The sequence below is a fragment of the Streptomyces sp. ISL-66 genome (assembly GCF_018614135.1).
Lineage (GTDB): Bacteria > Actinomycetota > Actinomycetes > Streptomycetales > Streptomycetaceae > Streptomyces.
Genome location: NZ_JAGGOW010000012.1, coordinates 1 through 46361, shown reverse-complemented (window position 1 = coordinate 46361; position 46361 = coordinate 1). Strand labels below are relative to the sequence as shown.

At 71.1% G+C, this 46361-nt stretch carries 43 protein-coding genes; 27 read left to right on the top strand and 16 right to left on the bottom strand.

The window, feature by feature from the left end:
• Positions 1-1627: 1627 nt before the first annotated feature.
• On the top strand, positions 1628-2266 hold the full coding sequence (locus J7E97_RS03180) for a hypothetical protein (RefSeq protein WP_308346278.1): 639 nt from the start codon (positions 1628-1630) through the stop codon (positions 2264-2266).
• Positions 2263-2736: a MarR family transcriptional regulator gene (locus J7E97_RS03175; RefSeq protein WP_215021976.1), complete on the top strand. Its 474-nt coding sequence runs from the start codon at positions 2263-2265 to the stop codon at positions 2734-2736. Before J7E97_RS03180 ends, J7E97_RS03175 begins: the two co-directional genes overlap by 4 nt.
• Before the next feature lie 174 nt (positions 2737-2910).
• Here J7E97_RS03175 and J7E97_RS03170 read toward each other — a convergent pair whose 3' ends face one another.
• The 6 genes from J7E97_RS03170 to J7E97_RS03145 form a co-directional block, all read right to left on the bottom strand.
• Positions 2911-3801, bottom strand: coding sequence for a sigma-70 family RNA polymerase sigma factor (locus J7E97_RS03170; protein WP_215021974.1), 891 nt, complete (start codon positions 3799-3801; stop codon positions 2911-2913).
• Between the two features lie 40 nt (positions 3802-3841).
• Positions 3842-4588, bottom strand: a complete 747-nt coding sequence (locus tag J7E97_RS03165) for a VOC family protein (protein ID WP_215021972.1) — start codon at positions 4586-4588, stop codon at positions 3842-3844.
• Positions 4589-4627: 39 nt separating this feature from the next.
• Entirely contained in the window at positions 4628-5182 is a 555-nt protein-coding gene (locus J7E97_RS03160; RefSeq protein ID WP_215021971.1) for an XRE family transcriptional regulator, read from the bottom strand.
• 9 nt (positions 5183-5191) lie between these two features.
• Positions 5192-7531, bottom strand: a complete 2340-nt coding sequence (locus tag J7E97_RS03155; protein WP_215021968.1) for a helix-turn-helix transcriptional regulator — start codon at positions 7529-7531, stop codon at positions 5192-5194.
• A gap of 121 nt (positions 7532-7652) precedes the next feature.
• Positions 7653-8558 carry a ParB/RepB/Spo0J family partition protein gene (locus J7E97_RS03150; protein WP_215021967.1) on the bottom strand — a complete coding sequence of 302 codons (906 nt, stop codon included), beginning with the start codon at positions 8556-8558 and terminating at the stop codon, positions 7653-7655.
• Complete coding sequence (locus J7E97_RS03145; RefSeq protein ID WP_215021965.1) at positions 8555-9817, bottom strand: ParA family protein; 1263 nt, start codon at positions 9815-9817, stop codon at positions 8555-8557. Before J7E97_RS03145 ends, J7E97_RS03150 begins: the two co-directional genes overlap by 4 nt.
• Before the next feature lie 704 nt (positions 9818-10521).
• Here J7E97_RS03145 and J7E97_RS03140 point away from each other — a divergent pair.
• The 3 genes from J7E97_RS03140 to J7E97_RS03130 are packed head-to-tail and all read left to right on the top strand — an operon-like array spanning position 10522 to position 12855.
• Entirely contained in the window at positions 10522-11301 is a 780-nt protein-coding gene (locus J7E97_RS03140; protein WP_285427795.1) for a ScbR family autoregulator-binding transcription factor, read from the top strand.
• Between the two features lie 20 nt (positions 11302-11321).
• The gene (locus tag J7E97_RS03135; RefSeq protein ID WP_215021961.1) at positions 11322-12500 is read left to right on the top strand and encodes an epoxide hydrolase family protein; all 1179 of its coding nucleotides are present in this window, start codon (positions 11322-11324) and stop codon (positions 12498-12500) included.
• 22 nt (positions 12501-12522) lie between these two features.
• Positions 12523-12855, top strand: a complete 333-nt coding sequence (locus J7E97_RS03130; protein WP_215021959.1) for a DUF664 domain-containing protein — start codon at positions 12523-12525, stop codon at positions 12853-12855.
• Positions 12856-12897: 42 nt separating this feature from the next.
• Here J7E97_RS03130 and J7E97_RS03125 read toward each other — a convergent pair whose 3' ends face one another.
• Positions 12898-13449, bottom strand: coding sequence for a flavoprotein (locus J7E97_RS03125; protein ID WP_215021957.1), 552 nt, complete (start codon positions 13447-13449; stop codon positions 12898-12900).
• Between the two features lie 241 nt (positions 13450-13690).
• Between J7E97_RS03125 and J7E97_RS03120 the strand changes: the two genes are divergently transcribed.
• Positions 13691-14560: an NAD(P)H-binding protein gene (locus J7E97_RS03120; RefSeq protein ID WP_215021955.1), complete on the top strand. Its 870-nt coding sequence runs from the start codon at positions 13691-13693 to the stop codon at positions 14558-14560.
• Positions 14561-14654: 94 nt separating this feature from the next.
• Positions 14655-15569 carry an AraC family transcriptional regulator gene (locus J7E97_RS03115; protein WP_215021953.1) on the top strand — a complete coding sequence of 305 codons (915 nt, stop codon included), beginning with the start codon at positions 14655-14657 and terminating at the stop codon, positions 15567-15569.
• A 14-nt stretch (positions 15570-15583) separates the two neighbouring features.
• Here J7E97_RS03115 and J7E97_RS03110 read toward each other — a convergent pair whose 3' ends face one another.
• Both J7E97_RS03110 and J7E97_RS03105 read right to left on the bottom strand, forming a co-directional pair.
• On the bottom strand, positions 15584-16078 hold the full coding sequence (locus tag J7E97_RS03110; RefSeq protein ID WP_215021951.1) for a GNAT family N-acetyltransferase: 495 nt from the start codon (positions 16076-16078) through the stop codon (positions 15584-15586).
• Between the two features lie 130 nt (positions 16079-16208).
• Entirely contained in the window at positions 16209-16736 is a 528-nt protein-coding gene (locus tag J7E97_RS03105; RefSeq protein ID WP_251053702.1) for a DUF1772 domain-containing protein, read from the bottom strand.
• Positions 16737-17065: 329 nt separating this feature from the next.
• Between J7E97_RS03105 and gdhA the strand changes: the two genes are divergently transcribed.
• A complete protein-coding gene (gene gdhA, locus J7E97_RS03100) occupies positions 17066-18430 on the top strand; it encodes an NADP-specific glutamate dehydrogenase (RefSeq protein WP_215021947.1) in 1365 nt (454 codons plus the stop codon).
• A gap of 293 nt (positions 18431-18723) precedes the next feature.
• The gene (locus tag J7E97_RS03095; protein ID WP_215021945.1) at positions 18724-20064 is read left to right on the top strand and encodes an AMP-binding protein; all 1341 of its coding nucleotides are present in this window, start codon (positions 18724-18726) and stop codon (positions 20062-20064) included.
• A gap of 12 nt (positions 20065-20076) precedes the next feature.
• On the opposite strand, the gene J7E97_RS03090 is transcribed toward J7E97_RS03095, so the two are convergent.
• The gene (locus J7E97_RS03090; RefSeq protein ID WP_251053701.1) at positions 20077-20781 is read right to left on the bottom strand and encodes a TetR/AcrR family transcriptional regulator; all 705 of its coding nucleotides are present in this window, start codon (positions 20779-20781) and stop codon (positions 20077-20079) included.
• A 188-nt stretch (positions 20782-20969) separates the two neighbouring features.
• Here J7E97_RS03090 and J7E97_RS03085 point away from each other — a divergent pair, with 188 nt between their 5' ends.
• Together J7E97_RS03085 and J7E97_RS03080 are read left to right on the top strand one after the other, a co-directional pair.
• Positions 20970-21773 carry an MBL fold metallo-hydrolase gene (locus J7E97_RS03085; RefSeq protein WP_215021943.1) on the top strand — a complete coding sequence of 268 codons (804 nt, stop codon included), beginning with the start codon at positions 20970-20972 and terminating at the stop codon, positions 21771-21773.
• Positions 21774-21816: 43 nt separating this feature from the next.
• Complete coding sequence (locus J7E97_RS03080; protein ID WP_215021941.1) at positions 21817-22710, top strand: DMT family transporter; 894 nt, start codon at positions 21817-21819, stop codon at positions 22708-22710.
• Positions 22711-22728: 18 nt separating this feature from the next.
• Here J7E97_RS03080 and J7E97_RS03075 read toward each other — a convergent pair whose 3' ends face one another.
• The 6 genes from J7E97_RS03075 to J7E97_RS03050 form a co-directional block, all read right to left on the bottom strand.
• A complete protein-coding gene (locus tag J7E97_RS03075) occupies positions 22729-23142 on the bottom strand; it encodes a GNAT family N-acetyltransferase (RefSeq protein ID WP_308346270.1) in 414 nt (137 codons plus the stop codon).
• 113 nt (positions 23143-23255) lie between these two features.
• Complete coding sequence (locus tag J7E97_RS03070) at positions 23256-24317, bottom strand: endonuclease/exonuclease/phosphatase family protein (protein WP_215021938.1); 1062 nt, start codon at positions 24315-24317, stop codon at positions 23256-23258.
• 85 nt (positions 24318-24402) lie between these two features.
• Positions 24403-25368 (bottom strand): NAD(P)-dependent oxidoreductase, encoded by a 966-nt coding sequence (locus J7E97_RS03065; protein ID WP_215021936.1) that lies wholly within the window; start codon positions 25366-25368, stop codon positions 24403-24405.
• A gap of 296 nt (positions 25369-25664) precedes the next feature.
• The gene (locus J7E97_RS03060) at positions 25665-26447 is read right to left on the bottom strand and encodes an SDR family NAD(P)-dependent oxidoreductase (protein WP_251053700.1); all 783 of its coding nucleotides are present in this window, start codon (positions 26445-26447) and stop codon (positions 25665-25667) included.
• A 39-nt stretch (positions 26448-26486) separates the two neighbouring features.
• The gene (locus J7E97_RS03055; protein ID WP_308346269.1) at positions 26487-27740 is read right to left on the bottom strand and encodes a cytochrome P450; all 1254 of its coding nucleotides are present in this window, start codon (positions 27738-27740) and stop codon (positions 26487-26489) included.
• Between the two features lie 154 nt (positions 27741-27894).
• On the bottom strand, positions 27895-28857 hold the full coding sequence (locus J7E97_RS03050) for a ScbA/BarX family gamma-butyrolactone biosynthesis protein (protein ID WP_285427791.1): 963 nt from the start codon (positions 28855-28857) through the stop codon (positions 27895-27897).
• A gap of 167 nt (positions 28858-29024) precedes the next feature.
• Here J7E97_RS03050 and J7E97_RS03045 point away from each other — a divergent pair, with 167 nt between their 5' ends.
• The 16 genes from J7E97_RS03045 (at position 29025) to aroB (ending at position 46277) form a co-directional block, all read left to right on the top strand.
• A complete protein-coding gene (locus J7E97_RS03045) occupies positions 29025-29738 on the top strand; it encodes a ScbR family autoregulator-binding transcription factor (RefSeq protein ID WP_215021930.1) in 714 nt (237 codons plus the stop codon).
• 307 nt (positions 29739-30045) lie between these two features.
• Positions 30046-31662, top strand: a complete 1617-nt coding sequence (locus tag J7E97_RS03040; RefSeq protein WP_215021927.1) for a class I adenylate-forming enzyme family protein — start codon at positions 30046-30048, stop codon at positions 31660-31662.
• The gene (locus J7E97_RS03035) at positions 31659-32042 is read left to right on the top strand and encodes a hypothetical protein (protein ID WP_215021925.1); all 384 of its coding nucleotides are present in this window, start codon (positions 31659-31661) and stop codon (positions 32040-32042) included. Before J7E97_RS03040 ends, J7E97_RS03035 begins: the two co-directional genes overlap by 4 nt.
• A 197-nt stretch (positions 32043-32239) precedes the next feature.
• Positions 32240-32530, top strand: a complete 291-nt coding sequence (locus J7E97_RS36530; RefSeq protein ID WP_215021923.1) for a LysR family transcriptional regulator — start codon at positions 32240-32242, stop codon at positions 32528-32530.
• Positions 32531-32871: 341 nt separating this feature from the next.
• Positions 32872-34407: a 4-hydroxyphenylacetate 3-hydroxylase family protein gene (locus tag J7E97_RS03025; protein WP_215021921.1), complete on the top strand. Its 1536-nt coding sequence runs from the start codon at positions 32872-32874 to the stop codon at positions 34405-34407.
• Positions 34408-34437: 30 nt separating this feature from the next.
• Entirely contained in the window at positions 34438-34935 is a 498-nt protein-coding gene (locus tag J7E97_RS03020) for a flavin reductase family protein (RefSeq protein ID WP_215021919.1), read from the top strand.
• 1 nt (position 34936) lies between these two features.
• Positions 34937-35980, top strand: a complete 1044-nt coding sequence (locus J7E97_RS03015; protein WP_215021917.1) for a hypothetical protein — start codon at positions 34937-34939, stop codon at positions 35978-35980.
• Positions 35981-36148: 168 nt separating this feature from the next.
• Positions 36149-37693 (top strand): FAD/NAD(P)-binding protein, encoded by a 1545-nt coding sequence (locus J7E97_RS03010; RefSeq protein ID WP_215021909.1) that lies wholly within the window; start codon positions 36149-36151, stop codon positions 37691-37693.
• Positions 37694-37859: 166 nt separating this feature from the next.
• Complete coding sequence (locus J7E97_RS03005; protein WP_215021907.1) at positions 37860-38672, top strand: class II aldolase/adducin family protein; 813 nt, start codon at positions 37860-37862, stop codon at positions 38670-38672.
• Between the two features lie 78 nt (positions 38673-38750).
• Complete coding sequence (locus J7E97_RS03000) at positions 38751-39398, top strand: NAD(P)-dependent oxidoreductase (RefSeq protein WP_215021905.1); 648 nt, start codon at positions 38751-38753, stop codon at positions 39396-39398.
• Positions 39399-39439: 41 nt separating this feature from the next.
• On the top strand, positions 39440-40702 hold the full coding sequence (locus J7E97_RS02995) for a multidrug effflux MFS transporter (protein ID WP_215021903.1): 1263 nt from the start codon (positions 39440-39442) through the stop codon (positions 40700-40702).
• 154 nt (positions 40703-40856) lie between these two features.
• A complete protein-coding gene (locus J7E97_RS02990; RefSeq protein ID WP_215021902.1) occupies positions 40857-42254 on the top strand; it encodes a class II 3-deoxy-7-phosphoheptulonate synthase in 1398 nt (465 codons plus the stop codon).
• A gap of 61 nt (positions 42255-42315) precedes the next feature.
• Positions 42316-42693, top strand: coding sequence for a chorismate mutase (aroH, locus tag J7E97_RS02985; protein WP_215021900.1), 378 nt, complete (start codon positions 42316-42318; stop codon positions 42691-42693).
• Positions 42693-43817, top strand: coding sequence for a prephenate dehydrogenase (locus J7E97_RS02980; protein ID WP_215021980.1), 1125 nt, complete (start codon positions 42693-42695; stop codon positions 43815-43817). The genes aroH and J7E97_RS02980 overlap by 1 nt, the downstream gene beginning before the upstream one ends.
• Before the next feature lie 163 nt (positions 43818-43980).
• The gene (gene aroC / locus J7E97_RS02975) at positions 43981-45165 is read left to right on the top strand and encodes a chorismate synthase (RefSeq protein WP_215021898.1); all 1185 of its coding nucleotides are present in this window, start codon (positions 43981-43983) and stop codon (positions 45163-45165) included.
• A gap of 50 nt (positions 45166-45215) precedes the next feature.
• Positions 45216-46277, top strand: coding sequence for a 3-dehydroquinate synthase (gene aroB, locus J7E97_RS02970; protein WP_215021978.1), 1062 nt, complete (start codon positions 45216-45218; stop codon positions 46275-46277).
• Positions 46278-46361 lie beyond the last annotated feature (84 nt).

Sequence of the window (46361 nt, the reverse complement as noted above, 5' to 3'; positions counted from 1 at the left end):
CCGCCTCGCTGCGCTCGGCGGAGGCCCGCTTCGCGGGCCAAGACCTCGCCTTCGGCGGGGGGTTCCTCCGCTTCGCTCCGGAACTGAGGATCCGCCTCGCTGCGCTCGGCGGAGGCCCGCTTCGCGGGCCAAGGCCCCCCTTCGGCTGGGGGTTCCTCCGCTTCGCTCCGGAACTGAGGATCCGCCTCGCTGCGCTCGGCGGAGGCCCGCTTCGCGGGCCAAGGCCCCGCCTTCGGCGGGGGATTCCTCCGCTTCGCTCCGGAACTGAAAGACCCGCCTCGCTGCGCTCGGCGGAGGTCGGCTTCGCCGACCAAGGTCTCGCCTTCGGCGAGAGCTTCCTCCGCTTCGCTGCGGAAGTGAAGATGCCTCTCGCTGTGCTCAAGGCGCCCGCTTCGCGGGCCAAGGCCTCGCCCTGGCGAGGAGTTCTTGTGCTTCGCTCCAGAACTGAAGGGGCCGCTTCGCTGGACTTGGGGGAAGGCCGGCTTTGCCTGCCGAGGTCCCTTCTTGGGTAGGTGTTCCTCCGCTTCGCTCCGAAACCGAAGATTGACCTCGCTGTGCTCGGCGGAAGCCGGCTCCTCAAGTCGAGGTCCAGCTTTCAGTGGAAAGGTTCCTCCCCTTTGGTTGCTCCGTGGGCCGGAGCTAGGGATGGGGCTGTGCTCCTTCATGTTTCTCGGAAGCGCTTTACCCCGGACTGCTGAGGCCAGTACTGACTTTGAGCGCAGGGTCTGACCCCTGGCCGCGATGGTTGGTGGGAAGGGACGGGGAACAGTCTGGGGTTGTGGAGAAGGGGTCCTGGGATTGGGTCTGAACCAGCCAGTTAGGTGTGGGGTGAGGTTTAAGCAAGTCGTTGAGGGTTGGACCTTTGCTTGGGTGGTGGTGGGTTTGATCAGAGGCGGGTTTTCGTGGTGTAGCGCTGTGACCTGGGGTTTTGCAGGAAGCATTAACGGCGTTAAGTGCCTTGGTCCGGTGGGGTGTTAACGGCGTTAAGGGCATGGATGGCTGGTTGATTCAAAATGAGATGTGGATAGAGATGGGAATCAGTCAGATTCTGCGGGGTTGTGGCTGGGGAGTGCGGGGTCGGGAAGGGGGTGAGTGGGGCTTGGGAGGGCTTGGTAGGGGGTTGGGGAAGAGGTCGAGCGGGGCCTTGAAGACGGCGTTCAGTGCCTTGAGGGAAGCGACCACCGGCCTATAGAAGGTACGGAGATGCGTTGCCGCAGGTCAGAGGGGGTGCGCAAGAAAAGATATGTCCCCTCAGGAGGGACATATCTCGGGTGTTGTGTCGCTGCTAGGGGGACACAACGGCTGCGAAACGTCAGTGACACTGACGGAAAATGGCCTAAAAAGTCGGTGGGGCTGACGTTTCAGGGGAGATATGTTGGCGAACTGGCGGTGGGGTGGGTGGGGTTGGTCGGGGGGAGTCGGGAGGGGGGCGTCCGAAAGGTATGGCTGAGATATGTCACCTGTGAGGGGACACAAGACACGCCGAACGTCAACGAGCGTGACACTTGTGTCACCCTTGTTGACATACTGATCTCCGCAGATCAACGGAGTGGAGAGCAGCCTCGTGTCATCAGAGCCACAGCGCCGCCGGGGCAATCCGGCTGGGACCCCGCGTCCTGATCTGCCGGTGGATGACGCGATCTCCGCGTGGAGTCAGCCGCTGGCTCCGGTCAAGGATCTGGACAGTCTGGCCAAGCGGTACCCCACGCGGAAGCTGACGCTGGACGGCGAGCGCAAGCCGCTGGAGTTCTACGGGACCGAGAATCAGCCGAATGCGTTCTCGATGGACAGCCTCGAGTTCTTCCTCGTGATCGCCCAGTACTTCCGGGAAGCGCTGCCTCTGCGACTGATCCTGCTGCTCATCGCGTGTCAGCGGGCGGGGGGGCGGATTCCACTTACCCAGGAGGAGATGGCTACCATCCTGGATGTCAGCCGGACGAAGACCTCGGAAGCGCTGCACACGGTGATGTCTCATGGGATCGTCTTCAAGGTGCGGCGGGGTCTGTATCAGTTCAACCCGCCCTACAGTTATCGGGTGGCGGAGTTCATCCCGGGTACTGAGATGACGGGTGAGTTCGTGAAGGTGGAGCAGCACGGCACGATTTCGCAGATTCGTAGCGATACGAGTCTGCCGGACCTGGTGCGCTTCCCGTCGTTGGACCACATGAGGCAGGCCATCGCGGAACTGCGGGCCGAACGGGCAAGAGAGCGCGCTGCGCGTCGGGTGAGCCGGACGAAGCGCACGGGAGAAGGGACGGCTCAGTGAGCACCTTGCGATTCGCTGCGGTCAACGCCGACGGGCTCCTCTCTGACCTCGACCTGCCGCCGGCGGCCTACCGGGTGCTGCTGAAGCTGCGTTCGCTCAGTGAGCCGGGCGGGCGGATCCTCATCGACCAGGCGACGGTCGGGGGGATGCTGGACCTGAGCCGGCCGAGCGTGAACGCGGCGCTGCGGAGCCTGGAGCTGGCCAAGCTGGTCAGGAAGATCCGTAACGGCGTCTACCAGATCAACCCGATGCTGGCCGGGTACAACTCCTTCGAGGACGCGGTGGCGGCCGTGAACGAGATGGACTCGGACGAGCGGCTCGACGCGCGGGGCTATGTGGCCAGCTACCACCGGGCGGTGGCGGCGTATCAGGACCAGCTGGCCGAGCAGCGGAAGAAGAGGGCCGCTCAGGCCGTCGCGAAGAAGGCGGCGGAGTCGAAGCGGCGTAGGGCGTTGCACGCGGTGGGTTGATCGCGTGCCGTTGAAGGGCTTCTGAGGGGTGCTCAGGGGCTGGTGAGGGCCTCGGGTGTATTCCGGGGCCCTTTGTGGTTTTCGGGGGCTCAGAGGGGCGTGGAGGGGTTGTGCTGTCCGAGGGGGCGCCGTGGGCGGTCTGTCTGCCCGGCGAGGCCCCCTCGGAGCCGGTTTTCAGGGGGTGGGTTCCGGGGGGACGAGGATGTCGAGGCCGGAGACGGACGACGGGGTCGTGAAGACCGTGACCTCGGTGATGCGGGTGTCCGCGATGGTGAACGTCATGACGCGGAAGGCGCCGTCGAAGAGGGAGACCACGCCCAGGTTGCCATTCACGAACGCGATCTGCGGGCTCTGCGCGAACTGTGCGAACGTGGCGGCCTGACGGGCCACCAGGGGGGCTCCGCGGACCGCCGAGAGGGCGCCGGACACGCCGGTGTCGGCGCGGGCCACCACATCGGGGTCGAGGACTTCGAGCAGGGCTTCGAAGTCCCCTCCGCGGGCGGCTCGCAGGAAGGCGCTGACGATGAGGCGCTGACGGCCGAGGTCGGGCTGGGGCGCGGACTCGGCTCCCCGGACCCGGCGGCGGGCGCGGCTGGCGAGCTGGCGGGCCGAGGCGGGGGTGCGGTCGGTGATGAGGGCGATCTCTTCGAAGGGAACGGCGAACAGGTCGTGCAGGACGAACGCGAGCCGTTCGGCGGGGGCCAGTCGGTCCAGGACCACGAGCATGGCGGCGCCCACGGAGTCGGCGAGGAGGGCTTCGTCCTCGGGGTCGGCGGGCCGGGCGTCGCCGACGGTGACGCCGGTGACCGGTTCCACCGGCCCGACGTCCAGGGGGTCTTCCCGGCGGGAGGTCCGGGAGCGGAGCATGTCCAGGCAGATCCGGCCGACCACGGTGGTCAGCCAGCCGGCGAGGTTGCCGATCTCGGCGGAGTCGGAGCGGACGAGGCGGAGCCAGGCCTCCTGGACGGCGTCCTCGGCTTCGCCGAGCGAGCCGAGCATCCGGTAGGCCACGGCTCGTAGGTGGCCGCGTTCTTCTTCGAAACGTTTCGCCAGCTCGTCGTGCACGTACTCGTCCTGCCTTCCAGGGTGTCGTCGTGGCTCCGCGTCAGGACAGGGCGAGGACGCAGAACTCGTGGCCTTCAGGGTCGGCGAGGACCGTCCAGGGGACGGCGCCTTGGCCGAGGTCGAGGTCGGTGGCGCCGAGGGTCCGCAGCCGGGTCACCTCCGCTGCTTCGTCGTCACCGGGGTACGGCAGGAGGTCAAGATGGAGGCGGTCCGGCGCGGTCTTCGCGTCGGGGGTGCGGAGGAACTCGAGGTACGGGCCGACACCCTTGGCGGAGCGCAGCGCCGCATGATCGTCGGTCACCTCGTGGAGGGTCCAGTCGATCGCCCCGCCCCAGAACCGGGCCATGGCCCGCGGGTCCGTGCAGTCGACCACCACCGCGGCGATCGGGCCGGTGTCCCGATAGATCTCCCGGGGCTCCAGCACGCAGAACTCGTTGCCTTCAGGGTCGGCCAGGACCGTCCAGGGGACGGCGCCTTGGCCGACGTCGGCGGGGGTCGCGCCGAGGGCCCGGAGGCGTGCGACCAGCTCCGTCCGGTGGGCCGCGGAGGTGGTGGCGAGGTCGAGGTGCACACGGTTCTTTGTTGTTGTCTTGGGTTCCTGGACGGCTACGACGTCGATGCAGACGGCGGCCGGGTCCGGCCAGACGAAGTCGCCGACGGGTGCGATGTAGGTGGTCACGCCGGAGGCCCCGTTGACAATGCTCCAGTCGAGCGCCTCCGCCCAGAACCGGGCGACCGCCGCGTGATCGAGCGCCTTTATGTTCACCTGAACAGGTCGCAGTGCCATGCCGGCGATCCTATGCGCGGGCTAAGCACAACCGCCGTGTCAGAAGTTGAGCTCGACGTAGTCGATGTCGGTGAACTCGACCAGGAGGCCCTGGGCGCGGGCGCCGTGGTCCTTGAAGTAGATCTCCTGGAGTCCTTCGGCGGCGATGTTGCGGAGCTGGGCCTCGTTCGCGCCGGCTTCCTGGGCGCTGAAGAGGCGGGAGGCGTACTCGGGAGGGAGGTGCTGGGTGATGCGGCGCATCCGGCCGTCGTCGGTGGTGCCGGGGGCGGCGCTGAAGCCGAAGCGGGCACGGGTCTCGATGACCAGGCCGGTCTGCTTGGCGGCCTTGGCGCGGGCCCGCTTGCGGACCAGGGGCTGCCAGCGGCGGCGTACCTCGCGTTCCAGGCGGGTGGAGAGCGCCGGCTTGGGCTGCTTGATCTGGTCCCTCACGTACCGCTCGACGGTGCGCCGGGAGATGCCGAGCAGGCCGGCCACGGCCTTGGTGGACTTGAGCTGCTTCACCAGGTACCGGATTTGGGCGCCCGCCGACTTGGGGATGGGGCGGGTGAAGTTCTGTTCGTCGGCGCGGTCGAGGCTGTCGCTGATCTCGGGCATGGGTGGCTCTTACTCTCCGTCGGCCGCGGCGTCGTGGCCCTTGATGTGGCGGGCGGGGTTGTGGCGTTCGTCGAGCATCCGGACGGCCCAGAGCAGGGGCTGGGTGCCCTCGTGCTTGACCATGCCGGGGCTGACGCCGAGGCGGAAGCCGCCGGGCAGCGGCTTGCCCTCGGGGGTGCGGGGGAGGAAGTCGAGGGGGCTGGGGCCGTCGGAGAGGTAGACGGCGCAGTCGGAGAGGACGGCGATGGGGTATTCGCCGGCGGCCGTCGCGAGCTTGCGCATCTTGCGGTGCATGTTGACGCGGGCCGTCGAGATGACGGCGGCGCGGATGTCGGGGCGCCAGGTGGGACGCTCCAGGGCGGGCCAGCCCTCGCCGGGGCGGTAGCCGGCGCCCTGCGGGCGTTCGCGGAGCTTGCCGATGCCGCCCTTGACGGTGGATTTGATCGCGGAGAGGACCGCGGCCTGGTGGGGGTCCCGGCTCTTGTAATCGGTCATGGCGGTGAGGAACTCGGCGTCGGTGAGGGCCGAGTGGACGCCCAGTTCCGCCATCGTCGCCATGTAGGCGTCGCGCAGGCGGGTGTACCAGGCGTCGAGGTACGGGCCGTGCTCCGGGCGGAGCCAGGCCTCGGTGGGCTGGACGGTGATTCCGAGCTCCTGGGCGTAGGCGAGGGTCGGAGTGGCGTACCAGGCGGGTCCGGTCGGGGGGCGGCCGTGCGGGGTGAAGGGGCTGGGGAGGCGGGGGTCGGTCTCCGCGGAGGAGAGGTCCACGAGCCAGCAGCCGGGGAGCTTCGGGTCGAAGCGGGGGCGGGGGGTGTGGACGGCGGGGCCGGTGCCGACGAGGAGGCGGTTGGCGGCGGCGGCGAAGGCCATGTTCACGTCGATGCCGACGGCGTGGGTGCGGGTGCACTCGGCGTCGGTGAGGAGCTGGGGGTCTCGGATCCAGTCGTACGCCTCTTCGTCGAGGACCTGGTCCGGGGTGCGCTGGTGGGAGCGCGGGTAGAGGGCCGCGACGACCGGGTGCTCGTCGGGGGCCTCCGGGGGAGCGGGGTCGACGGGGCGGGTGAGGGAGCCGGCGACGGGGGCGGAGACCCACGTGTTGGTGGCTTCGTCGCGTGCGGCGCGGGTGGGCGGGCGCAGCGCCGTCATCAGTTCCAGGCCGGAGACCGCCGTGGAGCCGCGGGGGGTGAGCACGCGCGCGGCGTAGGAGGTGAGCAGCTCGGCTAGTTCGGGGGCCGGGAGCTCGGCGGTGTGCTCGCCCCAGGCGCGGGGGTCGAGGGCGCCCCACGGGAGGATCGCGAGCTGGACGCACTGGCGGCCGGTGGTGGGGGTGGCGGGTCGGTAGACGCGGGCCCAGGGGCCGAAGCCGCGGCGGGTCAGCTGCCACTTGGCCTTGGTGAGCTGCTTGATGACGGGGTGGCCGTCGGGGAGGCGCAGGCCGCGGCGGTCTTCGAGGACGAGGGGGAGGCCGAGGGATTCCGTGGCGGCGGGGGTCAGGACGAGGAGGGGGTCGCCGTCCTTGCCGTTGCGGTGGAGGCGGGGGGAGCGGAGGTCGGCGTCGGGGCCGAGGGCCCAGGAGATGAGGGCGGGGAGGGTGGTGGGGGGCGTGAGGATGACGCCGCCGGCGGCGTGGGCCTTGCCGGTGCCGTCCAGGACGGCGAGGGGGCCGTTGCCTTCCAGGGGGGTGGGGGTGGGGTGGGGGGGCTGGGCCTTGGCGGGGGTGACCGGGCGGGTTCGGACCGGGGTGGGGGTGGGGGTGGGCGCGGGGGGCGGGGGCGGGGCGGCGGCTTGGGCCTGGGGGGTGGCGTTAACGGCGTTAACGGCGTTAACGGGGGCCGGGGCCGGGGCCGGGGGCTGGGGCTCCGTGGCGGATCCCGGTTCGGGGGGTGTGGCCCCGGCCTTCGTGGGGTCGGTGGAGGGGGCGGCGGCGTTAACGGCGTTAATGGGGGCCGGGGTCTCGGGGGTGGCGTTAACGGCGTTAATGGGGGCCGGGGTCTGGGGGGTGGCGTTAACGCCGTTAATGGGGGTCGGGGTCTCCGACCTTGTGGGGTCGGTGAGGGGCGTGGCGTTAACGGCGTTAATGGGGTGGAGGTCCGCCAGGCCGTTGAGGAGGCGGGCGTAGGCGGCGCGTTTGGGGGGGCGGGGGGCCGTGCGGCCCGTTTCCCAGGAGGTGACCGTTTCGCGGCGGACGGAGAGGGCCTGGGCGATCTGGTCCTGGCTCAGGCCGGCCGCTTCGCGCAGGCGCTTGCGCTCGTCCGGGTGCGGGAGGGCGTCCTGTGCCGCGGCCTCTTCGAGTAGGGCGTCCACGGCGGCGAAGAGCGTGGTCTGTTCGTTGTCGTGCGCATTGAGCATGGGGAACCTCCAGCCGCAGCTTATGTGAACCGCACCATGGAACGCACGTGAAACACACGTAGGGCACGTGGGGGCGTTAACGGCGTTAATGGTGCTCGGTCCCGTCAGCGCCCCCGTCGTGTCAGATACGGGTCAGCAGGAGCTCCGTGACCGCCTTCAGTTCGTCCGGGGTGAGGTGTGCCGTGAGGGCGTCCGCGACGGTTTCGGGAGACTCCGCCACGATCGTGATCCGGCGGGGGGCCGGGGTCGTGGACGTGGGGGTGGCCGGTGCGGCGGGGCGGGCGGATTCCGTGGCCGGGCGGGTGCGCTGGCGCGGGGGATTAACGGCGTTAACGGTCTCCGCCGCCGCTGCCGCTTGTTCCTCCTGGGGGAGGCGGCCGATGCGGCGGGCCGGTTCCACCTTCAGCTCGCCGGTCTCCACCTTGTCCTGGAGCTCGGGGGTGAGGTTGAGGAGGGTCAGCCGCTGGGAGACCCAGGCCGGCGTCTTGGCGAGGCGCTTGGCGACCTGGGCCTGGGAGCCGTGGACCTCGACGAGCTGCTCGAGGGCGCGGGCCTGGTCCATGGGGGCCACGTCGACGCGGTGGACGTTGGCGATCAGCGCCGACTCCAGGATGTCCGCCGCCGAGGTGGCGAGGGAGTCGTTGACGTGGATGTGCATGGTCCGCAGGCCGGCTCGCTGGGCCGCCGCGAGGCGGCGGTTGCCGTCGATGACCACGTACGGGGCGCGGCCCAGGCCGTCGGTGTGGCCGGGGTGGGCTTCCATGAACGCCATGCGGGTGGCGACCGCGAGGGGCTGGAGCTGCCCCCGGACGCTCAGGGAGTGGGCCAGTTCGTGGATCTCGGTGAGGTCCTCGCGGAGGTTGAACGGGTTGTGCGCGAGGGCTTCGATGGGGACCTCGGACGGCGGGACCACCCCGGAGGTGGGGGCGCCGGTGGCCTCCGCGATGGCCGCGCGGCGGGAGCTGACGCCGACCGGCTGGGCTCGGGCGAAGGACGTCGACACTCCGAGTTTGTCGGCCTTGCTCATGAGATCTCCCTGGCGAGGGCGCGCAGTGCGACTGCCTGGTCGCCCTTGGGTGAGTAGACGAACAACGGCTGCTTCACGCGGACGGCTTCGCGCTGTTCCTTGAGGTCCGGGACGATGGCCACCACCCGTGGATCCTTTATGTCCATCCAGGCCTGGAGGGAGGAGGTGGCGATGTAGCCGCGCCGGCCGTCGTAGAGGTTGACGACCAGCCCGAGGTAGTCGATGTCGAGGCTGAGATCGTCGCGCAGATCGTTGATCTGCGAGGTGAGCAGGTCGTAGGCGTCCGCGGAGGAGTCCTCGGCCTGTACGACGATCAGCGCGCCCGAGGCGCCCGGCTGTTCGGTGTCGCGGCGGCGCCCGTAGTAGATGGCCGCGTCCATGCTCAGGCCGAGGCTCGGCGGGCAGTCGATGAGGATGACGTCGTAGTCCGCCTCGACGGGAGCCAGCGCGCGCTCGAGGGCGGCCTCGCGGGCGCGGACCGTGGAGAGGCGGACGTCGAGCAGGAAGGCGTCGGTGCACGCGGGGAGGATGTGCAGCCGGTCGCCGAAGCGCTCGTCCGGGATGGGGACGATCAGGTCCGAGAGGGGACCCTTGGCCTCGCCGGCCATGTGGCAGGTGAGGCTGTCGCCGCCGATGGGCAGCGGCTGCCGGCCGAGCTGCTTGGTCAGGTGGCCCTGGGGATCGAAGTCGATGAGCAGGACGCGCATGCCGAGGCCGGGCAGGTCCTCCAGGTCGACGGGTGCGGTGGACTCGGAGCCGGGCTCGAAGCCCTCCTCGGAGGCCGAGAGCCGGGCCAGTTGGCGGGCCACGCGGACCGGGTGGAGGCTGTCGGGGTCCTCGGCGAGGGCTTCCGCGGTGCCGGCGGTGATGGCTGTCTTGCCGACGCCGCCCTTCTGGTTGCACACCACGATCCGGCGGACGACGGAGGGCCGCTTGACGGTGGGGGCCGGGTTCATCTCCAGCCAGAGGCGGACGGCTTGGGCCAGTCCCTGGATGAGGGAGACGCCACGGTCCTTGGAGCCGGTGCGGAAGAGCTCCCACTGGCCGGCGGGCAGCCAGGTGGAGAAGGACTCGGCGCCGGAAGTGTCGACGGGGGAGGGGGAGGACGCGAGCGCGCTCCAGTGGGCGATGCCCTGGTGGACGGCGTCCTGGATGTCCACCCGCAACTGGGCGGTCCGGATCTTCAGTTCCTGGCGCAGCCACGGAGGGAGTTTGGAGACGACCTTCTCTCGGTCGCTCTGTGACGAGGGTGAAGTCATGAGGGGGACTTTACTAACGTTCGGGGGTGCGTGTGGGCGCCACGCTTGAGTTTTGCTAACGAAGTGGTGCGGACGGGTTCCGGATGTGTGCTCGATCTGGGGCTGTTTGACCCGATGTGGGGCTCCCGGCTGGACGCGCCGTCAGTCGAGTGTGGGCTGGGGGGAGTCGGAGGTGGCGAGAAGTGTGCCGACGGGCGCATCTCAAACCAGTCGACCAGTACTTTTCGTGGCCGGAGCGTTAACGGCGTTAACGGCGTTAACGGTCGGGGGGAGGGGGCGCGTCCGTGGGGCCACCTGTGTCCCTGAGTGGGGAGAGGAGGTGCGGGGGCATTAACGCCGTTAACGCCTGAGGGTGGGGCGAGGGCCCGCGGGCGGGGGCTGGCGGGGGCTGGCCGGGGTCCGGGGCGGTCGACTCGGTGGTGCTGCGCTGCTCCTCGACGGGCGGGCGGGGCGCAATGGAACCAGACGGGCCGTTCGGTTTTGGGCGGGGGATTGTCCGGTTCTGGCGGCGGTGGGTCATGCCGGTGTGAGATGCGGGGATCCGAGCGGAAACGGGGGCGAGGCAGCTTCGGAGTCGTGATTTCGGCTGGTGGACTCGGTCGACAACCACTCGAACCCTGTTGATAGCTTACGGACCTTCAGGTTTGGTTTGCCTGGGCCGGTGGATCACGCGTACGCATGATCCACCGGCAGGCCCCTGGGAGATGGAGACGCTCGTGGTGCGGCAAGAGCGTGCGGTCCGCACGCGTCGGGCAATCTTGGAAGCCGCGGCGATGGTCTTCGACGGACGCGGCTACGAAGCCGCGACCATCGCGGAGATACTCGCCCACGCCGGCGTGACCAAGGGGGCTCTCTACTTCCACTTCTCCTCGAAGCAGGAGCTGGCCCAGGGGGTGCTCGACGCGCAGTTCGGCAAGTGCCTGGTGCCGCCCCGAGAGAGCAAGCTGCAGGAACTCGTGGACGTCGCGATGGTGTCGGCGTACCGGATGAAGCACGAGCCGATGCTCAGCGCCGGCGCCCGGCTCTCGCTGGGACCGGAGCCGTTGGAGAACCGCGGTGGAGCGGTGCCCGGCTGGATCGAGCTCATGCGAAGACTGCTGAGCGCGGCGAAGGACCAGGGCGAGCTGCTGCCGCACGTGGATCCCGCCGAGACGGCCTGGATCCTGTCCGCCTGCTGGTCGGGCGTGCAACTCTACTCACAGACCCTCAGCGACCGGGGCGACATCGAGGACCGGATGGCCACGCTGTACCAGCACGCCCTGCCGGGGATCGCGACCCCGGCGATGCTCAGCAGGCTCGACATGGCCGAGGACCGCGGGCGGCGGGTGATGGCCGAGGTGGCCGCGGGTCGCGCGGCGGCGGCCGGGCTGGTGCCGGGGCCCAGGGCGAGACCGGAGCAGAGGGACAGGGCGCCGGTGGAGCAGAGGGACAGGGCGCCGGTGGAACAGAGGTCGGGTGTGAGCGGAGTAGAGGGTCGGGCGTGAGCGGCGCGGCAGGGCAAGGCATGGGGAGCACGGGCGAATCCGGGGAGTGGGCGCGGCCGTTCCGGCTCGACGTGGCGCAGCGGGAGCTGGACGATCTGGCCTGGCGGCTGGAACGGGCGCGGTGGCCCGACGAGTTGCCCGGGGCGGGGCGGGCCTACGGGATGCCGCTCGCGGAGCTGCGCGAGCTGGCGGAGTACTGGCGTGAGGGGTACGACTGGCGGGCCGCCGAGGCGCGGTTGAACGAGTGGCCGCAGTACACCGCCGTCATCGACGGGGCGCGGGTGCACTTCGCGCACCTGCGGTCGCCCGAGCCGGACGCGACCCCGCTGCTCATGACCCACGGCTGGCCCGGGTCGTTCGTGGAGTTCCAGAAGGTCGCCGGACCGCTGACCGATCCGCGGGCCCACGGCGGGGATCCGGCCGATGCCTTCCACCTGGTGCTGCCCCACATCCCGGGCTTCGCGCTGTCCGGGCCGACCACCGAGCGTGGGTGGGAGTTCAAGCGGGTCGCGCGGGCTTTCGGGGTCCTGATGGAGCGGCTCGGGTACGAGGCGTACGGGGTCCAGGGCGGTGACTGGGGCGCGGCCGTCTCGCGGGAGCTGGGCCGGATCCGGCCCGGGAACGTGGTCGGGGTCCACTTGAACCTGCTCCCGGGCGGTGGGGCCACCGCGGAGCCGAGCACCGAGGAACTGGCCGCGCTGAGCCCGGCCGAGCAGGAGCGCACGCTCGCCTCCTGGGCGCGGTACCGGGTCTGGGCGCGCGAGCGGCAGGGCTACGCCGACATCCAGGCGACCCGGCCGCAGACGCTCGCGTACGGGCTGAACGATTCGCCGGTCGGTCTGCTCGCGTGGATCGGCGAGAAGTTCGCGGAGTGGGCGGACCCCCGTAGCCCAGTGGACCGAGATCAGATGCTGACCAACGTGATGTTGTACTGGCTGACGGGGACGGCCGGTTCCGCTGCCCGTATCTACTACGAGCGCGCGCACGCCGACTACCAGGGGCTGCCGCCCGAGGTGTCGAGCACCCCGACCGCGCTCGCCGACTTCCCGCGGGACAACTTCGTACCGCTGCGGCACGTCGCCGCGCGGACGGAGCGCATCGTGCGCTGGACTTCGTACGAGAAGGGCGGGCACTTTCCCGCGATGGAGGTGCCGGACCTGTTGGTGGGGGACGTGCGGGCGTTCTTCCGGTCCGTGTGAGGTGTGCGGTGATGATCATCCGATGTTCGACGGACAGCGGACCCGGCGGGTACTGGTGGGCGACGAGCGAGCCACTTTGACCAGCGTCCTCCAGTGGCAGCGGGACACCCTGATGATGACCGAGTTCCACGTCGACGATGTGGACGTGGCCGGGTCGTTCAAGATCTGGGAGGACACCTGCGTGCGCTCGCGGGCGGTCGTGGACGCGGCCGGATCGCTGGACGTGACCGGGTCCTACGACGGTCAGACCTACTCCCTGCACTACGTGCTGACCCACATGATCGAGGAGTACGCCCGGCACAACGGGCATGCGGACCTGTTGCGCGAGGCGATCGACGGGACGACGGGGGAGTGACGAAGTAGGGGAGTAGGGAGCGGGCGGCTCTCGGGGGTCGGACTATGCGGCGGAGGACGTGACGCGGTCCACGGCGTCCAGGGCCACCGGCCACGGGAAGTGCGCGGGGGAGTCCGGGCCGGCGGGGCCCGGGGTGAACCCGTCCTCGCCGAGGAGGACGGAGACGCCGGCGCCGCGCAGGACGGCGAGGGACTGGTCGAACTGCGGGTGGGCGGCGAGGGCGGCGTTGGCACAGGGCATGGTGACGACGGGGGTGCCCTTGCCGATGGCTTCGGCGGCGACGCCGACGGCGAACCGGTCGGTGAGGCCCAGCGCCCAGGCGTTGACGGTGTTGAAGGTGGCGGGCGCGACGAGCAGGGCGTCGGCCGCCGGCCATACGTCGGGCTCTCCGGGCAGCTTGTACTGCCAGCGGACGGGGTGGCCGGTGAGTGCGGCGAGGCCGTCGAGGTTGCCGGAGAGCCAGTGCGCGGCGGTGGGGGTGAGGCCGAGACAGACGTCCCAGCCCCGGGACTGGGCGTCCTCGATGACATGGGCCACGTCGAAGACGGGCGGGGCGGCGGAGCAGAGCAGATAGAGGGTCTTCGTCGTGGTCATACCGCAATGTGATCATATTGCTCGGCCTTGGGTGCACACGGTGGTTCGGGAGAGGGGTCGGCTCGTGTGGACGGGGGGTGGTCCCGGGGGAGTTGCGTTCTTGTGCACACGCTCGCCAAGCGGTAAGCCGGGGTGGGGTCGTGGTTGCGGTGGTCGTCGTGGGCGTTGCCTTGGACGTAGGCGTATGTGATTGAGCTTCTCGGCCATGTCGCGTCTCAGGCGTGGCGCGTTGACTGTTCTCATGACGAAGACGCAGAGCACGCAGAGCACGCAGAGCACTCAGGACGCACAGGATGCGTTCGCCGCTTCCCGCACGCTGGTCATCGGTGGGACGGGGAAGACGGGCCGGCGCGTGGCCGACAAGCTCACCGCCCTGGGCCGGGCGGTCCGGATCGGGTCGCGGTCCGCCGAGCCGGCCTTCGACTGGAACGAGCCCGCGAGTTGGGGCCCGGCGCTCGAGGGCGTGGACCGGGTGTACGTCACGTACTACCCCGACCTCTCCTTCCCGGGCGCCGTCGAGCAGATCGGCGCCTTCGCCACGGCCGCGGTGGCCGCGGGCGCGCGCCGGCTGGTGCTGCTCTCGGGTCGCGGCGAGGAGGCGGCCGAGCGGAGCGAGGACGCGCTGAAGGCGTCGGGGGCGGACTGGACGATCGTGCGCTCGGCCTGGTTCAACCAGAACTTCGACGAGAGCTTCTTCCTGGAGCCCGTGCTGGCGGGGGAGATCGCCCTGCCGACGGCCGACGCCGTCGAGCCGTTCGTGGACGCCGACGACATCGCCGACGTGGTGGTGGCCGCGCTGAGCGACGACCGGCACATCGGCCGCACGTACGAGCTCTCCGGTCCGCGGCTGCTGAGCTTCACCGACGTCGCCGCCGAGCTGTCGAAGGCGACGGGGCGCGAGATCTCGTACGTTCCGGTTTCGAACGAGGCCTACCGGGCGGTGCTGCGCGAGAACGGGCTGCCGGAGGAGTTCACGGACCTGTTCACGCTGCTCCTGGACGGGCGCAACGCGCACCTGGTGGACGGGGTGGAGGAGGTGCTGGGCCGAAAGCCCAGGGACTTCGCGGACTTCGCCCGGGAGGCGGCGGCCCGCGGTGTCTGGGACGCGTAGGACGCGGGTGCGGGTGCGGGATCGGGATCGGGTGCGGGATTGCGGGCGGGATCGGGTGCAGGTCGGGTGGGGGTCGGCTGGGGACAATGGGTGGATGGACACGCTGACGGCTCTGCTCGAAGGCCCCAAGGCCAGGTCGGCCTTCCTCATCAAGTCCGTCTTCAACCCGCCCTGGTCGGTCCGGATCGAGGACCGGGCGCCGCTGTCGGTGATGACGATGGTGAACGGCTCGGCGTGGTTGCTCCCGGACGGGGGCGAACCGGTGCTCGTCGCACCGGGCGAGGTGGCGCTGGTGCGGGGACCGGATCCGTACACCCTCTCCGACGCCCGGGACACGCCGGTGCGGATCCGGGTGGGATCGGACCAGCGGTGCAGCAGGGTGGACGGCGGGGAGGACGTGTCCGACTCGATGGCGCTCGGGGCGCGGACGTGGGGCGAGGCGGCCGGTTCGGTGGTGCTGCTGAGCGGCACCTACCAGGACCCCGGCGAGATCGGCAGCCGCCTGCTCACCGCGCTCCCGCCGGTGCTGGTCGGGCCGGTGGACCCGGCGCTGGTGGCGCTGCTGGGCGGGGAGATCTCCCGCACGGAGCCGGCCCAGGACGTGGTCCTGAACCGGCTGTTGGACCTGCTGCTGATCGGCGTCGTGCGGGGCTGGCTCGCGGAGCGCGGCGGCGCCGAGAACGACCCGGTGACCGGCCCGGCGCTGCGGCTGCTGCACGAGAATCCCGCGTACGGCTGGACGGTGGAATCGCTGGCCCGCAAGGTCGGCGTCTCGCGGGCGGCGCTGGCCCGCCGCTTCACCGAGCTGGTCGGCGAGCCCCCGATGTCCTATCTGACGGGCTGGCGGCTGGCCTTGGCGGCGGACCTCCTGAGGGACCCGTCCACGACGCTCGCCTCGGCGGCCCATCAGGTCGGCTACAGCTCGGCCTTCTCCTTGTCCACGGCCTTCAAGCGGGTACGCGGGGTCAGCCCCCGGGAGTTCCGGGCGGGGTCCGGCCCCGCGGCGTAGGCGGCAACCGGCACTCAGGCCGTCGGGAGTTTCAGGACGGCGACCTTTTGGCCCGCGCTTTCCTCGCCCGTCGGGCGGAAGCCCAGGGCGAGGTAGAAGGGTTCGGGGGAGCCGGGGCCCGGTTCCCACGTGACGTAGGCGTGGGTGGCGCCGAGGCGGCGGAGTTCGGCGGTGACCGCCGCGACCGCGAAGCGGCCGTAGCCCTTGGATTGGTGGGCGGCCGAGATGTTCAGGCGCCACAGGCCGGAGCGGATGTCGCGGGGGTCCGCGGCCGCGTTCCAGGCGATGTCGAGGAAGGCCATCACGAAGCCGACGACCTCGTCGCCGTCGACGATCGCCCGGGGCCAGGCCGTCTCTGCGTGAACGTACGCCTCGGCCAGCGACTTCACGACCGGGGCCACGAGGTGTGCCTGGTCGGAGCGGACCGACACCGCGCAGACGGCGTCGAAGTTTTCCGTGGTGACCGGTTCGAGGCGGAGGGACGACGGAGTTGGGGTGGGGTTGGTCATCCCCGCAGCCTACGGGCGCACTACACGCAGCTCGGCGGGGGCGGTGCTCGCCTTCCGCGGTCACTTCGCCGCGCTGGTCGCCGCCTTCGCGGTCGCGTTGAGGGCTTGTGCGGGTACCTGCTGCGGGGGACTACGTGGATGCTGCCAGCAGGGCCCAGGCCTGACAGGTGAGGGCGGCCGTGCACAGGGCGGTGCGCCAGCGGTTGGCGGGCACCCACTTCGTCTCGAAGGCCTGGCGCACGGCGGACGGTTCGGCGATCCGCTCGGCGTCGCCGGCTGCCTCCAGGGCGTTGTTGAGCGGGATGTTCACCCGGCCGGTCACCGCGAGGGCCAGTACGTACGCGACCAAGGCGCCGGTCAGTGGGGGCAGTACGGCGTGCTCGCCGGCGGGCAGGTGCAGGGCCAGCGCGAGGGTGGTGAAGAGGAGCGCGCCGAGGAAGGCGAGCATGAACCAGCCGTTGATGATGGACGTGTTGACGCGCTGCATGACCGAGATGAGGGTCCGGTCGTCGGAGCGCTTGAGGGCCGGCATCACCGAGACGTCGAAGGCGAAGAACAGGCCGGCCATCAGGCCCGTGGTGAGCGTCGCGCAGACGAGGGCGGTGAGCCGTGCGGTGTCCATGTCCATGTCCATGCCCCTGTCTATGCCGATCTTCATGGTCATGTCCACGGGTCGCCGACGGCCTCGGTCCGGGGGTGGGGGCCGACGGGTGAGGGCGGGGCCATGTCAGGGGCGAGGTCGGGTCCAGGCTGGGTCCAGGGTGGGTCCAGGTGGGCGGGGAATCCTTTGGGCCACGATTGCGGATCCGGTGGCCGAAGGCTCCCGTTGAGGGGGCTGGAAAGGCTCGTGGTCCCGGTTCGCGGGCACGGTACTCTCCGGCTGGGGCTGTGTCCCGGCCGCCGGTTTCCGTCATGCGGAAGACGGCGCCGGAGCGGCGAGCCGCATCTCGCGCCGGTCCCGGTACCGCAACCCAGGAGGAACAGACCGTGACGGACCCCAAGGACCCCCAGAGCCGACTGGACGCGCTGCGCGGTGACATCGAGCGGCGCAACCCCGCCCAGCCCGAGTTCCACCAGGCCGTGCGCGAGGTCCTGGACACCCTGGCCCCGGTGTTCGCGGCGCGCCCCGAGTACGCCGAGCCGGGCGTGGCCCTGTTGGAGCGGCTCACCGAGCCGGAGCGGCAGATCATCTTCAGGGTTCCGTGGCAGGACGACCGCGGTCACGTCCACGTCAACCGCGGTTACCGCGTCGAATTCAACAGCGCGCTCGGCCCGTACAAGGGCGGCCTGCGCTTCCACCCCTCCGTGGACATCGGTGTGGTGAAGTTCCTCGGCTTCGAGCAGATCTTCAAGAACGCGCTGACGGGGCTCGGCATCGGCGGCGGCAAGGGCGGTAGCGACTTCGACCCGCGCGGCAAGTCCGACGCCGAGGTCATGCGCTTCTGCCAGTCGTTCATGACCGAGCTCCACCGCCACATCGGGGAGCACACCGACGTCCCGGCGGGCGACATCGGCGTCGGCGGCCGCGAGATCGGCTACCTCTTCGGGCAGTACCGGCGCATCACCAACCGCTGGGAGGCCGGCGTCCTGACCGGCAAGGGCCAGGGCTGGGGTGGCTCGCTGATCCGCCCGCAGGCCACCGGCTACGGCAGCGTGCTCTTCGCCGCCGAGATGCTGGCGGTCAAGGGGCTGTCGCTCGACGGGCTGACGGCGATCGTGTCGGGTTCCGGCAACGTCGCCATCTACACGATCGAGAAGCTCCAGCAGCTGGGCGCGAACCCGCTGACCGCCTCCGACTCCCAGGGCTACGTCATCGACGAGAAGGGCATCGACCTCGCGCTGCTGAAGCAGATCAAGGAGGTCGAACGCGGCCGCGTGAGCGACTACGCGCAGCGGCGCGGGCCGTCGGCGCGGTTCGTGCCGGGCGGCCGGGTCTGGGACGTCGCGGCGGAGGTCGCCTTCCCTTCGGCCACGCAGAACGAGTTGACCGAGGCCGATGCGCGGACGCTGATCGCGAACGGGGTCAAGGCGGTGTCGGAGGGCGCGAACATGCCGACGGTGCCGGACGCGGTGCGTCTGTTGCAGTCCGCCGGGGTTGCCTTCGGGCCCGGCAAGGCGGCGAACGCGGGCGGGGTCGCGGTGAGCGCGCTGGAGATGGCGCAGAACGCCGGGCGGGTGGCGTGGAGTGCGGAGCGGGTCGAGGAGGAGCTGGCGGGCATCATGCGGGACATTCACGCGGTGTCGTACGAGACCGCGCAGCGGTATGGGGCCGCCGGGGATTATGTGGCCGGGGCGAATATTGCCGGGTTTGAGCGGGTGGCGGATGCGATGCTGGCGCAGGGGCTGATCTGAGGTAATCCCGCGCTGGTGGGTGGGTGCGGGTGTGGGGCGGGCTGTCCCGTGGTGGTGTGCCGCTGCGCGGGCTTGTCCCCGACCCGCCCTTCCTCCGTTCCCCGGGCTCCGCCCGGACCCGGGGAGGGCCGGGCTGCGCCCGGGGTTTCCTGGGGCTCCGCCCCAGACCCCGCGCCTCAAACGCCGGCGGGGCTGGATTTGGGCCCGCGCCGCTGGGTTCGGGGCGGTTCGGGGTGTGGGTTTGTAGCCTGGGGGGCGGTTGACGGCATCTTCGGAGCTCCTAGGGGGAGTCAGTGCTGACCGCGCTTACCGGGGTCTATGGGGATCGGGCCGATGCCCTGCGGGTGGATGGGCGGGGGGCTTCCTACGAGGCGTTGCTCGGGGCCGCTCGTGCGGTGGCCGCCGATGTCGCGGGGGCGCCTGCCTTTGCGGTGACGGCCACTGCTTCGCTGGAGACCGTTGCCGCCGTCGTCGGGGGGCTGCTCGCCGGGGTGCCCTTCGTACCGCTGCCGCCCGATGCCGGGCCGGCCGAGCGGGAGCACATCCTGCGGGATTCCGGGGCCGTGCTCGTTGACGTGCACTTCGCGCGTCGCTCGGACCGCTCCCTTTCCGTTCCGGCCCCCGACCCCGCCGCCGCGGCGCTGATCCTCTACACCTCGGGAACCACCGGGCCGCCCAAGGGCGTCGTGCTGACCGCCGAGGCGGTCGCCGCCGACCTCGACGCGCTCGCCGAGGCCTGGCAGTGGAGTGCCGAGGACACGCTCGTGCACGGACTGCCGCTGTTCCACGTGCACGGCCTGGTCCTCGGAGTGCTCGGCGCCCTGCGCACCGGCAGCCGCCTCGTGCACACCGGGCGGCCCACCCCCGGGGCCTACGCGGCGGCCGGAGGGAGCCTGTACTTCGGGGTTCCGACCGTGTGGTCCCGTATCGCCGGGGCTCCGGAGGCCGCGGCCGCGCTGGGCGGGGCCCGGCTGCTCGTCTCCGGCAGCGCGGCGCTGCCCGCACCCGTTTTCCGGGACCTGGAGCGGCTGACCGGGCTGCGTCCCGTGGAGCGCTACGGCATGACGGAGACGCTGATCACGATCAGCGGGCGGGCGGGCGGCGAAGTACGGCCCGGTACGGTCGGCACCCCGCTCCCCGGCATCCGTACGCGCATCGTGGCGGAGGCGGGCGCGGACATCGGCGAGCTCCAGCTCACGGGGCCCACGCTGTTCGCGGGCTATCTGGGCCGGCCCGAGGCCACGGCCGCCGCGTACACGGAGGACGGGTGGTTCCGTACGGGGGACATCGCGGCCGTCGACGAGGCGGACGGCGTCCACCGGATCGTGGGCCGGGCCTCCATCGACCTGATCAAGTCGGGCGGCTACCGGATCGGCGCGGGCGAGATCGAGAACGCGCTGCTGGACCACCCCGGGGTGAGCGAGGCGGCGGTGGTCGGGTTGCCGGACGCCGATCTGGGGCAGCGGATCGTCGCGTTCGTGGTGGCCGAGGGAGTGACGGGGGCGGAACTCACCGACTTCGTCGCCGCGCACCTGTCGGTGCACAAGCGGCCGCGCGAGGTGCGGTTCGTGGCGGCGATCCCGCGCAATGCGATGGGCAAGCCGCAGAAGAAGCTGTTGCTGGCGGACGGCTGACCCCACGGACACCTACCTACTTGACCAACTACCTCCCCGCCCGCCGCGGGTCAGGTGGTCGAGGGCGGTGTCGTCCACGGGGGCCGTTCCGGTGAGGGTGCCGACCAGGGCCTGTGCGAGGACGGTCGCGGTGCCGATCCGGGTGTCTTCCCGCTCGTCGCCGGTGACCTTCCCGATCACGGCGTCGCGGACCGACTGGGAGATGTCGAGGCCCCCGAACGGCTCGGGGAAGGACAGGGCCATCAGGCACACGCCCACGTTGGCGGAGAGGATCGACTGGCCGGCCAGTTCGGGGGTCGTGCGCAGTCGCCCGGCGTCGCGACACCGCTCCACGGCCGACAGGAGCAGGGCCTGTGCTTCCTTGATCGACTGCGGTTTCGCGTCTCCCGTCGGCGTGAACATCAGCCGGTAGAGGTGGGGATTGCGCAGGGCGAAGGTGACGTGGCTGTCCCACGCCGTGCGCAGGTCGGCCACCGGGTCGTCGGTGAGGGGATTGCGCCGCTTGTTGGCGAGGAAGCGCTCGAAGCCGATGTCGGCGACCGCGATGAGCAGCCCTTCCTTGTCGCCGAACTGGCGGTAGATCTCGGGCATTCCGACCTTGGCCCGGTCGCAGATGGCGCGGGTGGAGATCGCCAGGGCGTCCTTGGTGGCGAGCAGTTCCGCGGTGGCTTCCAAGATGCGCTCTCGGGCCGTTGGCATGGCTGGCATGGCTGACATGGCTCCAACGATAGCAACGCTAACAGGAGTGACGGATGGGACTGCGCGGGGATCGGTGCGGGGAGGGGGGGAGTGATGAGGTCGTTTGTTATCGATGATTACGAGATGTGTTAGCGTTCGACACGTCTGAAAGGGCAACCCGCTTACAAGGTGCCCGACTGTTTCGTAGCGAGAGAGCTGGTATCCCCATGAGCCCTGCACCGACCCCGGCCGACGTGTTCACCGTGACGCACGTGGGTGGCCCGACCGTGATCCTCGAGGTCGCCGGGCTGCGCATCCTGGTGGACCCGGCCTTCGACGAGCCCAAGAAGTACGAGAGCGGCCTCGAGAAGATCCAGGCTCCCGCCTTCGGAACGGACGGGATCGGCAAGATCGACGCCGTACTGCTCTCCCACGACCAGCACGACGACAACCTCGACGACAAGGGCCGCGAGCTCCTCAACGAGGTGCCCGTCGTGCTCTCCACGCCGGGAGCGCGGAGGCGTCTGGGTACTCATGTCACGGGCCTGGAGAACTGGGACTTCCATGAGCTGAAGGGCGCCGGCGGGACGGTCAAGGTCACCGCGGTGCCCGCCCTGCACGGTCCCGACGGCGTGGACCGTGGCGAGGACGGCGAGGTCACAGGTTTCGTGCTGAGCGGTGAGGGCGTGCCCACCACCTACATCTCGGGTGACAACGCCTCGGTGAAGGTCGCCAAGCAGGTCGGCGACCGCATCAAGGCGGAGCTCGGCCCCATCGACACGGCCGTCCTCTTCGCCGGCGCCGCCCGGACGCCCGCGATCCTGGACAACGCCCCGCTCACCCTCACCTCAGCGAACGCGGCGCTGGTGGCGAAGGACCTCGACGCCCGCCTCGTGGTCCCGGTGCACACCGACAGCTGGAACATCTACTCCGAGGACATCGCCTCCCTCGTGAAGGCGTTCGAGGGGCAGGGCATCGCGGGCACGCTCGTCGATCTGACGCCGGCCGGCGAGACGAAGGACCTGTCGTAGGACAGTCGGCGGACATGGCTCCGAAGGCCGGTAACTTGCACGCATGGACAATTCCCCTGACGGGCCCGGGGCCGACCGGCGCGCGCTGATAGCCGCCGCGGTGACCGTAGTGCTGTGGGCTTCCGCCTTCGTCTCCATCCGGTCCGCCGCCGCGCACTTCGGGCCCGGAGCGCTCGCGTTCGGACGCCTGCTGACGGCCGCGCTCGTGCTCGGGCTGGTCCTGCTCGTCAAGCGGGTACCGCCGCCGCCGAAGCGGGCGTGGCCCGGGATCCTGGCCTCCGGGGTGCTGTGGTTCGGCCTGTACATGGTGACGCTGAACTGGGGCGAGCAGCTCGTGGACGCCGGCACCGCGGCCATGATCGTGAACATCGGCCCGATCCTGATCGCCCTGCTCAGCGGCTGGCTGCTGAAGGAGGGGTTCCCGCCGATGCTGCTGGCGGGCATGGCCGTCTCCTTCGCGGGGGCCGTCGTGGTCGGACTGTCCACCTCCGGCGGGGGATCCGCCTCGCTGGGCGGCGTACTGCTCTGCCTGCTCGCCGCGCTCACCTACGGGGCCGGGGTCGTCTCGCAGAAACCGGCCCTGCGGTACGCGAGCCCGCTCCAGGTGACCACGTACGGCTGCTTCGTCGGCACCGCCGTCACGCTGCCCTTCGCCTGGCAGCTCGTCGACCAGCTTCCGGGGGCGCCGCTCGCCGCCACCCTCAACATGGTCTACCTGGGACTCTTCCCGACCGCCCTTGCCTTCACCACCTGGTCGTACGCGCTGTCGCGGACCACCGCCGGGAAGATGGGCGCGACGACGTACGCCGTGCCCGCGGTCGTGGTGCTCATCGCCTGGATCGCCCTCGACGAGATCCCGACAGGGATGACCCTGCTGGGCGGCGCGATCTGCCTGGCCGGCGTCGCCGTCTCCCGGAAGCGGCGGGTTGCCGTCTAGTGCTGAGGCCGGACAGGTTCACCGGGTCGCGATGCCCGGCAAACCGTCCCGGCCGACGAGGCGGAGGTCGACGAAGGGGATGGTGTCGCCGGGGAGGACGTAGCGGTCGAACTCGACGAAGCCGTTCGCACGGGCGAAGGTCAGGCCCTCCGGGTTGGAGGCGAGGACGACGGTCTCGATGACCTCGGCTCCGAGCTGCCGGGCCTGGGCGAGGCCCCGTTCGTACAGGGCGCGCCCGAGTCCCCGGCCCCGGTGCGCGGGCAGGATCCGGGCGATCACGGTGGCGGTCGCGTTGCCGTCGGCCGGCGGGCGGACCGTCATGCATCCGACGAGGGTGTCGCCGAGGTAGGCCGCCTCCAGGACGTTCCGCCCGGCGCGCTCCCGTACGACTTCGAGCGGCAGCTCGTCCGTGGGAATGATCAGGTTGTGCACGTACTGCCAGTCGCGCAGGGCGGTTTCGGAGCCGCGGCCCCGTCGCCCCGGACCCGTTCCGTGCGGAGCAGCGATGCGTCTGCCACCCGTCCGAATTCAGTCATGGCCGCACGCTAACCGAAGCGTATGACCGCACGGACGGGCAGGTGGTCGCTGCGGGTGGCGGGGAGCGTGCGGATGGCCGTCACCGTGCCCGAGCGGGCCAGGACCTGGTCGATCCGGGCCAGCGGGAAGGACGCGGGCCAGCTGAACGCGAAGCCCGACTCGGGTGCGTTCAGCCGGGAGGCCCGGACCGGGTCCAGGCCGCGGTCGTCGACGGTGCTGTTGAGGTCCCCGAGCAGGACGACCCGGTCGGCGGGCTCCGCGGCGAGTACGGCGCCGAGCAGCACGGCGCTCGCGTCGCGCCGGCCTGAGCCGAGGCCGGAGGGGCCGAGGCGCAGCGACGGCAGGTGGGCCACGTACACGGCGACGGGTCCGCGCGGGGTGGTGGCGCTCGCGCGCAGGGCCCGGTTCCAGTCGGGGCCCAGGCCGGCCGGTCTGATGTCCACGGGGCGTACGTCGGTGAGCGGGTACTTCGACCAGAGGCCGACCGTGCCGTGGGTGGCGTGGTGGGGGTAGTCGGTGGCGAGGGCGGCGGTGAAGGCCGGCAGGGCGGAGGGGGTCAGCTCCTCCAGGGCGATCAGGTCGGCGCGGGCGGCGGCGAGGGCGCGGGCGGTTCCGGCCGGGTCCGGGTTGTCGTCGCCGACGTTGTGCTGGACGGCGACGATCTCGGTCCGGCCGCCGCCGCTGCCTTCGCTGCCGGGGCCGTCGGCCCCGGCGGGTACGAGGAGGCCGCCGACCTGGCCGAGCCAGGCGGCCGCGGGGAGCAGCAGCGCGAGCGCGGCGACGGCGGAGCGGCGCAGCAGCGCGAGGCCGAGGAGGAGGGGGACGGCGAGGCCGAGCCAGGGGAGGAAGGTCTCCAGCAGACTGCCGAGGTGGCCGGCGGTGTTGGGCACGGCGGAGGGGAAGGCGAGCAGGGCGGCGACGAGCACGGCGAGGGCGGTGAGCCGGTGGACCGGGCGGCCGGGGAGGCGGGGGCGGCGGCGCCGCCCGGGGCCGGGGCCAGACCCGGGTTCGCGTCGTGGCCCGGGTCCCGGCCGGGGGGTCCTGCCCGTGTCTGTGTCTGCCTGAGCCATGGGGTCGTCCCCGTTCCGTTCCCGGCCCCCTCGCGCGGTGCCGCATGCTACGACGACGCCGGACCCGCGGATGCGGTTCCCGGGGTCACGCCCCCGCGAGGTGGGCGCGGTACCAGGGGGAGGCCGCGGCGAGGAAGGCCAGGGGGTCGGTCTCGGGGCGGACGCCTGCGAGGCGCCAGACGGGTTCGCTGCTCTGGCAGTAGTCGCGGGCCAGCAGGCCGAACTGGCGCTCGGTCACCCGGCCCGGGTGGGCGCGCAGTTCCTCCAGGCAGCGTTCCCACGGCCAGTCCCGGGTCACCGCCGGCAGTACCCCGTGGGCGGTCAGCGCCTGGGTCAGGGCGCCGGTGGTCACGGGGACGGGGTGGCTGGCGTGGTAGATCCCGCCGGGGACCGGGTCCGCGGCGGACGCGAGGGCGCCGATCAGCCGGGCCAGCTCGGTGACGTCCACGACGGAGAGCAGGGCGCGGCCGCCGTCCCAGCGGGCGGGGACCCGGCTCAGGAGCTCGGCCAGCGCCGGTACCACCCAGCGGTCGCCGGCGCCGAGGACCAGGCCCGGCCGCAGGACGACCCCGCCGGAGGCCAGCACCGGGGCCTCCGACTCCAGCCGGGTGCGGCTCGCGGCGGACGCCGGATCCGTGGGGACCTCGTCCACCTCGATGCCGCGGTGCGGGCGGCTCCCGTAGACCGCGGCGGTGGACAGGTGGATCACGCGCTTGACCCCCGCCCGCGCGGCCTCGTCCAGGAGGGCGGCGCCGCCCTCGACGTTGACCGTGCGGCAGCGCTCCGCGTCCGGTCCGATGTAGGAGGCCAGGTGCACCAGCGCGGTCGCGTCCTCGCAGACCCCGCGCAGCGAGGCGGGATCGGCCAGATCCGCCCCCACCCACTCCACGCCTTCGCGCGCTTCGCCGGGGGTGCGGGCGAGGGCGCGTACGCGGACGCCGGGGCGGCGGACGAGGTCCTCGAGGGCGGCGGAGCCGATGAAACCGGTGGCCCCGGTCAGGACGATCACGCCGGATCTGCGGACCGCGCGATCACGCTGGGCATTTGTCATGAGTTCCCCCGATTTCGGCGACAAATAAAACGATCACCGTACTTTACTGAGCTCTTTTCGGCCGACGGCAGAGGGCCGGTCGGGGTGATCGGGTGTTCGTGCACGTCGGGAGGGAGGTGGGGGCTGCGGTATTGGCTTGATCTCGTACGTCGCGGCCCCGAACGGGCCAGGTCAGGGCGGGTGGGCGTCGAAATCGGCGCCGTACGCCGACCGTTAACGGCGTTAACGGCGTCAACGCGTCAAGGGCATTAACGCCGTTAACGGTGCCGGCCGTCCTCGGCGCCCCCGGTGTCGGTTCAGCGGGCCGTCCAGCCGCCGTCCACCGGTACCGTCGCGCCGACCACGAAGGACGCCTGGTCGCTGAGGAGCCACGCGGCCGCGTACGCGATCTCGCGCGGGTCCGCCGTACGCGGCAGCGGGGCCATCGCGTGCAACTGCTGCTCCAGGCCCGGGTTCAGGTCGAACCACTGGCCCATCATCTCGCTGCGCGTGGTGCCGGGCGCGATGGCGTTGACGCGGACGCCCTGGGCGGCGTACTCCACGGCGGCCTTGGTGAGGCCGATGACCGCGTGCTTGGAGGCGATGTACGGGGCGGCCGCCGGGGTGTTGACGAGTCCGGCGACGCTGCTGTTGTTCACGATCGCACCGCCGTTCGCGAGCATCGCGGCGATCTCGTGCTTCATGCAGTTCCAGGTGCCGAGCACATTGGTGGCCATCACGGCCTCGAAGTCCGCGTCCTCCATGAGGTGCAGCGGCGCGGGGGCGGCCCCCGCGCCCGCGTTGTTGAAGGCGATGTCCAGACCGCCGAAGAGCTCCACCGCCCGGTCCACCGCCCGCTTGACCTCTTCGGTGCGCGAGACGTCCGTGACCGCGTAGGCGGCGGTGAAGCCCTTGGCCGTCAACTCCTTTGTGATGACCGCGAGTTCTCCCTCGCGCCGGGCGACCAGGAGCACCGAGGCACCGTTCTCGCAGAACAGCCGGGCCGCTGCCGCCCCGATGCCGCTGCTCGCGCCGGTGATCAGGGCGCGCTTGCCCGTCAGGAGTCCGCTGTTCGCCGTCATGTCGAAACCTTTCGTCATGACGGCAAGTCTTCGCGTCCCGGTCGGGCCGGACCGGCCTCAGTGGCCGGAATCGCTCCCCCGGGAAGGGCCCAGCAGGACGGGCAGCGAGAGGTGGCCGTTCGAGACGAACGAGTACTTCGGCAGCAGGGCTTCGACGGGCACGGCCAGGGAGATCTCCGGGAACCGTTCGAAGAGGGACGACAGGGCGACGGCGACTTCCATGCGGGCCAGCGTCACGCCGAGGCAGTAGTGCGCCCCGTAGCCGAAGGACACGTGGTCGCCCCGGGTGGCGCGGGTGAGGTCGAAGACGTCCGCGTCCTCGCCGTGGTGCAGCGGATCGCGGCCCGCGCCCGCGAAGCAGATGACGATCGCGTCGCCCTGCGGGATCGTCACGTCGTCGTCGATCTCGATGGCCTCGACGGCGTAGCGCAGGATGCTGTGCGCGCCGGGCGGGTCCACGCGCAGGGTCTCGTCGATGGCGTCCTGCCACGAGCCCTCGCCGGAGAGTACGAGCGCGAGCTGGTCGGGGTGCGACAGCAAACGGGCGACGGCGCTGTCGATGAGGTTCACCGTCGTCTCGTACCCGGCGGTGAACAGGAGGATGAGGTTGTCGAGGAGTTCCTTCTCGCTCATCTGCGACGAGCCCGAGTCGCACTCGGAGATGAGTGCCGAGGTCAGGTCGTCGGAGGGGTTCTCCCTCTTGTACGCGACCAGTTCGGTCATGGTTCCGTACAGGGCGATCCCGTTGGCCATCGCGTCCTCGGGGGTCGCCGAGGTGGCGAAGAAGTTGGCGATGATCTCCTGCAGGCGCTGCCGTGCGTCGGCGGGTATGCCGAACAGTTCACACACGACCTGGTGGGGCAGGACGTGTGCGAACTCCTCGCGCAGGTCCACCGGTTCGCCGGCCGGCGCCAGTTCGAGGCGGTCCAGCAGACCGGAGGCGATCTCCTCGACGCGCGGCCGCAGCGCCGCGACCCGGCGAGTGGTGAACTCGCGGGCCACGGGCTTGCGCAGGCGGGCGTGCTCCTCGCCGTAGGCGGTGACCATGTTCTGGACCGAGACCCAGATGGCGAGCGGCCACTTCTCGGATACCTCGCCCTTGATCCACGCCGGCCAGTGCCGGTAGGCGTCCTTCGAGACCCGGGGGTCCGTGAGCAGGCGTTTCACGAGTGCGTAGTCGGTGACCGACCAGGCCTCCACACCACCGGGGAGCACGACTTTCACCGCGCGGCCCCGGGACCGGATCTTCTTGATCTCCCCGTGGATGTCCTGGCCGAGGGGATCGATGACGAACGGGCACTGCCTGGTCACAGGAGTATCCCTCCTCCGGTGTGGGTGCGGATGCATGGGCGAATGGCACAGGCTGGCATGCCGGTGCTCCGGCCGCCACTTCGCTCTCTGGACGTCTCGCCTGATGGATCGGGGAGCATTGATTCCGCTTTTCTATGGGAAAAGGAAGCGGAGATCAGGAGGAAACCGGAAGCCCGTCGAGTACGGCGAGGAAGACCCGTCGGCCCGACTGGTGCCCCGTCACGCGCAGGGAAATCGTGTCGCTCGGCGAAAGCGCCTCGCTCCGCGTCCTGCTGACGGCCTGTGCCTGGATGAGGCAGGGCGCGTCGAACTCCGCATAACGCTCGAAGCCGAGCCGCAGCGAGGTGGGGTACAGCCGGATGCTGCCCATGAGCGCGAAGGCGGCCTGGTGGACGGCCTCCATCAAGACCATCCCCGGGACGTGGTCGTTGGGGCGCGCGAACAGGGTCTTGTTGGTGGTCGGCGCCCGCAGGGTCCAACAACTGGGGTCCTTCGTGGGGGCCAGCAGCACGTCGTCGGGTGCGGTCCGCCCGACGAGCGCGGGACGTACCGGGTCGGGTACGGAGTGCGCCGGGGCGGCGTCCGCGTACGCGCCGCGCAGCCGGCGGTAGGCCGCGGGAGAGGTGCAGGTCAGACTGCCGTCCCCGGTCGCGATGACCCGTCCGTCCCGGACGAGGACCATGTGGCAGGTCATCCCCGAGAGCCGGGTGCCCCGGAGCCGCACTTCGGAGCAGGTGACGTCGATCCGGACCGGGGAGTGGTCATCCGCGTCCAGGAGCCCGGGTTCGATCGTGTAGTTCAGGTCGGACATCAGGAAGTGGTATCCGAGCGGGACGCCGAATTCGGCGTGGGCGATGAGCATGCCTGCTTGGCGGACGGCCTCCGCGATCAGGGTCGGGGGTTGTAAACCGTGCAGCGCGGTATGGAACGGATGCTTTTCCGGCCAGCGCAGCGTGACGGCGAAACGATCCGTGCCCGTTTTCGCCCAGTCTGACAGCAACACGTCCGAGGTGGTCGGACGGTGTACGAGCCAGCTCGGCACGGTCGGTGGCCCGGACTCTCGGGTCCGGGCGGGCTGTCTATGGGCGGTCACACCTATGTCTGTACTGATTGTCATGGTTCCCCCCTCGGGAATTACTACCTTTCGCAGCCGGGCTGGTTAAGTCCCGGCCGCCGCAAGATACGTGCTGCCTGGTATAATTTGCAACGGCTGTCTTCAGTGACATGCTCGGTGCCTTCGTCAAGTGGGACCGTCGACCGCCACACACCATGAAGGGAGCGAGCGTGACCCAGAAGGAGCAATCCCGACGAACCCGGCGGCTCATCGTCGAGGCAGCAGGTGCCGTGTTCGCGGAGAAGGGCTTCAACGGGGCCACCATCGCTGACGTCTACCAGCGGCTCGGCCTGACCAAGGGCGCTTTCTACTACTACTTCAAGGGCAAGGAAGAACTCGCCCAGGCCGTGCTGGCCAGCCAGATCGACGAGGTCGGCTACCCGCTCGTGCCGCGGAGCACCCGGCTCCAGGAAATGATCGACTCGGGCATGCTCTTCGCCGCCCAGATCCACGGCGATCCGGTGGTGCAGGGCAGCCTGCGGCTCTCGCTGGAGCGGGGCGCCCACCACCAGGACAGGCTGCGGCCCTACCGGGACTGGATCGAGCACAACCGCTTCGCGTTGAGCCAGGCCAAGGACTGCGGCGAGCTCCACGCGCACGTGGACGTGGACTCGGTCGCCGAGCTCTTCGTCGGCGCCTTCACCGGCATCCAGGTGCTGTCCGAGGTGCTCGCCGACTGGGCCGACCTGGAAGTGCGCACCTCGGTCCTGCTCAAGCACATCCTCCCGATCATCGCGCTGCCGGGCGTCCTGGCCCAGCTGGACATGGCCCCCGGCCGGGCCGAGCGGGTCAGGGCGGACTTCGAGCGGATCCGCGCCGAGCAGGCCGAGGCGCAGGCCGACGCGCAGGCCGAGGTCCCGGAGCAGGTGGGGGCCACGGCGTAGTCCCCGGGGCGGCGTCGGCCGCCGAGCCCTCGGCGAGGGCATTTCCCGACTGCCGGGCGTCATCGACGCCCGGCAGAGGCATGTGCGGGCCCCTGTGCGGGCCGCCCTGAGCCCCTACGACCGACCCCCATACGACCCCATACGACCCCGTACGACCCCGCTGCGAGCCCCCCGCGAGCCCGACATGGGAGGGCAGGCATCGATATCAGAACTTCCGATGACGGTTGCCTACCTTCTTGCAGGTTTGTTTCCATGGGCGCGGCCCCGAGCCACAGACGAGGCTCTTGACCGACCACGGAGAACCCACATGATCAAGCTCGATGACATCCGTCGGCACGCGGCGGGCGGCGTGACACGTGATGCGTTGGTCGACGGCCAGGTGCGGCTGACCTGGGGCCAGTTCGCGGAGACCGTGGAGCGGACGGCGGCCGGACTCTCCGGGCACCTGCCCCCCGGAGACGGCCCGGTCCGCGCGGTCTTCCTCGCCGGCAACAGTTGGCAGCTCGCCGTCGCGATGAGCGCCTGCGCCACGCTCGGCGTCTCCTGCACCGGGCTCGACCCGGACAGCGGCCCCGACGACCTGGGACAGGTGCTCACCTGGCTGGAGCCGGCCGTCGTCTTCGTGACCTCGGGCCACCGCGCCACCCTCGACCAGCTCGTCTGGCCGAGCGGCCCCCAGGCCCTGCACGTCCTCCTGGACGGGGTCTCGGCGCCCGGCGCGCAGGTGGCGCCCACCGCGCACCAGCCGCTGAACTTCGACCGCCTCGCCTCGTCCGAACCGCTGCGCACCCTGCCCGCCCCGCGGCCCTACGAGTCCTTCGCGGTCGCCTCGCGCAGCGACGGCCCGTCCCGGATCGCGGTGCGCCGGACCCCCACCGAGGGCCGCCAACTCGTCGATCTGGTCGACGAGTTCGGCCTCAACCGGGACGACGTCCACCTGGCCTCCGCCCCGCCGGCCCAGTCCACGGCGCTCGCCCTGACCCGCACGATGCTCGGCGTCGGCGCCACCGTGGTCCTCGCGGACGGCGTCGGCCCCCAGGCCCTGAGCGCCCTGCTGGTCGACGAGCGCGTCACCTCCGGCGTCATCACCCCCTCCACCCTGCACGCGCTGCTCGCGCTGCCGGAGACCGCCGAGCCCTCGCCGCGCACCCGGCACCTGCGGTTCCTGCTCACCCCGGGTGCCCACCTGGGCCGCTGGAGCGTCAACACGGCCTGGGAGCGCCTGGGTCCGGTGCTGCACACCGCGCTCGGCAGCGCGGAGACCGGGCTGAGCGCCGTCATGGGCCCCGAGGAGCTGCTCGTGTCGCCGCCGCGGTCGGGCCACGCCACGCTCGGGACCGCCGTCGCCGTCCTCGGCGAGGACGGGCGGCCGCTGGACCAGGGCGAGACCGGGCGGCTCGCCTTCGCGGGCCACCAGGTCATGGACGGCTACCTGGACGGCGAGACGAACACGACCACCCTGGACCTCGGCGCCGGCGAGCAGCGCTTCCTGGTCACCGACGAGGCCGGGTACGTGGACGGGACCGGCCGCCTGGTGGTCACCGGGCGGGTCACCGAAGTGCCCGTGGTGGTCCGCGACTCGGCGGTGGACACCGAGCTGTTCCGGCTGGAGTCGGACCTGCTCAACCTGCCCTGCCTGCGCGACACGGCCGTCATGCGGGTCAGCAGCGCGGTGCTGGGCGACGCGATCGTGGTGCCGTTCATCGCGGTGGCCGTCGGCCGCGAGGCCACCGGCTACCAGGCGCTCAACGCGGCCTGCGCCCGCCGGGTCCCCTCGCTGCAGGCGCACGTCATCGCGGTCGACACCATCCCGTACAGCCCGACGGGCCGCATCCGCACCGGCGACCTGCTCGACGCGGTGCTGCCCATCATCACTTTGAACCTGCAGCTTGAGCAGTCGATGCAACAGGAGATGTCCGCGTGAACCTGCCCTCCTACGACGACCAGCCCTACGAAGACGTGCTGGTGGAGGACTTCGAGACGGCCTTCTTCGCGCTCGAACTCGAACTCCTGGACCTGCCCTGCGTCCAGGACGTCGCCGTGATGCGCACCCGGCTGCCCGAGGTGGGCGAGACGCTGGTGGTGGCCTTCGTGCCGCTCCCAGAGGAGGAGCAGGAGACCGGCGGCCGGCAGGCCGCGCTGGCCGCCTGCGAGCGGCGCCTGCCGTGGGTGCTCTCGCACGCGGTGGCCGTGGACGTGATCCCTCGGGCGGCCGACGGGTCCCCGCGCACCGGCCTGCTGATCGACCGGCTCCTTCCCCAGATAGCCCGGGACCTCCTCTCCCCGATGGAGATGTCCGACTAGTCCACTCCGCAAGACCCGCTGTCAACCACGAAGCAGCGGCTGACCCGTGGCCATGCCCCCCTTTGGGGGCATGGCCACAGGTATGTGCGCAAAAGGTCGCACAGAAGAGCAGTCGTATTGAGCCACTCAATTATACCTGCGGCGTGGTATGTTCCTTATCTCCGAGGCGTGAAGCCTCGCAGAAGGGAGCCCCTGCCGTGCAGTTCCAGCAGCTACGCTCGTTCCGCGAAGTGGCCGCCGAGATGAGCTTCACTCGTGCCGCCCGGAACCTCCACTACTCGCAGCCCAGCGTCACCGCGCACATCAAGAACCTCGAGGAGTTCATCGGGGCACCGCTCTTCCACCGCGCGGGCGGCCGGGTCGAGCTCACCGAGGCGGGTGCGCGACTGTTGCCGCACGCCGAGAAGATCATCCTGATCGCCGAAGCGGCGTGTATCGACGCGGCCTCCGCGGGCCGTACCCGACCGGCTGCCCGACCGGCCGCCTGACCGGCCGTCGACTGGTTTATCGAATTCTTTTTGGTACGGCCCGGCCGTGCGTCCGCATTTACCGGACGCACGGCCGGGCCGGTGTCATTTCAGGACCTTTGGAATTCATCATTCCGGCATGCTTGATTTCGGTCCGCACCCTTCACCACCTGGGGGCGGGCGATATCGGCATGCCTGCTGACAAAAGGTCAACCGCGTGACCAAGCCAAGAGTTGGCGTGAATGGGCAATTGTTCGTGCGCGGCCCCGCAAGAGCCGAACGAAACTCGAGCCTACGCTCGGATCAATCGAACTGTGCGCCCCGCAGTGGTCGCGTGTATTACCCCTGGAGAGGAACACAAAATGGGTCAGGTCCCGATAGTGGATCAGTCCGCCGAGGCTCCGAACGAGCTCATGACGGGCGACTCCTACCTGGAGAGCCTGCGTGACGGCCGTCAGGTCTTCGTGGACGGCGAGCTCGTCAAGGACGTGACGACGCACCCGGCCTTCGCCATGGCGGCCAGGTCGACGGCGCACCTCTACGACGCGCTTCACCACCCGGACACCAAGGACCTGATGACGACGGTCGACCGGTACACGGGTTACCGCGTCCACCGCTTCTTCACCCCGGCCCACTCGCCCGAGGAGCTCCTCAAGGCACGCGACGCCATCGAGCACTGGGCCCGCCTGAGCTACGGCTTCATGAACCGCACGCCGGACTACAAGGCGTCGTTCATGGCCGGCCTCGCCGTCACCCACGACTTCTACGAGCCCTTCGGCGACAACGCCCGCGCCTGGTACGAGAAGTACGCCCGCCAGGGCCTCTCGATCAGCCACGCGATCGTCAACCCGCCCGTCGACCGCAACAAGTCGGCGCACGAGATCCGCGACGTCTACCTCAAGGTCGTCGAGGAGCGCGAGGACGGCATCGTCGTCGAGGGCGCCAAGCTCATGGCCACCGCCTCGGCGCTGACCAACGTCGCCTTCGTCGGCCAGATCCACCTGGCCAACCTGGAAGCCGGCAAGGCCGACGACATGGCGCTCGCGTTCATGGCCCCGCTGAACACCCCGGGCATGAAGGTCGTCTGCCGCACCTCCTACGAGTCCAAGGCCACCAGCCCGTTCGACAACCCGCTCTCCAGCCGGTTCGACGAGAACGACGCCGTGCTCGTGTTCGACAAGGCGTTCATCCCGTGGGAGAACGTCCTGATCTACCGGGACACCGAGAAGATCCACCAGTACTTCCCGCGCTCCGGTCTGCTCTCCCGCGGCTTCTTCCAGGGCGCGATCCGCATGTCGGTCAAGCTCGAATTCATGGCGGGCGTCCTCGACCGGGGCACCCGCATCAACGGCACGGACGGCTTCCGCGGCGTCCAGGCGGGCCTCGGCGAGCTGCTGGCCTGGCGCCACCAGACCTGGGCCGTCACCAGCGCCATGGCGCTGGACCCGGAGGCCGGCCCGGCCGGCACCGTACTGCCGCGCATGGACTACTCGGCCGGCTACCGGGCGCTCGCCCCGATCAGCTGGGAGCGCACGCACCGCTTCTTCGAGGAGCACCTCGCGGGCGCGCTGCTGATGACCCCGTCCAGCGGCAAGGACCTGCAGAACCCCGAGCTGCGCCCGCTGCTCGACCGCTACTACCGCGGCACCGGCGCCACCGCCGAGGAGCGCACCAAGCTCTTCAAGCTGGCCTGGGACGCGATCGGCACCGAGTTCGGCGCCCGCCACGAGCTGTACGAGCTCAACTACGCCGGCGGTCCCGACCAGGTGCGCCTCGACACCCTGAACTGGTCGCGCGGCGCCGGTCTCCTCGACAACTACGGCGACCTGGTCCAGAAGGCCATGGACGACTACGACCTCGACGGCTGGACCCGCGGCCGCTGGGCCCAGGAGAACTGACCCGTCCGCGCCCAGCAGAGAGGCCCGGCCATGAACCACGACCTGCGCGATGTGATGCGTTCCTTCGCCACCGGGGTCTGCGTCGTCAGCACGTACTCCGACCAGGACGGCGTGCGCACCCACAACGCGATCACCGTCAACTCGCTCACCTCCGTCTCCCTGGACCCGCCGCTGGTGTCCCTGAGCTTCCGTCACGACTCCGAGTTCTTCACCGAACTGCTGCGGACCGGTGTCGTCGGGATCTCGATCCTCGGCGCCGAGGGCGAGTCCACCGCCCGCGCCTTCGCGCGCCGCCGGCCCGAGCGCGATCAGGCGCTGGCCGAGCTGCCCGGTGTCCCGGGCGAGACCACCGGCACGCTGCTGTTCGACGCGGCGGCCTGGATGGAGTGCAGCCTGCGCGACCACATCGTCGCGGGTGACCACGTGATGGTCATCGGCGAAGTCGTCGCCATGGGCGCCCGCGAGACCCAGTCGCCCCTGATCTTCCTTCAGGGCGGCTTCCACAGATTCGAACTGGAACAGGTGTGACGTGCGCGCGAAGAAGTTGCTGAGCTGGCGGGCGCTCCTCGGAGCGGCCCTGGCGATATCCGCCCTGACGCTGCTGATCTGGCCCAGCCTCCCGGCCCAGGCCACGGTGACCACTCCGGAGGCGGCGGCCCGCACGTCGGGCTCGGTCACCGTCTGTGTGGTCACCGAGGACGCCCCGACCCGCGAACGCACGGCTCAGGTCGCCGAGTGGGCCGCTGAGGTCCTGCTCTCGCAGACGCTCTCGTACGCCGGCCCGTGCGCTTCGTACGGCACCCCGAGCGCGCTGGGCAACGGCACGGTACGCACCTACGCGCAGATCAACGGCTCCAAGCCGCAGACCGTCGGGATCGTCTTCCCCAAGTCCATGCTGACCGGCCTGCCGACCACCATGACCGACGGCCACCACTGCTACGACATGAACGGTGACGGCACCGTCGACCAGCACACCGAGTGCGTCGGCGGCCACGAGCGCCCCCTGAACCTGCCCTCGCAGCTCACCTCGCTGCCCGGCATGCCGCTCAAGTGGGCCCTGGTGAACTTCAACCCCATGGGTCACGGCCCCGAGCACATCTACGACACCCCGCACTTCGACTTCCACTTCTACACGCAGTCGAAGGCGGAGCGCGACGCGATCCGCAGCGGCCCCTGCGGCCTGGCCATCAACTGCGACGACTACGCGACGGCCACCAAGCCGGTCCCCCCGCAGTACATGCCCCAGGACTACAAGGACAACGGCGTCGCCGAGGCCGCGATGGGCAACCACCTGATCGACCTCAACTCGCCCGAGTGGAGCTCCGTCGCCTTCACCCAGACCTTCATCTACGGCGCCTACGACGCGAAGATCAGCTTCCTCGAGCCGATGATCACCAAGGCCTGGTTCGACGGCATCGCCGCCGGGGTCAACCCGAGCCGGTGCTGGCCCATCAAGCAGCCGCAGCAGTGGCAGCTCGGCGGCTGGTACCCGCAGGAGTACTGCATCGACTACCGCGCCAACCGCGGTGACTTCACCGTCTCGATGCGGAACTTCAAGAACTCCGCCGTCTGAGTCGGCACATCGTCCCACCGGCCGACCGGCCCGCTCCCGCCGCACCGGGAGCGGCCGGCGGCCACCACTGAATCCCCGGAGTAGGCGAGGAAGGGCCCCGTGATCGCGGACAGCAAGGCCGGCGCACGACGACCCCGCGCCTTCCACGAATTGATAGGTGACTGACACATGTCCCGTGGATTCTCGATCGGTATCGTCGGAGGAGGCGCGGCTGCTGTCTGCTTGATCGACGCGTTGTCCCGAACACGGAGCGAACCAGGCAGCCTCACGGTCTTCGAACCGTCACCGCACCTGTGGCGCGGCCGTGCCTACCAGGTCGATACCGAGACCCTCAAGGTCAACGCGACCCCCGACGACATGTCCGTGCGCGCGGGCGACCTCCAGCACTTCGAGAAGTGGCTGGAGACGCGGGACAAGGTCATAGGAGTCCGTAGCGGAGTCGACCGCTGGTCCGGGAGCCGCTTCGCTCCCCGCACCGTCTACGGCGAGTACCTGGAGCAGACCGCGTACGCCGCGCTCGGTGAACTGCGCCGCCAGGGCTGGCGCGTCGACCTCGTCGGCGAAGGAGTCGCTTCCGCCAGCCGCGCCGCGAACCGGGTGCTGCTGCGGACCGGCAACGGCCGGGCCCGTGCCTTCGACTACGCCGTCCTGTGCGTCGGCGGGGACAGCCCCAAGGACGTCTACGGTCTGGGCGACGCCCCCGGCTTCGTCGGGGACCCGTACCCGATCATCGACAAGCTGGCGGACGTCGGCGAGCAGGACCACGTCGCGATCATCGGCAGTGGTCTGACCGCCATCGACATCATCCTGTCCCTGGCTGCCCAAGGTCACCAGGGCAAGATCAGCCTCCTGTCCCGCCGCGGCGTCCTGCCCGGCGTACGGCAGAAGGCGGTCCCCTTCGAACTGCGGCACTTCACTCCGCACCGGATGGAGGCACTGGCCGCGGACCGTCCCGAGGTCAGCCTGGAGGACATCGCCACCATCATGCGGGCCGAGTTCCGCGATGTCGGCGCCGACCTCGACGCGGTCGTCTCGGAGATCATCCGGGTCGACCTGGAAGACCCGGTCGACCGGCTGCGCCGGCAGATCGAAGAGGTCGACTCCCCCCACATGGGCCTGCGGATCCTGCAGCGCGCCGTCCCGGAGACCGGCCCCGACGTCTGGCCGATGCTGCGGGAACAGGACAAGGTCCAGCTGCTGCGCGCCCACTACCGCACGATCATGAGCCTGTGCTGCCCCATGCCGCCGGGCAGCGCCGGAGTCCTCCTCGAGCTCGTCGAAGCGGGGAAGCTGGAGATTGTCGCCGGTCTGCAGAACATCACGGCGAACCCGGAGGCGGGCTTCGACGTCGTCACCGCCGAAGGCCACAACTTCACCGCCGACCGCGTCATCAGCGCCGTCAACGCCTCCGAGGGACGCATCCCCACCAGCGCCGCGCCCCTGGTCACCTCGCTGATGCGCAGCCGCGTCGCCAGCCGCCACCCCCACGGCGGCCTGCACATAGCGCGTCCGACCAGCCAGCTGACCACCAACGGCCGGCCGGACCCGCGCCTGTACGGGCTCGGCAACATCGCGGCCGGTTCGCTCTTCTTCACCTTCGGCATCCCCTCCCTGGTCGACCGCAGCCAGGACATCGTCGGCGCGATCCTGCAGCACTCCGAGACCGTCACCGCCGCGAGCCAGGAGACCGAGGAGGTCCTGCTCACGGTCTGAGCGGGTGCGCCCGCGACCCCGTACGCGTACCGGTGCGCAGCGGCAGCACGCGCAGCCGCCGTACCGGTCCGCCCGTACCGGTCCGCCCGTACCCGTACCGCCCCGACACCCGTCCCGCCGCCCGTACCGCAACCGGAACACGATCCGGAGATGAGGACCCCCGAGCATGAGCGTCACCGAGACCGACCGGCCCGCCTACCTGGCGGACACCCACACCGGCCTGCCCATCCCCAGCGAGCCGGTCTTCGCCACCCACGAGGAGACCCGCCGCCACCGCAAGCAGCGGCTCGCCGCCGCCCTGCGGCTGTTCGGCAAGTACGGCTTCGGTGAAGGCATCTCGGGCCACATCTCGGTCCGCGACCCGGAGCACGAGGACCGGTTCTGGGTGAACCCCTTCGGAGTCTCCTTCAACCTGGTCCGCGTCGCCGACCTGATCTGCGTCGACTCGCGCGGCAACGTCGTGGAGGGCAAGCACCGGGTCAACCCCAGCGCCTTCGTCATCCACTCCGCGATCCACGAGATGCAGCCCGGCGCCACGGCCGCCGCCCACGGCCACACCGCGCACTCCCGCGCGCTGGGCGCGCTGGGCCGCCTGCTCGAACCCATCGACCAGGAGTCCGCCGCCTTCTACAACCGCCAGGTCCTCTACGAGGAGTACGAGGGCCCCTCGGTCTCCGCCGAACTGGGCCGCGACATCGCGGAGAAGCTCGGCGACAACCGGGCGATCCTGCTGCGCCACCACGGCCTGATCACCGTCGGCGGCTCGCTGGACGAAGCCGTCCACTGGTTCTTCACCTACGACAGCTGCGCCCAGGTGCAACTGCTCGCCCTGGCGGCCGGCACGCCCAAGAGCTTCACCCACGAGCAGGCCGTGGCCGCGGGGGACGGCTTCGGCAACGAGCAGCTGGGCTGGTTCAGCTTCCAGCTCCTGTGGGACGAGATCGTCCGCGAGCAGCCCGACTTCCTCGAAGAGGACTGAGCGCGCTGACCGGGCGGTCGTCCCCGAACACCGAATCCGTCCCCGAAGAATCCCCCGAAGAGAAGAGGCACACACACCATGAAAATCCTGCTGTTCGGCGCCAGCGGCCACATCGGCGGCGCCATCGCCGGTGAACTGCTCTCCCGCGGCCACTCCGTCACCGGCGTGACCCGCACCGGCGACATCGCGGTCAACGGCCACGAGGGCCTGACCGTGGTCGCCGGAGACGCCACCAGCGCCGACACCGTCGCCGAACTGTCCGCGCAGGGCTACGACGCGGTCGCCTCGGCCGTCGGCCCCAAGCTCGGCGTGGACGACGACCACAAGATCATCGTGGGTACCGCCAACGCGCTCATCGAGGGTCTGACCCGCAGCGGCGTACGCCGGGTCGTCGTCCTAGGCGGCGCCGGCAGCCTCGAGGTCGCCCCGGGCGTCAAGGTCATCGACAACCCGAACTTCCCGGCCGTCTGGAAGCAGAACGCGCTCGCCCAGAGCGAGGCCCTCGGCCTCTACCGCCAGGCCGACACCCTGGACTGGACGTTCATCTCCCCGGCCGCCCAGATCGAGCCCGGCGAGCGCACCGGCGCCTACCGGGTCGGCGGCGAGCAGCTCCTCGTCGACGCCGAGGGCAAGAGCCGCATCAGCATCGAGGACTACGCCGTCGCCTTCGCGGACGTGCTCGAGCGCGGCGACGCCGTGCAGTCCCGCATCACCGTCGCCTACTGATCCACCACCGATCCGCTTTTCCCCCGGAGGGGATCCCAGCCATGACCTCACTCGCGACACCCAAGGGTGCCGGGCTCGCCCGATTCGCCATCATCCTCGGCGCGCTCACCGCGCTCGGACCGCTGTCCAACGACGCGTACCTGCCGGGCCTCCCGCAGATCGCCGAGGACCTCTCGACGAGCGCCTCGGCCGCGCAGCTCAGCCTCACCGCGTGCCTGCTCGGCCTCGGCATCGGCCAGCTCATCGCCGGCCCGGTCAGCGACGCGCTCGGCCGCCGCCGTCCGCTCATCGCCGGCCTCGCGCTGTTCGCCGTCACCGCGCTGCTCTGCGCCGTGGCCCCCGACATCTGGACCCTCGTCGGCCTGCGCGCCCTGCAGGGCCTCGGCGGTGCCACCGGCATCGTCATCGCCTCCGCGATCGTCCGCGACCGGCACACCGGACCCGCCGCGGCCCGGTTCTTCGCCATGCTGATGCTGATCACCGGCATCGCGCCGATCCTGGCCCCCGTCCTGGGCGGCCAGCTGATGCTGCTCACCTCGTGGAAGGGCATCTTCGTCGCCCTGTCCGTCATCGGCGCCGCGATGCTCCTGGGCGTCGCGGGCGGCCTGCCGGAGACGCACCCCGCCGAACGGCGCGTGCGCGGCGGCCTCAAGGCCACCGGCCCGGTCTTCCGCCGGCTGCTCACCGACCGGGTGTTCGTCGGCTACAACCTGGCCTGCGGCTTCGCCTTCGCCGCGATGTTCGCGTACATCTCGGGCTCGACCTTCGTGCTCCAGTCCATCCACGGGATGTCCCCGCAGGGCTTCAGCGCCGTCTTCGCCGTCAACGCCCTCGGCCTGGTCGTCGCCGCCCAGGTCAGCGGCCGCATCGTGCACAAGACCGGCCCGCGCGCCCTGCTCGCGACCGGCCTGACCGTCTCCGCGGTCGGCGGCCTCGCGCTGCTCGCCGTCGTCCTCACCGACGCCGGTCTGACCCCGCTGCTCGTCGCGCTCTTCCTGGTCGTCTCCAGCGTCGGCCTCGTCCTGCCGAACTCCTTCGCGCTGGCCCTCCAGGACCACGGCGACGTGGCCGGGTCGGCCGCCGCGCTGCTGGGCCTGTCCCAGCACCTGATCGGCGCGGCCGTCGTCCCGCTCGTCGGCCTCGCCGGCGAGGACAGCGCCGTACCGATGGGCATCGTCATCGCCGTCCTCGGCGTCGGCGGACTGCTCTTCTTCAGCCTCACCAAGGGCCACCGGGCCGCCGGTCCGGAGTCCGAGGCCCAGGCCCCCGCGGCCCGGCCCGTGGCGGTACCCGAGCCGGTCTGAGCCGGTCCGGGACAGGCTCCGTCAACGGATTGCCTGCCGGGGGACCGTACGGCCGCACGGTCGTACGGTCCCCCGGCGCCCCGGGACGCCATCCGGGCGGCGACAGGCCCACACCTCTTCCCTTTCCGAACGAAACCGATCGAGGCCAGCCACCATGACCCTCGCCACTCACGCCACGGCCGCCGCCGACTCCTGGAGGCTGCTGCCCGCCGCCCAGCAGCCGACCTACCCCGACCCCGTCGCCCTGCGCTCGGCGATCGACGACCTCTCCTCCTACCCGCCCCTCGTCTTCGCCGGCGAGTGCGACCGCCTGCGCGACCGGCTCGCCGACGTCGCCAGCGGCGAGGCCTTCGTCCTCCAGGGCGGCGACTGCGCCGAGACCTTCGACGCGGTCAGCTCCGACCAGGTCCGCGACAAGGTCCGCACCCTGCTCCAGATGGCCGCCGTCCTCACCTACGCGAGCTCCGTGCCCGTGGTGAAGATCGGCCGGATCGCCGGGCAGTACTCCAAGCCCCGATCCAAGCCCACCGAGGTCCGCGACGGCGTCGAACTGCCCGTCTACCGCGGTGACTCGGTCAACGGTCTCGCCTTCACCCCCGAGTCCCGCACCCCCGACCCCGAGCGCCTCAAGCGGATGTACCACTCCTCCGCCGCCACCCTGAACCTCGTCCGGGCCTTCACCACCGGTGGCTACGCCGACCTGCGCCAGGTCCACGAGTGGAACCGGGACTTCGTCGCCGCCTCCCCGGTCGGAGAGCGCTACGAGCGCCTCGCCGGCGACATCGACGACGCCCTCACCTTCCTCGCGGCCTGCGGCGCCGACCCGGCCGCGGTCCACTCCTCCGAGATCTTCGCGAGCCACGAGGCACTGCTGCTGGACTACGAGTCCGCCCTCACCCGCCGCGACGCCCGCACGGGCGAGCTGTACGACGTCTCCGGACACATGATCTGGATCGGCGAGCGCACCCGCCAACTGGACGGCGCCCACGTCGAGTTCGCCTCCAAGGTACGCAACCCCATCGGCGTCAAGCTCGGCCCCACGACCTCCGCCGACGAGGCCCTCGCCCTCATCGACAAGCTCGACCCCGACCGCGAGCCCGGCCGCCTCACCTTCATCAGCCGCATGGGCGCCCGCAACGTCCGCGAGATCCTGCCCGAGCTCGTCGCCAAGGTCACCGCCGAGGGCGCCCGCCCCGCGTGGATCTGCGACCCGATGCACGGCAACACCTTCGAGGCTCCCAGCGGCCACAAGACCCGCCACTTCGACGACGTGCTCGACGAGGTCACCGGCTTCTTCGAGGTCCACCACGCGCTCGGCACCCACCCGGGCGGCATCCACATCGAGCTGACCGGCGACGACGTCACCGAGTGCGTGGGCGGCGGCGCCGAGGTCCGGCTCACCGACCTCGGGCAGCGCTACGAGTCCGCCTGCGACCCCCGTCTGAACCGCAAGCAGTCGCTCGACCTGGCCTTCCGGGTCGCCGAGCTGTACCGGGACCGCGCGGGAACGGCTGCCGCGGCCCGTCGCGAAGCCGTCGCCGCCGCGGCCTGAGCCCGCGCGGCCCGATTCCGCGACCTGATCTCCGTACCGTTCTCAGCAAAGGGAGAAGACCATGTCCGTGCGTGCCCTGCGCGGTGCCATCCAGCTTGAAGTCGACGAGCGGGTCCACCTGCTGGAGGGGGTCCGTCAGCTGTTCCAGGAGATGCTGACGGCCAACGCCCTCGACCAGGACGACCTCGTCAGCGTCCTCTTCACGGCGACTCCGGACCTGGTCAGCGAGTTCCCCGCGGTCGCCGCCCGTGAACTGGGCATGACCGACGTGCCGTTGATGTGTGCGCAGGAACTGGACATCGCGGGGTCCCTGCCCCGCGTCGTGCGGATCCTCGCGTACGCCGAGACGGAGCTGACGAAGCCGGAGATCAAGCACGTCTACCTGGCCGGCGCGGCGGCGCTGCGCCAAGACCTCGCCGTGGCCGGAGATACCAGATGATCCGCTCCGCCGCCGTGGTGGGGACGGGGCTCATCGGAACGTCGATCGCCCTGGCCCTGTCCCGGCGGGGCGTGGCGGTCCACCTGATCGACGAGAACGAATCGGCCGCCCGCACCGCGGCCTCCCTGGGCGCCGGCACCCTCGGCGCCCCGAAGGACACCGTGGACCTGGCCGTACTGGCCGTCCCGCCGGCCCAGGTCGGCACGGTCCTCGCCGCCCAGCAGAAGCGCGGCCTCGCCCGCTCGTACACCGACGTCGCCAGCGTCAAGACCGAGCCGGAGATCGGGGTCCTCGCCGCCGGCGCCGACCCCGTCACTTTCATCGGCGGCCACCCCATGGCCGGCCGCGAGCGCTCCGGCCCGCTGGCCGCCTGCGCCACCCTCTTCGAGGGCCGCTCCTGGGTCCTGACCCCCACCGCGGACACCGGCCGGGAAGCGCTCAACATGGCGCTGATGATGGTCTCCCTGTGCGGAGCGGTACCCGTGGTCATGGACAGCGACGTGCACGACCGGGCCGTGGCCCGCGTATCGCACACCCCGCACGTCGTCGCCTCGCTGATGGCCGCCCGCCTCCAGCACCTCCCGGAGGACGCCTGCCGCCTCGCCGGCCAGGGGCTGCGCGACGTGACCCGGATCGCCGGGGGAGACCCCCGGCTGTGGAGCGACATCCTGGAGTCCAACGCCACCGCGGTCGCCGACGTGCTGACCGAACTCGCCGAAGACCTCCAAGTCACCGTGGCCGCCCTGCGGGGCCTGGCCACCGACGACGCGGACGAACGCGCCCAGGGCACCACGCTCCTGGCCGACCTGCTGGGCCGCGGCATCAGCGGCCGCGACCGCATCCCCGGCAAGCACGGGCACCCGGTGCCCGCCTGCACGCCGGTCCGGGTCCTGATCGGGGACCAGCCCGGCGAACTCGCCCGGCTCCTCGCGAGCGCCGCCGAACTCGGCGTGAACATCGAGGACATGACCATCGACCACTCGCCCGGCGACGAGAGCGGACTGGTCGAGCTGATGGTCGCCCGCGGCACGGCCGCGAACATGGCGCAGCGGCTGCTGACCGCCGGATGGCGGGTCCAGCGCACGGGGCCGATCGAGGCCCCGCCGGTCGCGGTCGGCGTCTGACGCCGGCGCCGGCCCCGTCCCGGGGGCGCGGCCCCACCGCAGTACCTGTACGACCCGGCCCCACCGCAGTACCCGTACGACCCGAGCATGCACGACCCGTACGACGACCTGTACGACGACCGACCCACCCAAGCGGCGCACACCGCCCGACAGAGGATCACCCTTGAGTACTTTGCGATGGCTCACCGCGGGCGAATCGCACGGCCCCGCCCTCACCGCCGTCCTGGAAGGCCTGCCCGCCGGAGTGGAGATCTCCACCAAGGCGGTCGCCGACTCCCTGGCCCGCCGCCGCCTCGGCCACGGCCGGGGAGCCCGGATGGCCTTCGAGCGGGACGAGGTGACCTTCCTCGGCGGCGTCCGCCACGGCCTGACCCAGGGCGGCCCGGTCGCGGTCCAGGTCGGCAACACCGAATGGCCCAAGTGGCAGACGGTGATGGCCGCCGACGGCGTCGACGGGGAACTGCTGGCCGCGCAGGCGCGCAACGCCCCGCTCTCCCGGCCCCGCCCCGGCCACGCCGACCTCGCGGGCATGCAGAAGTACGGCTTCGACGACGCCCGGCCGGTGCTGGAGCGGGCCAGCGCCCGCGAGACCGCCGCCCGAGTCGCCCTCGGCGAGGTCGCCCGCGCCTTCCTGCGGCAGGCGTACGGGGTCACCATCGTCAGCCACGTGGTCTCCCTGGGGGCGGCCGCCGCGCCCGAGGGCGTGGTGCCCGAACCCGACGACACCGAGCGCGTGGACGCCGATCCGGTGCGCTGCCTGGACCCGCGGGCCTCCGCCGCCATGGTCGCCGAAGTGGACCGGGCCCACCGGGACGGTGACACCCTCGGCGGGGTCGTCGAGGTCCTCGCCTACGGACTGCCGCCCGGCCTGGGCAGCTACGTCCACGGCGACCGCCGCATCGACTCCCGGCTGGCCGCCGCGCTGATGGGCATCCAGGCCATCAAGGGCGTGGAGTTCGGTGACGGCTTCGGCCTCGCCCGCGTCCCCGGCTCGCTCGCCCATGACGAGATCGAGCAAGGCCCGGACGGGATCCGCCGCCGTACCGCCCGCTCCGGCGGAGTCGAAGGCGGCATGACCACCGGCGAGCCGCTGCGGGTGCGCGCCGCCATGAAGCCCATCGCCACCGTGCCGCGCGCGCTGGCCACCGTGGACGTCGCGACCGGTGAGCCGGCCGTCGCCCACCACCAGCGCTCCGACGTCTGCGCGGTGCCCGCCGCCGCCGTCGTCGCGGAGGCCATGACCGCGCTGGTCCTCGCCCACGCCGCGCTGGAGAAGTTCGGCGGTGACTCGGTCGCCGAGACCGCCCGCAACCACCGGGGCTACCTCGACCACTTGGCCGTCCGGTGAGTGCCCCGACCCTGACGGGGGCCGCCCCGACCCTGACGGGGACCCCGGCCCTGGAGGGCAGCACCCGGATCCGGGTCGGCGGCGAGCGCCCGTACGAGGCCGTCGTGGGCCGGTCGCTGACCGGCGAGACCGGCCGCGTGCTCGGCGCCGAACCGCTGCGGGTGGCCGTCGTCCACTCCCGCACCCTGCTGCCCACGGCCCGCCGGATCGCGCGGGAGCTCACCGAGGAGGGACGCATCGTCGTCTCCCTCGAAGTGCCCGAGGGCGAAGCCGCCAAGGACATGACCGTCGTGGTCAACCTGTGGCGGGCGCTCGCCGACGCCGGGTTCACCCGCTCCGACGCCATCGTGGCCGTCGGTGGCGGGGCCACCACCGACCTCGCCGGGTTCGCCGCCGCCGGCTGGCTGCGCGGAGTACGGCTGGTGCTCGTGCCGACCACCCTCCTCGGCATGGTCGACGCCGCCATCGGCGGGAAGACCGCCGTCAACCTGCCCCAGGGCAAGAACCTCGTCGGCGCCTTCCACCCGCCCGCCGGGGTCCTGTGCGACCTGGACCTGCTGGACACCCTGCCGCGCGCCGACTACGTCAGCGGCCTCGCCGAGGTCGTCAAGGCCGGTTTCATCGCCGACCCGGAGATCCTGCGCCTGGTCGAGGAGGACCCGGCCGGTGTCGTCCACACCCGCGAGCTCGTGGAGCGGGCGATCCGCGTCAAGGCGGAGGTCGTCACCGAGGACTTCCGCGAAGACGGCCGTCGCGAGCACCTCAACTACGGGCACACCCTCGGCCACGCCATCGAGCGGGTCAGCGGCTACCGGGTCCGCCACGGCCACGCGGTCGCCGTCGGCATGGTGTTCGCCGCCGAACTCGCCCACCTCGCCGGCCGGCTGTCCGCCGCCGACGCGGAGCGCCACCGCACCCTCCTCGCCGCCGCGGGGCTGCCCACCGCCCACACCGGCGCCTGGGCCCCGCTGCGCGAGGCGATGAGCATCGACAAGAAGACCCGGGGCAACCGGCTGCGCCTGGTCGTCCTCGACGCCGTGGCCCGGCCCGGCCTGCTCACCGGCCCGGACGAGGACCTCCTGGAGGCCGCCTACCAGCGGCTCGGCCGGTGAGGCGGGCCGCCGTCCGGTACGCCCGCACCCGCGCGCTGCGCCTCACCCGCGCGCTGCGCCGCACGCGCGCGGGAGTTCCGGCAC

Excerpts from the sequence above, each read along its gene's own strand:
- J7E97_RS03010 (WP_215021909.1), top strand. The coding sequence starts at position 36,149 with ATGTCCCGTGGATTCTCGATCGGTATCGTCGGAGGAGGCGCGGCTGCT.
- J7E97_RS03110 (WP_215021951.1), bottom strand. The coding sequence starts at position 16,078 with ATGACCAACCCCACCCCAACTCCGTCGTCCCTCCGCCTCGAACCGGTC.
- J7E97_RS03040 (WP_215021927.1), top strand. The coding sequence starts at position 30,046 with ATGATCAAGCTCGATGACATCCGTCGGCACGCGGCGGGCGGCGTGACA.
- J7E97_RS03080 (WP_215021941.1), top strand. The coding sequence starts at position 21,817 with ATGGACAATTCCCCTGACGGGCCCGGGGCCGACCGGCGCGCGCTGATA.
- J7E97_RS03000 (WP_215021905.1), top strand. The coding sequence starts at position 38,751 with ATGAAAATCCTGCTGTTCGGCGCCAGCGGCCACATCGGCGGCGCCATC.
- J7E97_RS03125 (WP_215021957.1), bottom strand. The coding sequence starts at position 13,449 with ATGACCACGACGAAGACCCTCTATCTGCTCTGCTCCGCCGCCCCGCCC.
- J7E97_RS03165 (WP_215021972.1), bottom strand. The coding sequence starts at position 4,588 with ATGGCACTGCGACCTGTTCAGGTGAACATAAAGGCGCTCGATCACGCG.
- J7E97_RS03070 (WP_215021938.1), bottom strand. The coding sequence starts at position 24,317 with ATGGCTCAGGCAGACACAGACACGGGCAGGACCCCCCGGCCGGGACCC.
- aroH (WP_215021900.1), top strand. The coding sequence starts at position 42,316 with ATGTCCGTGCGTGCCCTGCGCGGTGCCATCCAGCTTGAAGTCGACGAG.
- J7E97_RS03025 (WP_215021921.1), top strand. The coding sequence starts at position 32,872 with ATGGGTCAGGTCCCGATAGTGGATCAGTCCGCCGAGGCTCCGAACGAG.
- J7E97_RS03065 (WP_215021936.1), bottom strand. The coding sequence starts at position 25,368 with ATGACAAATGCCCAGCGTGATCGCGCGGTCCGCAGATCCGGCGTGATC.
- J7E97_RS03050 (WP_285427791.1), bottom strand. The coding sequence starts at position 28,857 with ATGACAATCAGTACAGACATAGGTGTGACCGCCCATAGACAGCCCGCC.
- J7E97_RS03120 (WP_215021955.1), top strand. The coding sequence starts at position 13,691 with ATGACGAAGACGCAGAGCACGCAGAGCACGCAGAGCACTCAGGACGCA.
- J7E97_RS03085 (WP_215021943.1), top strand. The coding sequence starts at position 20,970 with ATGAGCCCTGCACCGACCCCGGCCGACGTGTTCACCGTGACGCACGTG.
- J7E97_RS02995 (WP_215021903.1), top strand. The coding sequence starts at position 39,440 with ATGACCTCACTCGCGACACCCAAGGGTGCCGGGCTCGCCCGATTCGCC.
- J7E97_RS03160 (WP_215021971.1), bottom strand. The coding sequence starts at position 5,182 with ATGCCCGAGATCAGCGACAGCCTCGACCGCGCCGACGAACAGAACTTC.
- J7E97_RS03140 (WP_285427795.1), top strand. The coding sequence starts at position 10,522 with ATGGAGACGCTCGTGGTGCGGCAAGAGCGTGCGGTCCGCACGCGTCGG.
- J7E97_RS03145 (WP_215021965.1), bottom strand. The coding sequence starts at position 9,817 with ATGACTTCACCCTCGTCACAGAGCGACCGAGAGAAGGTCGTCTCCAAA.
- J7E97_RS03060 (WP_251053700.1), bottom strand. The coding sequence starts at position 26,447 with ATGACGAAAGGTTTCGACATGACGGCGAACAGCGGACTCCTGACGGGC.
- J7E97_RS03135 (WP_215021961.1), top strand. The coding sequence starts at position 11,322 with ATGGGGAGCACGGGCGAATCCGGGGAGTGGGCGCGGCCGTTCCGGCTC.
- J7E97_RS03020 (WP_215021919.1), top strand. The coding sequence starts at position 34,438 with ATGAACCACGACCTGCGCGATGTGATGCGTTCCTTCGCCACCGGGGTC.
- J7E97_RS03150 (WP_215021967.1), bottom strand. The coding sequence starts at position 8,558 with ATGAGCAAGGCCGACAAACTCGGAGTGTCGACGTCCTTCGCCCGAGCC.
- J7E97_RS03005 (WP_215021907.1), top strand. The coding sequence starts at position 37,860 with ATGAGCGTCACCGAGACCGACCGGCCCGCCTACCTGGCGGACACCCAC.
- J7E97_RS02990 (WP_215021902.1), top strand. The coding sequence starts at position 40,857 with ATGACCCTCGCCACTCACGCCACGGCCGCCGCCGACTCCTGGAGGCTG.
- J7E97_RS03090 (WP_251053701.1), bottom strand. The coding sequence starts at position 20,781 with ATGTCAGCCATGCCAGCCATGCCAACGGCCCGAGAGCGCATCTTGGAA.
- J7E97_RS03155 (WP_215021968.1), bottom strand. The coding sequence starts at position 7,531 with ATGCTCAATGCGCACGACAACGAACAGACCACGCTCTTCGCCGCCGTG.
- J7E97_RS03105 (WP_251053702.1), bottom strand. The coding sequence starts at position 16,736 with ATGAAGATCGGCATAGACAGGGGCATGGACATGGACATGGACACCGCA.
- J7E97_RS03115 (WP_215021953.1), top strand. The coding sequence starts at position 14,655 with ATGGACACGCTGACGGCTCTGCTCGAAGGCCCCAAGGCCAGGTCGGCC.
- J7E97_RS03130 (WP_215021959.1), top strand. The coding sequence starts at position 12,523 with ATGTTCGACGGACAGCGGACCCGGCGGGTACTGGTGGGCGACGAGCGA.